The sequence below is a fragment of the Paenibacillus sp. EKM10P genome (genome assembly GCF_011800655.1).
In the GTDB taxonomy this organism is placed as follows: domain Bacteria; phylum Bacillota; class Bacilli; order Paenibacillales; family Paenibacillaceae; genus Paenibacillus; species Paenibacillus polymyxa.
In genome coordinates this window covers 1-57671 of sequence record NZ_JAALET010000003.1, presented here as the reverse complement: position 1 = coordinate 57671, position 57671 = coordinate 1, and the positions used below count along the sequence as shown (strand labels likewise).

Here is a 57671-nt window from a genome sequence, read left to right as displayed (position 1 = left end):
TTAAGGAATCATATTTTAAAATGGGGCTTAACCTATATATTACATAAGTTGGAACCTGTTAGACTTTTGTAGGATTCATAATAAATCTGAACTTTTGTTAAAGGAGATTTATATATGGTAAAACCGCTGATGTTCATGCGCTGGTGTGAGTATTATGGGTTAAGCGACCGTGAGACAGATTTTGTATCCTTTTTTATGATGAATTTTTCGGCTGCACGATCAGGCAATCAACCCAAACTTAAGGATCAATTTGTTGAGATTCAAAAAAAAGCCTTTCCAGAATACCCCTTTGATATTAGCCCGGAAGAACTGGATTATAACAAATTTGAAGAGCTGATGAAACGAGTGTTGAACATTCATTTTGACACAGCCGAACTGTTGTATTCCTTCTATCTCCAAAAGCTGTGTGCACCTTTGGCAGAATACATTTTATCTACTGGAGATGCCGATCCAGCACGGATCTACTATGAGCTTATTCAAAAGGACAAAGTACGGTAGAGATAAAAAAAGCCCCTTAGCTAAGGGGCTTTTTTATATTCAGGCTATAAAGTTATTTAATAAGTTAACTCTAGTCAATGTTCTGCTATATAGGCATTTGGAATAATCTAAGAATATGGACATTACGTCCCATAAATGGTTCGATATGAAGATTTGATCGGTGGAACATATAGCAAAGCTGTATTACAACATTTGAAGATCCGAGCAATTCTGAATTTCGGACGGAGAGGAGAGTGTAATCAACCAGATACTTGGAGCTTCGATGGGTGGAATTTAAGCACGAATCTATAAAAAATGAATCTATGGATTAGAGTAAGGCGATGTTGTTCCGGAGCGGTAAACCCGTTTGGATTTAGGAGCCTTAAACCCTGCCGGAGCGGTACTTGTATGGGGCTGCTCTTTTCAAATGTAAAGGAGGAAAGTGGTATGAGAGCGAAAAATAGTAGTAGTATTCTGTTCAAACGTTCCAAATGGCTGCCTGTCGTCATGGCCTGCACGATGATAGTAGGGGGGGCTTTACCTGCTCCAGCTGTGGTTCACGGTCAAACGGCAAAGACTATTACTATTAAAGTAGATACATCCAAGGATCGTAAGCCTATTAGCCCTTATATATACGGTACAAATCAGGATTTGGCAGGCGATGAAAATATGGCTGCCAGACGACTTGGTGGCAACCGAATGACCGGATACAACTGGGAAAACAATATGTCCAATGCAGGAAGTGACTGGCAGCAATCTAGCGATAACTATTTATGCAGTAATGGTGGCCTGACACAAGCCGAATGTGAAAAGCCAGGAGCGGTGACGACTTCGTTTCATGATCAATCGCTGAAGCTTGGCACTTATTCTTTAGTTACGTTGCCGATGGCCGGTTATGTGGCTAAGGATGGAAACGGAAGTGTGCAGGAAAGCGAAAAGGCCCCTTCCGCTCGTTGGAATCAGGTCGTAAACGCCAAAAATGCACCGTTCCAACTACAGCCTGATCTGAATGACAATCGGGTCTATGTGGATGAGTTCGTCCATTTTTTAGTGAACAAGTACGGCACTGCTTCAACAAAGGCGGGGGTGAAAGGATATGCCCTCGACAATGAACCCGCTCTCTGGTCGCATACGCACCCACGCATTCATGGTGAAAAAGTCGGAGCGAAAGAGTTGGTAGACCGGTCAGTCAGTTTATCCAAAGCTGTGAAAGCGATTGACGCGGGGGCAGAGGTTTTTGGCCCGGTTCTTTACGGATTTGGCGCCTATAAAGATCTTCAAACTGCACCTGATTGGGACTCTGTAAAAGGCAATTATAGCTGGTTCGTAGACTATTACCTGGATCAAATGCGCCTTAGCTCGCAAGCCGAAGGCAAGAGATTGCTGGATGTATTCGACGTACACTGGTATCCCGAAGCGATGGGCGGAGGCATACGAATTACGAATGAGGTAGGCAATGACGAAACGAAGAAAGCCAGAATGCAGGCACCTCGCACCTTGTGGGACCCGACCTATAAGGAAGATAGTTGGATCGCTCAATGGAGCAGCGAGTTTTTGCCCATACTACCTCGAATGAAGCAGTCGGTGGATAAATATTATCCGGGAACCAAGCTGGCAATGACCGAGTATAGCTATGGCGGCGAAAATGATATTTCCGGCGGGATTGCGATGACCGATGTGCTGGGTATCTTGGGCAAAAATGATGTTTATATGGCAAACTACTGGAAGCTAAAGGATGGTGTCAACAACTACGTTAGTGCCGCTTACAAGCTTTATCGCAATTATGACGGAAAAAACTCTACTTTCGGTGATACCAGTGTTAGTGCGCAAACATCGGATATTGTCAATAGCTCGGTCCACGCTTCCGTAACGAATGCATCCGACAAAGAACTGCACCTCGTTGTCATGAATAAAAGCATGGACAGCGCATTCGACGCCCAATTTGATCTTTCCGGCGCGAAGACTTACAGTTCCGGTAAAGTATGGGGGTTCGATAAAAACAGCTCGCAAATTAAAGAAGCAGCGCCAATCACGCAAATTTCAGGCAACCGTTTTACTTATACCGTACCGCCTTTGACGGCATATCACATTGTGCTGACTACTGGCAATGACACGTCTCCAGTGGAAGGTCCTGAAAGCTTTAAGCTGAAAGCTGAGGCTGGTGATGGGAAAGTCCATTTGTCCTGGGACGCTTCCAGCGGAGTTGTAGGATACAGCGTACAGCGGGCAACAGATGAAAACGGCCCTTTCACTGATGTAGCATCCAACTTGACCGAAACGTCTTATACGGATACTAACGTAACAAACGGTACTTCATACTATTACAAAGTAACCGCCAAAACCAATAAGGGATCGAGCGAATCCAATATTGTGAAAGCGGTTCCGAAGACGCCTGTAAACGGTCCCGCTCGCTATGAAGCCGAAGAAGGCACGCTGAAAGGAACCATTGTGGAATCCAGCGGGACCGGCTACTCCGGTACTGGTTATGTAACGAATTTCCACAATCCAGGGGATTCCCTGACGATGACGATCCAGGCTCCCACGGCAGGTCTGTACAATCTTACAATCGGCTATCGTTCTCCTCATGATGACAAACGCACGAATTTCTCATTAAACGGCAAAGCGTTTGGAGAACTGGTGCTCGGGAAAACGGCTGATTTCAAAGAAACTTCCGGAGGCAAGGTGCTGTTGAATGCAGGCGCGAATACGATCAGTTTTGAAAAAGGCTGGGGCTGGTACGATATCGACTACGTCAGACTGGAGCCTGCTGCTGACCGCCCACCTCATGCGGTAACTAAAACGCTTACCAATCCGAATGCGACGGTAGAAGCAAAAGCATTGATGAACTATCTGGTTGATCAATACGGGAAGAATATGCTCTCTGGTCAAGAGGAAATAAACGAAATTGATTGGCTTCAAGCCAATGTAGGTAAAAAGCCAGCCATTGCAGCGCTTGATCTGATCGACTATTCGCCAAGCAGAGCGGAACACGGTCTTAATTCCACAGAGGTAGAAAAGGCGATTGCATGGGATAAGCAAGGGGGGATCGTTACCTTTGCATGGCACTGGAACGCACCGAAAGGTCTGATCGATACGCAGGGAAAAGAATGGTGGAGAGGCTTCTATGCCGATTCGACCACATTCGATATAGAATATGCGATGAATCATCCAGAGTCCGAAGATTATAAATTACTTATTCGCGACATCGATGTGATTGCAGGGCAATTGAAGAAGTTGCAGGATGCGAAGGCTCCTGTCCTGTTCCGTCCTTTGCACGAGGCGGAGGGCAAATGGTTCTGGTGGGGCGCCAAAGGTCCTGAGCCTGTTAAAAAGCTGTATATTTTAATGCACGACCGTTTGACGAATGTGCACAAATTGAACAATCTGATTTGGGTATGGAATTCTGTTGCTCCGGATTGGTATCCGGGAGACGAGTATGTGGATATTTTGAGCTTTGACTCTTATCCGCAAGCAGGTGATTACAGCCCGCAAATTTCAAAATACGAAGACCTTGTTGCATTGGGCAAGGACAAAAAGCTAGTTGCCATGAGCGAAAATGGACCTATTCCAGACCCAGATTTGATGAAGGCGTATCAAGCTCATTGGAGTTGGTTCGCTACATGGTATGGAGATTTTGTGAGAGACGGCAAACAAAACAGCCTTGAGCATCTGAAAAAAGTGTATAATCATCCGAACGTCATTACGCTGGATGAGCTCCCAACGAACTTAAAAACGTATGGCATTACTGAGCAGCCGTCCGTACCGGGCAGCTTCACGCTGAACGCTGCGGGTGAAACGGCGAAAGTATCGCTAAGCTGGACAGCATCGGCGAATGCGAAAAGCTATGAAGTGAAGCGTTCGACGACTGAAAACGGCGCGTTCGCCACCGTAGCGAGCGATGTGTACGGAAGCAGCTACGCCGACACAGCCGTAACAGCAGACACGACGTATTACTACCAGGTCGTAGCGAAGAACGATACAGGACAGACGCTGTCGAACACGGCTAGCGCAATGCCGAAAGCGGATACTCAGCAGCCGACGACGGGACTGCTGCTCCAATATCGCACAGCAGATACTAAGGTGAACGATAATCACCTCAATCCGCAATTCCAAATTGTAAACAAAGGCACAACCTCCATACCGATCAACGAGTTGAAAATTCGCTACTACTACACAATCGACGGTGACCGTGAGCAGACTTTCAACTGCGACTATGCGACGCTGAGCTGCTCAAAGCTGAACGGTAAACTGGTTAAAATGGAGAAGGCTGCAACCGGTGCCGATTATTATTTGGAAGTCAGTTTCAATTCGGATGCAGGCGTGTTAGCACCTGGAGGAAGCACGGGCGATATCCAAACCCGTATTCATAAGACAGACTGGTCGAACTATAACGAAAGTGACGATTATTCGTATAAAGGCACGCAAACCTCATATGCCGATCATCCTAAAGTTACCTTGTTTCATAACGGCGTACTTGTTTGGGGAACCGAGCCGACAGCTAATTAAGATAAATGTTCGATCTATAACATTGCTGAAATGAGCAGGGGAATTGTATCCTCTGCTCATTTTTTGTACAAAAACCCACTAGTTCGTTTATCGAGTTAAATTGCCTGAAAAAATTGATGTGTATTCTGTGTGAGGATTTTTATACACATTAAATTCCATAATATATTAAAATCGTGTAGAAAAAGGAGTTGACCACCATCCAATTTATTCATATAATTTCTAGTATATTGTAATTGATTGTCGAGGAGGGTGATTTTTTAAAATCATCTGAATACGCCGGGGGTGTTTTTATTGGAAAATGCAACCACGATTCGTTCGGAAATTGAGAAAGAATTAAAACTTGGTGGCTATACTTTTAATAGTTTTGGACAAGCTACAGGGCTTAACCGAGGCATATTTAGTGCTATGCTTAATGGGAATCCGCCTAAGCCTATCTCCGTACGACAAATGGACTTGATCACTAAAGCGCTTAATTATCCAGAGGGCTGGTTGTATGACCTGTATGTGGATGAATGTTTTTATGATGGAAGACCACATTGGAAAAGGGTTAAACCGTTCCTGATTCGTTGTGTTGAGATAGGAAACCTGCGATGCGTGGAGAAAGTACTTTCGCGTTTAATGGAAGATCTCAATCACATCCCCACAATCTTTGCTTTGGCAGAGGAACTTTATGAAGAAGGAAAACTCAGAGAAGCTGTTCCTTTCTATGAGTGTGTCATCGAAAATGAAAAGTATCAACATTCTGAGAGGTTGGCAATTAGTCATTATAGAATTTTTTCAATCTCTGTTAGTGAAACTATGAAAATAGATGTAGAAGCTGCGCTAAGATTTGTGCCCTTTAGAAATCGGGTACCTTTAGATTATCATTTAGATGGTCTGCTTAAACTGTCAAATCTTTATTACAATTTGCATCAATGGAAAGAAGCAGAGCGTTATGCAGATGAATTAAGGGATCTTGCAACTATTGTTTGTAAAAGCAGAAAAACTAATAAAAAGAATTCCACGTTGAAAACTGAGAGACATTTAGTCGTATACTATGGTCAAGGTTACTTGACGAAGGGAAATGCTCTGGAAAAGCAAGGAAGATACGAAGAGGCCATGAAGTATATTCCTGGCTATGCCGATTTGAGTTGGTTTGCAGATTTAGGGGAAATTGGTCAGCAGGAGGTGCAAAGGTTTACTCTTTGGGCCAATGCTAATCAACTTAACTTGAATATTCTTATGGGTGATACAAGTAGTTTGCCAACGTATATTCAATTTCTTAAAAATAACCCACCCGAAATATTATTGGGGTTATTAACAATAGTAGAGTCGGCTAACAAGCATGGTTTTATGATAGAACATATTTTACAGCAGTTTTCTAACGAACTGACTTCCTTTAATAATGAATTATCTGTTGGTACCAGTTATTATAAGCAGTCATTTAGTTACAATACTTATGCTGATTTGTGTTACCAACTGGCTATATATATGTTTAATAACCATTTTCATGAGAAAGGTGTTTATTATGTTTTAAAAAGCTTAAGAAAATATCTTGAAATCAATAACAAAGAAAAGTGCATGGTCTGTACAGCCTTATTTGAAAGATTTAGAAATAAGGCCATAAAAGATCAAAAATTAGAATATGAAAGAATCATGGAGGAGGTTTTAGTCAATGCAATTTAAAAACCTTAAATACATGCTAATTATAGGGCTTTTTGGTTTCTTGGAACTGTCCCATACTATTACTGTTTTTGGGCATGGAACTGGAGCTTAATAGTTATCAAAAAACCAGTCTTGGTAAGGCTGGTTTTTTGATGTATTCCGTTAAAGGGATGAAATGGGTTTTATTATATTTTTAACCTGTGGGGAAGGTATCAGCCTGTAAACTAATGTAAATACCACACCGAACAGGAGGTTTATTGATGTGAAATGGAAACAATTGGAGGAGTGCATCGAAGAAAAGCGAAAAGAATTAAATGAATTGGCGAAAGAGGTGGGATTGAAGGATCGACGGGTGTTGACCAAGTCTATGGAGTTGGATCGGCTCCTTAATAAGTACAGTGATTGGAAATATAGCTATCGTAGACAACAGAGCGTACCCCAAAGTTCACAGATCCAAGAGAAGCAACACGAGCTCGTCCTATCTTATTAACATCAAGCATTATGACAAGATAAAACCTAACTTCACCTTGGCTTCTATACATAGTGAGATATAGCATAAACAAAATAATCTCTATTACATCTCGTACGCCGCCCTTATCCACGTTGTTCGTACAGTTTATTGTTCTGCGTCTACATCAGAGCGGAAGCCATGTAACATGAGGATACAGCTCAAAAAAACCTCCCCATTCACGTTATGGCGTGACTCGGGAGGTTTTTGGGTTTTACTGCTGGAGCTGACGCAGCACAGTGATTTCGACACGGCGGTTTTTTTGTCGCCCTGCTTCGGTGCTATTGTCACCAACCGGACGGGTATCTGCATAACCCGCATACTGGAATCCTGAGGGGGATAGCTGCTCTCGGTCGATAAAGAACCGGAGTACAGACAGTGCCCGAGCGCCGGAAAGCTCCCAGTTGTCCTTGTAGGTCGATGAGTTAGAGGAACGCGTGAATGGAATGTTGTCCGTATGCCCCTCAATACTAATCGGTGTTTTCAAATCTCGAAATAGACTAGCTAATTTGGATAACGTGTTTGCAGAACCCTGCTTGAGTGCCGCTCTGCCTTGGTCGAATAGAAAGCGGTCATTCAGCGTAATGACAATGCCACGTGGTTGATCGGATACGAAAATCTGATTTTGTAGCTTGTTGTCCGTAATATATTCCTGGATGACACCCATTAGGTTTTGCAGCTCTTTTTCCTGCTTGCGAAATGCTTGTTCACGCTCGGTGAGCTTGGTTGATCCCGCTTCTTTTTTATTAGAGGCCGGTTGCTTGGTCGCGGGTGGATTCTTGCTGGTGTAACGATCGGCAGTCCCCGTAATGCCCGAGCCTTGCTCCAAAATAGAATCTCCCTTGTGGAACGTATCCTGAAGGGATTGAACAACGACGTCGTATTTCTTAGCATCCAGACTGCTCATGGCATACATCACGACGAAGAAAATGAGCAGCAGGGTGATCAGATCGGCATAAGTAATCATCCACCGATCCCGTTGGTCTCCGCCGCCACCTTGACGCCCACGGCGCTTAGCGCGCGCTCTCATGGAAGTCCTCCTTTGGAGTAGCGCTCTCTGTACGTGAGCGACGAGGCGGTTTGCGATCTATATTTTGCTCTGAGCGGATAAAGAACTCCAACTTCTTGCGTACAAGCTTAGGGTTCTCTCCGTTTTGGATAGCCAGGATACCTTGCAGCAGCAAATCCATCGTAATAATTTCACTTTCACTGGCTGCTCTTATTTTGGACGCGATGGGCAGAAAGATCAGATTGGCGCTAGCAACGCCGTATAATGTTGCGATAAAAGCTACAGCAATCGACGGTCCGAGCGCAGTAGGCTCGGTTAGGCTGCCAAGTACATGGATCAGACCCATGACCGTACCGATAATCCCCATCGTAGGGGCATAGCCGCCTGCCGATTCAAATATTTTGGCGTACCCTTCATGTTTGTGCCCAATAGCATCTAACTCTAGTTCTAAAATTTGCTTGATCTGTTCCTGTTCAGTGCCGTCAATGACTAGTTGAAGACCTTCCCGCAAAAATGCATTCGGATGCTCTGATGATATACGTTCTAGCGCAAGCACACCGGATCGGCGGGAGGTGGCTGCCATGGAAACCAAATCTTCTAAATATTGCTCCGTTGGATTGTCCTCACGACTAAAAGCCATCCGCAGAGCGGTGGGTATAGTCTTCAGCTTGGAGGCAGGGTAGCTGATCACAACGGCGGCGAAAGTTCCGCCGAATACGATCAGAGCTGATGTACCTTGAAGCAGCCCTGTGAATTCTCCGCCTTCCCACAAGAAGCCACCGATTAATGCTATGATTCCGGCGATGATGCCCAATACGATGGTGATATCCAAAATTCAATTCACTCCTATTCAAGACTTATCGTTTGCATCCGCGGTAAGAAAGAGGTATAATACGGGAACAAACATTCTTATTCAACCATATTTCCCAAGTATCATTGCGCGGGAAATATCGACATAGAATTACAGGTAAAGACGTTAAAGCTCGATTGGTGTAAAAACATGATGTTTCCATTTTAGACGATAAGGGTGATGCAGGGCAATGAGTGATATCGTTGTTAGCGATAAGACTTTTGAAATTCAGTCGGAATTCCAACCTCAAGGCGATCAACCCCAGGCCATTTTTGAATTGGTAGAGGGAATTGCAGAAGGAAAGAAGCATCAAACTCTATTGGGTGCTACGGGAACAGGTAAGACGTATACCATCGCTCAGACTATTGCCAAGCTGAATCGGCCTACACTGGTTATTGCGCATAACAAGACTTTGGCTGCTCAACTGGCAAGTGAGTTTAAAGAATTCTTTCCAAACAACTCAGTCGATTATTTTGTCAGCTACTATGATTACTACCAACCGGAAGCGTACATCCCTTCTTCCGATACGTATATTGAGAAGGATTCCAGCATCAATGAGGAGATTGATAAACTTCGCCACTCAGCCACAAGCTCTCTGTTTGAGCGTCGTGACGTTATTATTGTAGCGAGTGTCTCTTGCATTTATGGTTTGGGTTCCCCGAAAGAATATTCAAGCTTGCTGCTCTCGCTTAGAGTCGGCATGGAGAAACCCCGCAATCAGATTTTGTCCCGCTTGGTCGATATTCAATATCAGCGGAACGATATCAACTTCGTGCGGGGTACTTTCCGTGTACGGGGGGATGTTGTTGAAATATTCCCGGCTTCCCATGGAGAAAACGCGATCCGGGTAGAACTGTTCGGAGATGAAATTGAACGGATTACCGAAATTAATGTGCTTACAGGTGAATTGATCGGTGAACGTGAGCATATCGCCATTTTCCCGGCATCTCACTTCGTTACTCATGAGGATACGATGAGGGTAGCACTGGTCAACATCGAACGTGAACTGGAAGAGCGCTTAGCAGAGCTGAAGGAGCAAGGGAAGCTGTTAGAGGCGCAACGTTTGGAGCAACGTACCCGCTATGATATCGAGATGATGAGAGAGGTTGGCTTTTGTTCCGGTGTCGAAAACTACTCGGGTCCACTGACATTCCGTGAGCGTGGAGCAACACCATATACACTGTTGGACTATTTTCCAGATGATATGCTGATCGTCATCGACGAATCTCATGTTACATTGCCGCAGATTCGTGCGATGTATAACGGGGACCAGGCGCGTAAAAATGTTCTCGTTGAACATGGTTTTCGTTTGCCATCTGCCTTGGATAACCGGCCGCTGAAGTTCGAAGAGTTCGAGGACAAAGTGAATCAAATTATCTATGTATCGGCTACTCCAGGCCCGTATGAGATGGAAAAATGCGATACGATGGTGCAGCAGATTATCCGTCCTACCGGTCTCCTTGATCCTATAATTGAGGTGCGTCCAAGCAAAGGTCAGATTGACGATCTCATTAATGAAATACGGCAGCGCATAGAACGTGAAGAACGGGTACTGGTCACCACACTCACGAAGAAAATGGCTGAAGATTTGACAGACTACTTAAAAGAAGTGGGCATCAAGGTTCGGTATATGCACTCCGAGATTAAGACTTTGGAACGGATGGCCATTTTGCGGGATCTTCGTCTGGGAACCTTCGATGTGCTGATCGGGATCAACTTGTTGCGGGAAGGTCTCGATTTGCCGGAAGTATCGCTGGTTGCGATTTTGGATGCGGACAAAGAAGGCTTCCTGCGTTCTGAGCGCTCTCTGATTCAGACGATCGGACGGGCAGCGCGGAATAGTGACGGACGTGTTATTATGTATGGCGATAAGATTACCGATTCTATGGATAAAGCGATTAAGGAAACGGAACGTCGCCGTGCGATTCAAATTCAATACAATGAAGAGCATGGGATTACCCCGCAAACCATCCGTAAAAAGATACGTGATGTCATTGAAGCAACCAAGACGGCAGAGTCCAAGAATGATTACCTTCCTAATGAGACGGGTAAACTTTCCAAGAAGGAGCGTCAATCCCTCATTCAGCGCCTAGAAGCAGAAATGAAGGATGCGGCCAAGAATCTACAGTTCGAACGGGCCGCCGAGTTGCGTGATGCTTTGCTGGAATTGCGGGCTGATTAAACATTGGGAATAAGCTAGAAGCACAACATATTGATAATAAAATGTTTGATTGCTTTTAAGAAATAGCGAGGACGGCCGATGTGGTCGTTCTCTTTGCGATATATCACTTCCATCGGATCATCCGATGCGATATAGGATAACGTGAATTACGGCTAAGGAGATGAAACATTTGGCGAATGAAAGCATCATCATCAAAGGCGCACGCGCGCATAATCTCAAAAATATTGACGTGACGATTCCGCGGGACAAGTTCGTTGTCCTGACAGGGCTTAGCGGCTCAGGTAAATCATCACTGGCTTTCGATACGATCTATGCGGAAGGACAGCGGCGGTATGTGGAATCATTATCTGCGTATGCCCGTCAATTCCTCGGGCAAATGGAGAAACCGGACGTCGATTCGATTGACGGCCTGTCACCTGCCATTTCCATTGACCAAAAAACGACAAGTCGGAATCCTCGTTCTACGGTCGGAACAGTTACAGAAATCTATGATTACCTGCGGTTGTTATTTGCCCGAGTGGGTCATCCTCATTGTCCTGAACATGGCATTGAAATCACTTCACAGACCGTCGAACAGATGGTAGACCGCATTTTGCAGTATCCTGAAAAGACACGGCTACAAATCCTGGCTCCATTGGTATCCGGCCGCAAAGGTGAGCATAAGACACTGTTCACTGATATAGCCAAGCAGGGCTTTGTACGGGTACGTGTGAATGGCGAACTGCGTGAATTGTCCGAGAAGATTGAATTGGAGAAGAACAAGAAGCACTCGATTGAAGTGGTCGTAGACCGGATCGTAGTCAAGGAAGATGTACGTGCGCGTCTGTCCGACTCTATCGAGACGGCACTGAATCTTTCAGGCGGACAGTTGCTTGTAGATATTATAGGGCAAGAGGAGTTGCGATTTAGCTCCAACTTTGCGTGCCCGATTTGCGGTTTTAGCATAGATGAGCTGTCTCCCCGAATGTTCTCCTTTAATAGTCCGTTTGGTGCTTGTCCAGATTGTGATGGGCTAGGAGTTAAAATGGTGGTTGACCCTGATCTGCTCATACCCGATCCAGAAAAAAGTGTAGAAGATGGGGCATTCCAGGCATGGAGTGGAGGAACTTCCACTTATTATCCTCAATTTTTACAGTCCGTATGCGAACACTACGGTATTCCGCAGGACGTTCCTGTAAGCCAATTGACGTCAGAACAAATGAATCTTATTTTGCACGGAACAGGTGACCAGAAGATCCGTTTCCGCTATGAAAATGATTTTGGTCAACGTAAGGAAGCCTATGTGACCTTTGAGGGCATTATCCCGAACCTGGAGCGTCGCTACCGTGATACGGCTTCTGAGGGAATACGTGAATTTATTGAAGGCTTTATGAGTGCAAAGCCATGTAACACCTGTAAGGGGCACCGACTGAAAAAAGAAAGCCTGTCGGTAACCATTCAAGAGCGTAATATCGCTTATGTGACAGCTTTGTCTGTCGGGGAGGCTTCTCAATTTTTCCATACACTGGAGCTGAGTGAGAAAGAGCAGTCGATTGCCAACCTCATTTTAAAGGAAATTAACAGCCGACTGGGATTCCTCGTTAACGTTGGTTTGGAATACCTGACTTTAAGCCGTGCGGCAGGTACATTGTCCGGCGGGGAGGCACAGCGTATCCGATTGGCGACACAGATCGGGTCCAGTCTGATGGGTGTGCTTTATATTTTGGACGAGCCAAGTATCGGGTTGCATCAGCGAGATAATGACCGCCTGATTAGTGCTTTGGAACATATGCGGAACCTAGGCAATACGTTGATCGTGGTGGAGCATGACGAAGATACGATGATGGCGGCAGACTATATCATTGACATTGGGCCAGGAGCCGGAATCCATGGCGGGATGATCATGTCACAGGGGACCCCACAGGAAGTTATGGAAGATCCGAATTCCCTGACCGGTCAATATTTGAGCGGGCGTAAGTTTATTCCGGTCAATAGCGAGCGGCGCAAGCCTGCAGATAAGTGGCTGGAGATTCGCGGAGCCAAGGAGAACAATCTCAAAAATGTGAATGTCAAAATTCCATTGGGTGTTTTCACGGCTGTCACTGGTGTATCCGGGTCTGGGAAATCGACGCTAGTCAACGAAATTTTGTACAAAACGCTGGCGCGTGATCTGAACCGTGCGAGAGTACGTCCAGGTCAACATAAAGAAATTCGCGGGCTAGAGCATATCGAAAAGGTGGTTGAGATCGATCAATCGCCAATCGGCCGTACACCGCGTTCCAATCCTGCGACTTATACCGGTGTGTTCGATGATATCCGTGATTTATTCTCGCAGACGAACGAGGCTAAGGTTCGAGGCTACAAGAAAGGCCGGTTTAGCTTTAACGTTAAGGGAGGCCGATGTGAATCTTGCAGAGGCGACGGCATCATCAAGATTGAGATGCACTTTCTGCCCGATGTGTACGTACCCTGCGAAGTGTGCAAAGGCAAACGCTATAATCGGGAGACCCTCGAGGTTAAGTATAAAGGGAAGAGTATTGCTGATGTGCTGGAGATGACGGTAGAGGATGCAACAGCATTTTTTGAAAATATCCCGAAGATTCACCGCAAGATTCAGACGCTGATGGATGTAGGTTTGGGGTATATCAAGTTGGGTCAACCAGCGACTACCTTGTCCGGTGGTGAAGCACAGCGTGTGAAGCTGGCTTCCGAACTGTATCGTCGCAGCACAGGTAAAACCATTTATATTTTGGATGAGCCGACAACGGGTCTACATGTTCACGATATTGACCGTTTATTGACGGTGCTGCATCGTTTGGTTGATTCGGGAGAAACGGTACTGGTTATTGAACATAATCTAGATGTAATTAAAACAGCCGATTTCCTGATTGATCTGGGGCCTGAAGGCGGAAGCGGCGGTGGAACGATCTTGGCTACCGGGACACCAGAACAACTCGTAAAAGTTGAAGAATCCTATACAGGCCGATACTTAAAGCCGATCCTTGAACGGGATACACAGCGCAGCCAAGCGCTTCAGACCGTCGATCTATAGATACTGTTTAGTGTATGTTTTAGAAACCCTGCACATGCAGGAAGGCAGAATACGAATTAGCGTATTTATGCTTTCCCGTTGGCAGGGTTTATTTTTTTTGTAAAAAAAGAAAACTTTTATCAAATTCCTGCGTTAAAGCATGTGACACATAGTTTACCAAGCGCTGGAATAATAAATCTATATGTATATTCATCGACAGAAAGTCTCTGAGTAATCTCTAAATTTTTGGAGTTTTGGATGTTTAGGCTCGGGCTTGAAGAGGTTAATATATAACTTATGATTATCTAGCATCATACGAAGTTCCGTGCCCCGTGACAACCATTACTAGTTGAAGCGAAACCGTCTATAGTTATATCACATCTAAGATTTATACCACATCTCTGAGGAAGTCATGAAGGGAGCTGGAACGTTTGAAGATTAAGCAAAGTAGAGATCTACGTACACGTGTATACTCATGGGCAGCAGGAGTCACTATAGCGGCATGGTTATTGGGTTATAGTGCTGCACCGTCCTATGCCTCCGAGGTGTCCGAGGCGTATGCGCCCATACAAGCCGAGATCGAAACCAGTGCAGTGATTGGAACTATTAAAGATTCAGAAAACGCTCACAATTATATTCAGCCCGCAGCAAAGGGTGGGTTTGTAATGCTGAACGTCGAGGACATTACAGAAGCAAGTGTGGTACACGTCACGTACGGCAAGCTGGACAGTTCTCTAGAGACTGTATGGAAACACCAGCAGGACCTGAACGTACAACCGGGAACAAGTAGCAGGGGAGTCCAGCGGGAGACGTCAGATGGTGGGTTGTTGTTTCTGATTGATTATACCCAAGCGAACGGAATGCGGGATTTGCAGGCTTCACGATTGGACGCGGATGGAAACCCCTTGTGGTCCAAAACATTACCGACTGATGGCTTGATATCTCAAGGGCAGGGTTCTCAGGTAGGACTGGAGCCACTTGAGGATGGCAGTTTTCTAGTCTCCTCACTGAACCTTGCGGAGCAGTCCTTCACTGTACTCAAATACACAGAAGATGGCGATATACAATGGCATCGAACGACGGCCGGGGTGACCTCAGGTTGGCTGGTTGGCAGTCACAATGGATATTATGCGCTTTTGAACAGCTCAGATGGTCCCGTGGGGGTACAAGCCGATGTGTATGGTCGTAATATCCGTGATGTCCATCTAGACTTAGGATCAGGTAAGGAAATTGCCGCGGTACGTGAGTTGTCCAGCGGTCATATTGCTGTAACAGGGCTTAAAGGAAACAGCAAGCGTACCCAGGTGTTAAGTAATGGTCTGCAATTGTTTAGTAATACAGAGGACTATGCCGCTGACCGGGTGTATCTGCCTGAGGAGCAGTTGTACGTCCAGTTCAGTGATCAATATGATCCACTGGGTAAAACCACGAAGATGCATGGCATTACTATCACAGGCTTAAAAGGAAATGGCACGAAGGTGTGGGAAACGAAGACTCATTATAAGGAAGATAACTCCTTCGGCATCCGATATGATACGGGATTGATATATAAGATTCCTTCAGGCTACGCGGTGGTGACATCTACAACAGGCGCTCAGAAGCCAATAGTACTCGATTTTGCGAAAATATTGATACCGGAGTAATCCGGTGTCTTTTTTTATGAAATCGAAGAAATAGCAAGTAGGTATGGCACTGTGGTGTGGCATAAGAAACAGCCTGCTTGTATATAAAATACAAGCAGGCTGTTAATGGGCTTTATGTCTAGGATGCAACGTGGTTGGACTGTAAAATGGCAGACAACTTCTCTTGGAAAGACGGAATGCCTACACGCTGTACATACGCATAAAAGCTTTCGCCAGCAATCCTATTTTCTTTGTAAAACAGAATAAGCTCTGCCAATACAGGACCAACCTGATCGCCACGCACGCGGCCTTTGAGTGCCTTGTTGAACTGGGCATCTGCTCCAAGTGCCCCGCCGACAGCGATGTCGAACGCGTCAACCATGCCTTCAGGTGTCTTAAGGAGCGAGCCTTGCAGTCCAATGTCGGCAATATGCTTTTGACCGCAGGAATTCGGGCAACCAATAAAATGGATGCGCACCTTTTCATCCAATTGTACGTGCTGATCCAAATACTCGGCAACGTCAATCGCTCGCTTTTTCGTTTCCACAATCGCCAGATTGCAAAACTCATTTCCTGTGCAAGATACTGTACGGCTCATAAAATGCTTGGGCTGTGGTGTCAGGCGTTGCAGCACGGGAGCTTTTAGTAGCTCATCTACTTGATCATCCGGCACACCGCTCAGCAAAATATTTTGCGACATCGTGGTACGAATCTGCCCATCACCGTAGCGGTCAGCCAGGTCGGCCAGTTCATGCAACTCGTCAGCACTGAGGCGACCAACAGGTACGTTCAGACCGACATAGTTCAGACCTTCTTGGGCTTGGGGATGTATACCGTCAAAATAGGCGGCTTGCCAGCCAATGGTTTTATCTTCACCTCGTCCCGGCATTTCGCCAGTGTACTCAGTCAGCTTGGCCAGGAATTTGTCTGGGCCCCAATCGGCAACAAGGAATTTCAGACGGGCATGGTGCCGTTTTTCCCGATAGCCGTAATCACGGAAGATGGTGGTGACAGCAATAGCAACCTTCAGTACTTCCTCAGGACGGACAAACAAATCCAGCGGATGTGCCAAATGCGGCTTGGCGGATAGTCCTCCGCCAACCATCACATGGAAGCCAACCACTTCTTTTCCGTTAAGGATCTTGGTTGCCGGTGTGAAGGACAGGTCGTTAATTTCAGCCTGTGCATTATTGTACGTATTACTGGAGATGGACATTTTGTATTTGCGCGGAAGATTGGAAAAGTCGCGATTCAATAAGAAAAAGCGGTTTACTTCATCTACAATCTCCTGAGTATCCACCAGCTCATTAGGATCAATGCCAGCCAGAGGATTGCCGACAATGGTACGAGGGCAGTCCCCACAGGCTTCAAAGGAATACAAACCAACCTTTTCCAGCCGTTCGAAAATATCCGGCAAGCTTTCAACGGTCAGCCAGTGAAATTGAATCGCCTGACGGGTGGTGACATCCACAAGATCGCGCCCGTACAGTGCGGAGATGTCCGCTAAGGCACGTGCCTGGGCTGAAGTCATGATCCCTGTATTGATGCGGACGCGCATCATGAAATGACCATCCTTGGGTTTTTGCTGGTAAACCCCAGCCCATTTGAATCGGTCCATATCGTCCGCAGAGATCGAGTCATACCCTTTGTGTGCATAGCTTTCGATGATGGTACGTATAACGTCGAGACCATCCTTTTCCAGCTTGACTAACTCAAACTTGTTAAGCTTATCGGGATGAGCAATCCAGATGGGTTCATAGGCCATCTTTTTAACCTCCTTCATGTGTCTTATTTATACTTGAGATTTTAGATATAGAACTCACGATTTTTTATTTCCGACAATATAACTAAGATATAATGTGATGGTATCATAGTTGGTTATGCCCGTAAACGAAGGAATGGTCCAAAGGGTATAACGATTTTTTATTGTTTTTGCTTATTTTTTTGATATAAGGATTTGGAAAATTTATAATATAAATAGTATGAGAGGATAGGGATGTGGCAAACGGCGCTTTTTTAGAAAAAGATAGGGCTTAAAGCGATTGTATGCGTGTCCCCTCTATGGTAGATTTGGACTAACTGATAGAACAGGGTCATGTTAGAGAGGAAATGGTGAGTATATGCGTAAGATGGGGAAAAGGGTAGCTGTGCTGGCTTTGGGCAGCGCTCTATGTGTTTCTGGAACGGCAGGTGCAGCCAGCAGTGGAGCTGCGTTGAAGGCCAAGGTCATTAATGGCGGGGTCTATGTTAACGTAAGAGATATGAATAAAGCATTAGGAACCAGCGGCGCGTATAACAGCGCAAATGGTACATATACGTTATCGGCCGATCGTGTGCCGCAGGTCGTTAAAAATGTATCTCCTTCGGTAGTCGGCATCATTGGCCGTTCTGCGACAGGAGAGACCGTAGCAGGGGGAGACCGATACAACCTGGCTCACGGCACGGGTGTCATCATTCGGGCAGATGGATGGATTGTTACGAACGCGCATGTAATCGAAGGATTAGGTGATGCCGTAGTTGTAACCTCGGACGGAAAATCTTACGGAATCATCGACAGCTACAGCGATCCGATCAGTGACTTGGCGTTGATTAAAATTAAGGCAAGCGGTCTTAAACCTGCTACCTTTGCAGCTTCTACGAATAGTTTACAGGTAGGCGAGCAGGTAGTAGCTATCGGTACGCCGATCTCCTTTTCACTTCGTAACTCGGCAACCTCAGGGGTTGTTAGCGGACTGAACCGTGGTGTCAACGCTGCGTATCGTCTCATTCAAAGTGATACCGCGATCAACCCTGGTAACAGCGGTGGTCCGCTGGTCAATCTCAAGGGCGAGGTTATCGGGATCAATACAATGAAGTTCTCAGCGGTCGGAATTGAAAATATGGGCTTTTCGATTCCGGCGGATACAGTGAAATATGTCATCAATCAATTTTTCAAATATGGTGAGGTTCGACGTGCTAGTCTTGGTCTAGGGCTTGAAGAGAGCTGGTCGGCTATCGTGGGGTTGCCTACCGAGGACCCTTTGAAAGTCACTAAAGTCACCTCAGCCAGTGCCGTACAGGTTAAAATCAAGGAAGGCGATGAGTTGTATAGTATTAACGGCAAGCGTGTAGCTTCCGCCATTGATGTCAATGAGCTGCTTAAAAACTATCAACCGGGCCAAACGGTGAGTGTACTTATGCAGTCGGACGGTGATATTGTGAAGCGCAAGCTGGTACTGACACAGGATACTGGTGAAATTTATGATTCCATTCAGTCTGGAGAAGATCTTGAAGACTCGAATGAATCAGGAGCTGCTGTAGATGACGGTATAGCGCCTCCGAAGGAAGCGTCAGATTCAGCTACGGGAAAGTGAACGATAACGGCTCATCAATCTATAAAATAAAGCTAAAGGGAGATTTACTGTGAAGCATATGCAAAGAAAAATGATGCGTAAGCTGGGGGTCGGCGCTGTCGCATTGTCCCTTCTGCTTACCGCTTTACCAGCAGTTGCAGCAGATCAAGATAAAAACATATTGGAATTGCGTCTGCAAAGTGGCAGCAATACAGCCATCGTGAACGGCCAAAATGCGAATATTACGAAACCCTATTCCAAAAGTGGAGCACTGATGGTTCCGGCTGGTGTGTTTAAAAAGGCATTTAACAGCAAAATTCGCCTAGCTGAAGATAATGTGGTTAAGATCACCAGCGGCACTCACGTTGTATCGCTGACAATTGGTAGTCGTACAGCCTGGGTGAGAGGACACAAGGTGACACTTCCGGCTCCACCGGAAATGTCGTCAGGAATCCTCATGGTGCCTTTGCGTCAAGTAGCAGAAGGACTGGGCGGTAAGATGGAGAAGAATGGCGCAGGAATCATCATTCGGATGGAAGCCCAAGAAGAGGCGGGCACGGTAGCAGAAGAATCACCGAACATTGATAATGATGAGGGCAAGACGCAGATCGGGAATAGTTACTACGATTGGTCCATGAACTATCCAACAGGACTCGTTATCGGTCAGGGGGGTGGAGATGAGAGTATTTCCACATTTATGGACGAGAACAGTGCATACTACATGGAAGTACACACAGCATTACAGCCGGTTCCACTGAATGCAGACGATTTGTTGCAACAATTGGTGCAGGCAGCCAAGGAAACGGGAGAAACTGTAGTGGACCGAAAATCCTTCCCGAAAGCGAAAGTGCCTTATGCTCGTGTTATTACGAAGGATGGGGACGGCGTACTGTGGGAAAATCGTCAGTACTATGACAACGGACGACTGTATGTAATTTATTTTTCCGATGCTAAAGCAACGAACTATAAAGATCTGGCCCAGTATGCTGGACTGTTGAACTCCTTTAAAACCTCTTTTAATGCACAGGATAAAAGTATTAAAGACTTGTCCACTGTTGTAGGAGGCACACGAGAGGCTGGGAATCAAGACTACGGTATGTCACTCAAAATACCTGCAGGCTGGAAAATGGACGACCAGCGGATGCAATATGAAAGCAATGACGGATCAAGCTTCCACATGAAAGTCACCTCTGCTCCAGCAGATGGAAAATTGGAAAACTGGGGTCAGCAACTGCAAAAATGGCTGAGCGATTCATTTGTGTCCACAGCATACGAGGCACAAAAGACATACCCGCTAGAGGTTGCAGGTGTTCAGGGATTAGTGCAGGAGTACCGCTATAATTTTGGGGATGAATGGGTCAAGGAGTACAATGTGCTAATTCAGCAAAATGGATATCGCTACCTGGCTGAATACGCAGTGCCTGAAAAGGTAAGCAAGGGAAATGACCAGTTCAACGCGCTCATTTCTTCGCTTCAAATCGATTTTCAAACAGTAGCGAATAACTTTGGACAATTGGAAGAGGATGACTACCTGGCGGACAAAACGAAAACGATCAAAAAGACTTCTAAAGCATATGAATATACAGTAAATATCCCACGGTATTGGACTGCGGTTAGTGATCAATTTGAATTGGGCGATATAGAGTATCAATTTACCGGAGGACGTTTTTCCATTAAAATCGACAACGACCAATCCTTTGAATTAACGGTGTCCCAGCTTAAGGACTTCTATGATAAGCAAGCCAAGAACTATAAAAACCTCAAAGTAGAGGAAGTTAAGGATGTAACGTTTGCCGGTGTGCCGGCAGTGTCCTTTACATTCCACCGTGTGGACGAAGGTATCGGCTATACAGGTCGCCAAATCGTTCTGGAGCATAACGGTAAAACATATACCGTAACAACGACATTAAACGATGCAAACAACACGGGTGTACAGTCCAACGCACTGGATTCGACGCTGAATTCGTTTAGTTTTGTGAAGTAAGAAGGTGTGGGTAAAAGATCAGTGAGTTGTAGTGGGAAGAGGCTACACGTGCCATTTGATCCTACGATCGCTGTTGATCCGGGATTCTTGGATTGTGTAAGGATTGAATAGTAAGAATCCCAGGTCAAAGGCGAACGCTCGCGCTTCTTCGGATTCAAATGGCCCGCTTCGCTGGCCACCGCCAAATATTCCTAATCTTTTAGAGAGTGAAGTAAGCAGGGAAGTGCGAAGGCTGCATACTTTTACGAGGCCTTATTTCGCCTTTTTGCTATAATACGACCACCAAGCTTCATCATTGAGCTTTTTCTTACGGCAAGGTCAGTAAGCTTTGGTAATATAAAAAATGGAAGGCGATATATAGGAGGAATCCGAAAATAATTACGCTAAAGGCAGTCGACAAAAGTAATTGGGAAGAATGTGCTGAACTTCAACCGAGCCCTGAGCAACAAAGGTTTATGGTATCTAACCTTTACTCAATTGCTGAATGTCAGTTTTTGGATGGGTTTTTATCTAGAGCGATTTATAATAATGACGTATTGATTGGTTTTACGATGTTTGGTTTAGACCCGGATGACGGGAATTACTGGATTTACCGATTTATGATTGACGAAAGATTTCAAGGCCAAGGCCATGGTTACCATGCAATGTTGCTGGTTATTGACGAAATAAGGAAAGCCAGTAATCGGACTGATATGATCATGATTGGATATAAACCAGACAATGAACTTGCTAGAAAGCTATACAGAAAATCTGGTTTCAGGGAGGAAGGAATATCACCCTGGGGAGAAATGCTTGCGAAGTATAGCTTTGCCTAGTTAATGGTATGATGACGCACCTCCAATGCACCGCTGACCGGGATTGGAGGTGTTTTTGTATTTCAGTATTATATTTTTAAAGGAATCGCTTGGAAAGTATAGAAGCTTGGGGCGCAGTCTGGTACACTAGATTAGTTACAAGATAAGAATAATTTCTGCCGCAGATGTTTGTGATGCGGATTTTTTGAGTTGGATGCGATTCATGCGGAGGACCGATGGTTCAGCGTGTGAATGATCGGACAAGATGATAGAGACAGATAGGACTTAATAATATGATTCTTAGTAAGTTTCCATTCCCCTGACTGAACATAACCAGCTTTGGAATGAGTGGATGGAACGTTCTTGAGATGACCAAGTAAGCAGCATAGCTGCCCTGAAAACAACGAGATTCAATGAGGGGTCATTCGTTTTCAGCATATAGGGAGGGCAATAATGAAATCAGCAGTACGAAGAGAAGATGTCGAGCTTCTGGCACCAGCAGGTGACTGGGATTGTATGCGTGCGGCGGTAGCAAACGGAGCCGATGCGATCTTTTTTGGGGTGGAAAAATTCAACGCACGAGCACGGGCGAATAATTTTCGCATGGATGAACTGCCCGAGATTATGGCCTTTTTGCATAGCTACGGGGTTAAGGGCTTTTTGACATTCAATATACTGGTATTTGAAAACGAGCTGGAGGACGCTAAAGAGCTGGTTGATGCCTGTATTGATGCCGGAGTCGATGCCCTAATTGTTCAGGATATGGGTTTGGTGAAAATGATCCGCGACATTTCACCGGATTTCCCGATCCATGGTTCTACCCAAATGACGATCACCTCGCCGGAGGCTGTAGAATTTACAAAGCCGTACAACATGGAACGGGTTGTGCTGGGTCGTGAAAATAATCTAAAACAAATTCAAAAAATTGGCGATCAAGCGAGACTTCCGATGGAAGTATTCGTGCATGGAGCTTTGTGCGTATCTTATTCAGGCCAATGCCTGACTTCAGAAATGTGGGGCGGACGCTCTGCAAACCGTGGTGAATGTGCACAGGCATGCCGTTTGCCTTACGATCTGATGGTGGATGGAGAGCAAAAGCCGATGGCCGATGTGACATACCTGCTATCCCCTAAGGATTTGGCAGCCATTGATTTGATGCCAGAACTGATCGATGCAGGTGTGGTTTCCTTTAAAATCGAAGGGCGACTGAAAACGCCTGAATATGTAGCGAATGTGGTTAGCAAATATCGTAAAGCCATTGACAAGTATTTTGATGGCGATACGTCCAAGACGAGCAAAGAAGATATCCGCGAGCTGCAGCAGAGCTTTTCACGCGGCTTTACGCACGGTTTTCTGGAAGGAACGAATAACAAAAAGCTGGTGGACGGTACGTTCCCGAAAAGCCGGGGTGTGTATTTGGGTCGAGTGGAGCAAATCCTTCGTGATGGCGTAGTGTGCCGTATCGATGCACCGCTCAAGCGTGGCGATGGTATTGTATTTGATGCAGGAGATCCTACGCAAAAAGAAGAAGGCGGACGTGTATACGATATCCGCCGCAAGGGCGTGAAGATTGAAGGCGAAGCTGGAGAAGGATGGATCGTTGACATCGTAGCGGGACGCAACGATGTGGATCTGCGCCGTGTGCACGTGGGCGACCGTATTTGGAAGACCAACGACCCGGCGCTGGACAAGCGTCTGCGCCAGTCGTACGAAACCGAAAAGCCGTACCGTGTCTTCCCGGTACATGTGCGGGTCAGCGGCTCCCCAGGACAGCCGCTGTCGACATGGTGGACCGACGTGCAGAAAGGCACAACGGTCCGTGTGGACTCTGAGCTGGAGCTTGAAATCGCCCAGAAGCGTCCGATGACGCACGAACTGCTCGAAGAGCAGTTCGGCCGACTGGGCGGAACAGTGTTCCAGCTGGAGGAGTTGGACGTCCATCTGCATGGGGACGTCATCGTACCTATGCGCGAGCTGAACAGTATCCGCCGTCAGGCGGTGGAACTGCTCGCGGGCGAGCGCCCCAAACCGCCCGTATACACGAAGCGGGCGGTAGAGGTGTATGGCGATGCATCGGCTCCAGCATCGTCTGTGGCGCACGGTCAGGCAGAGCTGACCGCGCTGTGCCGCAGCCTCCCTCAGGTAGAGGCTGCGCTTGAGGCCGGCGTGGAGTTCATCTACGCCGACTTCGAGTTCATCAAGCAATTTCCGGCAGCTGTAGAGGCTGTGCACGGCGCTGGGCGCCGAATTGCGCTGGTGACTCCGCGTATTCACATGCCAGGCGAAAACGGATATCACAACAATATCCTGCGCCTGCAACCGGATGCTGTGCTGGTACGCAATCCGGGAGCATTGTATTTTTACATGCGTCACCGCTTGGAGAACCCGGATGCACATCATCCGCAATTGATTGGCGACTTCTCGCTGAATATCGCCAACCATAAAGCGGCTGACCTGTTCCTGGATTCCGGCTGCGACCTGGTGACACCGTCATATGATTTGAACATCCAACAGATGGTCGATATGCTGGGACGTACACGTACCGACAAGCTGGAGATCGTCATCCAGCAGCATTTGCCGATGTTCCATACCGAACACTGCGTGTATTGTACTTTTATGAGTGAAGGCACAGACTACACCAACTGTGGTCGTCCATGTGAGGATCATCGCGCATCCCTGCGTGATCGTATTGGGATGTCTCACCCGGTTCGTGTGGACGAAGGATGCCGTAATACGGTGTACAACGCGATTGAGCAATCAGGCGCGGAATACCTGTCTAACTTCCTAGAACTAGGCGTGTCCCGTTACCGCGTGGAATTTTTGGAGGAGACACCAGAGCAAGTTCATGAGGTTATTGATCTCTATAACCGTGCTTTGCGCGGTGAAATCAGCGGAACACAAGTATGGAAGACGCTGAAAGCGACGAATCAGCTAGGGGTTACACGTGGGCAACTGGTGAAGTAAATATGAATAACTGTATATTTGTTCAGGAGCCAAATATATTTTAGAAACATAATATAATCATATAGTAAGTAGAGATTGAAGACATGTTCTCTTTAAGGGAAGATGTCTTCTTCTTTAACCTATTAAATTTATCTATCTACCTGTTATAATCATAGACAGTATACCTAACCGTTATATTGAAGACAAAGGAGTCTTAACCTATGAAAATCCGTAAAGCAATTATTCCTGCTGCGGGACTAGGAACCCGGTTCCTTCCTGCGACGAAAGCCATGCCTAAAGAGATGCTTCCCATTGTAGACAAACCAACCATTCAATATATCATTGAAGAAGCTGTTGCATCTGGTATAGAAGATATCATTATCGTTACTGGTAAAGGCAAAAGGGCGATAGAGGATCATTTTGACTACTCCTTTGAGCTGGAGCATAATTTGACTTCGAAGGAAAAATGGAACCTGCTCAATGAAGTACGCAAACCATCAGAGATGGCAGATATCCACTATATTCGTCAAAAGGAACCTAAAGGCTTGGGGCATGCCATCTGGTGTGCACGTAAGTTTATTGGTGATGAACCATTCGCCGTACTTTTAGGAGATGACATCGTTGAATCTGAGAATCCTTGTCTCAAACAGATGATTGACGTGTTCGATGAGTATCAGCGTTCTGTAGTAGGTGTAAAGCAAGTCGATTGGAACGAGGTGCATCGTTACGGAATTGTGGAAGGCCATGCACTTACTTCCAAAATCTCTGAGGCGGAACGATTAGTGGAAAAGCCAAAGAAGGAAGAAGCCAAATCCAACTTGGCGATCATGGGACGTTATATCTTGACGCCTGACATTTTCGATATCCTGGGTCAGCAATCCGCAGGAGTAGGCGGGGAAATTCAACTGACGGACGCATTGTCCAAGCTGGGAGAAAAGAACCCTATTCTGGCTTATGAATTTGATGGCAATCGCCACGATGTTGGCGAGAAGCTGGGATTCATTGAAACGACCATTCATTATGCTCTACAGCATAACGAAATCAAGGATGAAGTACTGGCTTATATGAGACAGGTTATTGAAGAGATTGACCAACAAAAATAAACATCTCGCTAAACACAATATGCTTCCTTAATATAAAAAAGAGACTATCAGGTGTTGTTACATCATCTGATAGTCTCTTTTTTCTTAACTATTTCTCCGCTTTCAACTGTTCGATCTGCTCCTTCTCCTTCGGATCAGCCTTAATCAGCTTGTCGTACAATGCTTCATCGTTTTGGCCTTGCTGTTGTAGGGCAGCAATGTAATAGCGAGCGACCTCACGATTTGTAGCATCACTCAGGTCGTCCTTCAAGCCGCTTTTGAGGATGCTTGCAGCCTCAGCAGGCTTACCTGACATGAACTCAATTTTGCCCGTACTGAGCGCAATGCCTGGAGTTACTTCAAAAGTACGTGTCAACTCGATTTCAGGTGGAACCGTCTTAAGATGAGCTACCCCATCCAGAACCTTCTGATAAGCAGTAAGACCTGCTTGGAAATACTTCTGTTCCTTGGCGGTGTCCTTCTGCTCGCGTGCCTTATTACCAATAGTGTAGGCTTGAGTAATCAACATGTTGTACCAGTCATTGTCCCAGTTGAAGTTGGAAATGTTATTTTCCAAAATGCTGAAGGCCTGCTCATTTTCACCTTTTGCTTTTAAAAGGTTGACTTTGGAGCTATACATGATTTTATTATACGGTTCTGCCTTCAGGCCCGTATTAAGTACCTCTATTGCAGCGTTATAAAATTCCTCTTTTTTCGTTTGATCATACACACTCTTGTACAGTGCAGCCAATCTTATAACCGAATCCGGGTGCGTAGGACGAAGTTCAAGATCCTTATTAATGGCACTTTGCATTTCCTCAAATGATGAGCTTACCGCCATAATTTGTTTGGCAGTTGTGGCAGCATTGGCTGATTGCACGAAGCGAAGACCTGAAAAAAGCACTACGATGCTTAGAACGCCAATGATGGCACTATACATGATTCGGAATCCCGAAGCATTCATAGACAGACGTTTAAGCGACTTGCTGTCCATAGCAGCGGCCATACCACCGAGACTCACAAATACCAATATGCCCATGAACACGTAACTAAGATTAAAGTCCAGCAAGCTATGAAGTAAGATCGAAAGTGCCAAAATGAGATATAGGAAGTGAGAATCCCGTTCTTCATCATTTTGTCTAATATAGTTGCGGATATATTTATAGAAAATATATAAGATGAATGACATGAAAATTACGAAACCGATAATACCTACTTCAACTAAATACTGCATGAAAAAGTTATGGGCCTGACGGCTTGTATAAGGATAATCTTGATATTTCTCGTATAAAGTTGCCCAACCGCCACCGCCGCTTCCGATAATCGGGTGGTCTTTAATCGATTTGGCAGCATCCTGATAGAATACCAGTCGTTCCAGCACACTATGCTGGCGGAAATTGATGTTTTCTAACCGGACCTGTACGTTCTCCGGCAGTACGCTACGCAGGCCAGTTCCCATCAACAGAAAACCCAGCAAGCCAATCACCACAACTGACCCGACAGGCAACCACAAATTGGATAACTTGCGTGAAGTCCATCCTTTGAGAGCATTCTCCAGCTTTGGAGCCAAATAACGTTCAACAAGCCACAGTACGACAGCTACAGCCAGGGAGACACCAATAAGTAATCCCCAAGCCTCGGCAGCCTCTCCGCCGTTGTAAGTCTTATTGAGTTGTAATCCCATATTTGTAATCGGCGCCAAGATAGATATTGACGCTACACCAGCAATGGCGCAATGCAAAATCCATATAATTTGGCGTGCTGGTTTAAAGAAAAGCAAAAGAATCACGAACACGACAGGTAGCATAACCAGACCGCCCCGTGACAAAGTCAGGAATAGCGAGACTAGAATAGGCACCAACATGAAGCCGTGGATAGCCTTGCCATACCATAGTTTTGATTTCATCAGACAGAAAACGGCAGCGAATAGGAAAGCCATTAGAAAGGCCGCATATGTATTCGCATATTGAAACACTGATGTCAGCCGGAGACCATTTGTATCTGTCATAACTGCATTGGTATAGCGATATTGATACACATATTGGGTAAACCAGCCTACCATTTTGCCGGCAAGCACCCACTGTCCGAACCAGTTAATGAAGCCAAAGCCTACGATGATATAAGCAATAGTCATAATCAGGTTGTGAATAATCTTATTGCCTAAGCGATCCTGTAGTAGATAGATTGAGATAATAAACAGAGCGGCATAGATGCACTGTACCACAACCATATTCATGGCCAGGTAATGTGAAGCTGCTGAAGTCAGTGAAAGCACATAAGTTAGGGGAAGCAATAATACTAATACAGTCAGCCAATCCCTTTGCTCTTCTAACTTGAATTTTTTAAAATAGGTTACGATTCCTAAAATTAATAGAATCGTGCTGATGATCAAAGCCCAATAGAGTGGCTTTTCAAAATCGAGCATTTGCCCATTGAAAAGTGCAGCCTGGAAGGGAGACCAAGTTAAAAACAGAATCATGCCAACAATTAACACCCAAAACATAGCCGGCCTTTTATCGTCACGGGTCGACGTTTTGGCCTGTTTCCCGTATACTGGATTCGACAAGGTTTACAATCTCCTTTTTTTGAAGTTAATGCTAGTATTTTAACATAACAATTATTACAACTGTACAGTTAATAGTTTTTATCAGTGCAAGGCGAATTTTAATTGAATTATGTGTACACACATTCACATAAAGAAATCCAACATGAGCTACACTTATCTTACCATAGTCTAACACAGCGAGCTAGAAAGCCTACACCAGTAGGGGAACATGCCAGAGCCTTCGTCAAGTAGCGTGGCAGACATTCTGCCATGACTAAGCCGAGAGCTTTGTCGGAATGCAGAGCAGGTAAATCTATCAAGCGAAACGATTTCAGGAAAGTTATGCCCAGCGCTGTTGCTCCTTGACTGCAGAAAAAAATACCTGAAGAGGCTTAGGCTCATCGAAGAGGAGCTTTAGACCTCATGGCTTCCGAACAGATTGTGTGAAAGGCTCTGTCAACCAGGACAGCATGCGTGTAACGTTGGGGAATTTGACGAAGAAATAATAGGGATCTACATTGTGAATCAATTTTGTTAGGAAAAGAGCGGGTTTTCAAAGTGAAGATGAGTTTTAGGAAAAATAACTTTGTTGAAGGAAATGCTTTGTGATCGTATTTGTATCTAATGAGTTATCTTTGTTTTATTACTAGCAAAAATTGTACAGCCAATTTTTATATAGATACAAAAGGAATAGAATCGATATTCAGTTGAATATGGAATTGATGGGGAGTAATATTCATGAAATTATTAAATTGGTTTTATAAAATTTCGAAAAAGGAAAGAATATACTATTTTGATTACAAAAAAATTAAAAATTACAAGCTCTTAGCAATGTTGCGGATAAGAAATGAATCCCTAATTCTCCAAGATACATTAGATCATTTGAGTGAATTTGCTGATGGGATTATATGTTATGATGACGCCAGTACGGATAATACTTTTGAAATTTTAAAAAACCATAAGAAAGTTATAGCAATAATTAGAAACTTTCATTGGGAGACAACATCTGAGGAACGGTTAAAAAGTGAAACAGAACATCGTGATAATCTTCTTCGGTTATCTTCGCGTTATTCTCCTGAATGGATATTTTGTGCCGACGCTGATGAGCGGTATATAGGAGAAATTAGAGAATTTATAAACTCAGATGATTCTCAAAACGTTGATATAGTTAAAATTCAACTGTTTGATGCCTATATAACCAAGGAAGATCAGCAGTCTTATGCACCTACGAGCAAACTCCTCAACTTCAGGAAATATTTCGGGCCTGAAAGACGAGATATTGTTATGTTATGGAGACCAAATGCGAGTATTAAATATATTGGATTGGATTCGAGAGAGCCTTCATATACTGAGGACAGTAGTATAGTTACCATGTTTTATTGTCAACATTATGGGAAATCTCTGTCAATTCAGCATTGGGAAGAAACTTGCGATTATTATGCTAATTATTTTCCATATGAGCCATATGGAAAAAAGTGGACTGAAAGAAAAGGAAAGGCGGTTCATGAAAAGTCAGACTTTGATCGTGCTTTGTATAAATGGGGATATGAGCTTTTCAGTAATGCAGTTAATATTAAGCCATAATTTAATTGTACAGGACGAGTTCTAAATCGTCTTTTAAACGGTTTCTGTTTTCCATAAGGGATCGGGAAATACTTTGCTACAGAGGAAAGAGAATAAAACAATAGGAGACTTTTTACGCAACGGCGGGAAACTTGACTGAGGAATGATACGGAATTGCATTATGAGTCGAATCGGCAAAGAGCTACATTTTCAAGACAAGGGCGATTTTTGGTTAAAGTTGAAGTACTATTAGAGCGAATGCTCTTTCAGAAGAGCTTCAGTCATACGAAACGATTTTTAGCATCGACATTAATGTAGTTGTATAATCCTATCTGCCTTGGGCAGATGTCGTTTAATTAAATATTTCGGTTAATCGGCAGACCTGAAATACAGATGTTAATGACCTAGAAGGAGCATGCCATTATGTTTGTCGTCTAAGGTGAGACACTTTTATCTAAAGGGTGAAATAAATATTATGTCAAAAAAGTACGTTTGGGTCTCAGGTATAACTGGGATCTTGTTACTCGCTTATTTTTATGCATTAAATGTGATGGAACCGTTGTTTGCGGATGATTTTGCGTATAGCTTTATTTTCGCAACAGATACCAAAGTAACGAGTTTATTGGATATCTTCCAATCCTTGCATGTACATTATTTTACCTGGGGTGGTCGGTTAGTTGCACATTTTTTCGGCCAGCTTTTTTTGCTACTGGGAAAACCCATCTTTAATATCATGAATGCCATCATGATGGTGTTGCTGATTGGAACAATTTTGTGTTTTGTGCGTTTAAGAATGATGAACCGTGTACAAGATGTTGGATCTTTGCTTGCGGTAGTAATTTTGTGCTGGTTCGGTCTGCCAAACTTCGGGGAAACTTCAATCTGGTTAATTGGCTCTGTCAACTACTTATGGACTACTGTATTTATTATGCTTTTTTTATTCCCTTACCGCTATCTGGCCGTAGAAAAGCCAATGCTGAAAGATAATTATCTGATTGGTGTGTGTATGGCCTTGCTTGGTTTTTTGGCCGGTATGACTAATGAAAATACTGGTTCAATTGCATGTATGCTGGTGGCAATTTTATATGTGTATTTAAAATGGATCAAGTCAAAAAAATTACCCAATTGGTTCTATACAGGCGGTATAGGCGTTTTTCTCGGATTTGCAACTATGATTGTTGCTCCGGGCAATAATAAACGATCTGAAGCGATCAATTATCATGCACCATTACTGCAGAGATTGAAAGATTATGCGCATAATCTTGAAGGGGCATTGATCGAGCAAAAGTATTTGCTGCTTGTTCTGGCTATTCTGCTTGTTATTAACATTTTTGCACTGATCTATTTCAAAGCTTGGAAATTGAAAAAGGAAAATGTCTATTTTGCGATCCTTTTTATGTTTGCTGGCTTTATGAGCTTTTTTATTATGATTGCTTCCCCTATTTTCCCTATCAGAGCCTCTTATGGGGGAGCGGCCTTTTTAATCGTGGCTTGCTTGTTTTTAATCGAAAACCTGAATATTGAATTGAAATTCTCAAGAGTACAAGCGGCGATAGTTGTTGTTTTTACGGTAGTGATGCTAATATCCATGTTTTCGGCTTTCAAAGGCTATGTGCAATTAAATCGGGAGAATACAGCTCGAATTGCGACCGTGAACGAAAACAAAAACAAAAACAATTACGACATTATTCTACCGCTGTTTACAGATGGCAATAGATACGTATTTGTCAGAGATATTGAGGATCAGCAATTTGCGTACTATTTCAATAAGTATTACGGTTTAAGCAGCGTAATTGCCGAGGATCAGGCCGTGTTGGATGCTTTGGAAAACAAGGATACTCTTTATGGCTTACCGTCCATTCTTGACCACAAAAACTTTTATTTTTACAAAAGCATAACCATTAATGACATCAAGCTGATTAAAGGGGATAATAAAGAATACTTATTGTTCATTTTTAGAAACGATACTAATGTTAATGATATGAGCAACTTAAGATTTTTTATTAATGCTTTTCCTTTAAATAATGATATTTCGCTGCTGCAGGAGGATCGCCAAAAGTTTGGATATGATAATTGGGATATGGCACCTGTAGCAAAAAAAATTAATGGAACCACATTTTTCGTTCGTGAGATTAATGGGAATCTTGGGAATTATCAAAATGTAGAAATGGGATTTTATTCAGTCGCTGACGGGCGCAAAGGAAACGTGCTTGGTTTAAACAAAGAAGAGCTTGCAGGAAAAATTGAGCCGAGCCATGATATCAAAACAAGCGGCAAGGCTTTAATGAAAGAACCATTTAAGTTGAGTGACAATATTACGATGGATGAGTTCAAACTTAATCAATTCAGTCCTGAGGAACTTCAGGTAATAACACGCCTTGCGATTTCAGACTATCAAATGCTGCATGGAATGTATCTGTTTATACACGCATATCCTGCAGATTCAGAGATCAATAATTTGCCTGCAGAGCGTGTTAAGTTCGGTTACGCCAATTGGGACTTTGAATTGGGCGCTGCAACACAAGATGGATTTTGGACTCACACAGCTAAATCCCGAATAAGGTCCTTCAAAAAAATAGATATTGGTCTTTATAATGAAAAAGGCAATATTGGCAAGGTTCTTACATTATATAATGTCCAACTATAAGATAATTGGATGATATCATGCGAAAGAAGTGATAAAGATTCTAACTCTTTTTAAAGAATTTTATAATTCCAAAGGCCTTATTTTAAAACTGGCTAAAAATGATTTTTGGGCTAAATATGCCAGTTCTCAACTTGGGATTTTGTGGGCTTTTGTCCAGCCTTTGATGACTATTATTGTATATTGGTTCATTTTCGAAATAGGATTCCGTGTAGTTCCGCTTAACAATATCCCATATATTTTATGGCTGATGTGTGGTCTTATTCCATGGTTCTTTTTTTCTGAAGCCCTTGGCAACTCGACCAACAGCTTAATTGAATACAGTTATCTGGTAAAAAAAGTTGTGTTTAAAGTCAGCATTTTGCCAAGCATCAAAATTATTTCGGCACTGTTTGTACACGTATTTTTTATGGCTTTTTTATTGTATGTGTATTTCTTGCATGGTTATGAGCCCACAATTTATATGTTGCAACTTTTTTATTATCTTTTTGCGCTGTGCTTTTTATTGCTGGGTTTGTCTTACATTACGGCTTCATGCGTCATTTTTTTTCGGGATTTGAATCAAATCGTGGCTATCATCTTGCAATTTGGAATATGGCTGTCACCTATTTTGTGGCAACCCTCTTTGTTTCCGGCCAAATATTTAACTTTATTGAAACTGAACCCTATGTATTACATTGTTGAAGGATACAGGGACTCGCTGGTGAGTGAGGTCTGGTTCTGGCAAAAGCCCGAGATGACGCTGTACTTCTGGTGTGTTTCCTTTATTGTTTTTCTGGTTGGAGCATTGTTCTACAAAAAATTAAAACCTCATTTTGCTGACGTTTTATAAGGATGGAGTGTTAAGATGAGTGCTGAAGTTGTAATTGATGTAAAAAATGTCAGCAAAATATACAAGTTATATGCCAAGCCAGCTGACCGGCTTAAAGAAGCATTGCATCCGATGAAAAAAAAATATCATAACGATTACGCTGCTCTTGACAATGTCTCATTTCAAGTTAGAAAAAAGGAAATTGTAGGAATACTCGGTACAAATGGTTCCGGTAAATCCACCATTCTGAAAATTATTACCGGTCTATTGAATCCAACGAGTGGTACAGTGAGCGTTCATGGTAAAATATCCGCGCTTTTGGAACTGGGTGCAGGGTTTAACCAGGAGCTTACTGGCATTGAAAATATTTATTTAAATGGAACTATGATGAATCTGAGCAAGGATGAAATTGATGAGAAGTTGCAGCAAATTCTCGATTTTGCTGATATTGGGGATTTTGTTTACCAGCCCGTAAAAACTTATTCAAGCGGTATGTTTGCCAGATTAGCTTTTGCAGTAGCCATCAATGTTGAGCCGGATATATTGATTGTGGACGAGGCGCTGGCTGTTGGGGATATGTTTTTTCAGGAGAAGTGTTATGAGAAAATGAAGGAAATGGTGCAAAGCGGAGCTACCATTCTGTTTGTGAGTCATAGCCTAAGCGCAATCCGTAACTTTTGCAGTCATGCAGTCTGGATTGAAAAGGGCATACTGAGAGAAGAGGGACCGGCAGATGAAATTTGCGAAAAATATAAATATTTTATCGAACAAAAAGAAGCAAAAGAAATTGTAATGGCCACTGATGCAGAAGAACTTACCGATGAGCTTGCCGGTAAAGCTAAAAATAAGATTTTTGTAAAAAAAATTCAAATTAATAAAAACGTAGTGGTTACCGGAGAGGATATTGTATTCACAATTGAACTCGGTTTCAGAGAATCCGGCTTGAAATACGGTGTGGGATTGATCGTTTATAATGAGAAAGGCGACATTGTCACTCTGTTTAATACTGTTCGTGATGATGTGAAATTAGACCAGCCTTATTCCGTATTTAAAATCAAAGTGGAGAATAATGACTTTTTAGATGGACGATATTTCATTTCCGTTCATATCTCTGATGAAATGGCTATGTATCCTTATGATCGTAATGACTATGTGTCCGAATTTAGAGTATTGCCCAAGAAAAATCTGCGCGGATTGCCTGTTGGGGAAGGATATTTTAGATGTAAGCATGAATGGGAGATACTAGAGTGATATACATTGTTGGAATAATTTGGTGAGTTTGGGTGGTGTATGATGATTAGAAAGATGTTGCGCTTTATTATTGTAATAATCGTCACGTTTGCTTTTGTATCTTCAGTATCTGCTATCAAAAATAGCAATCTTTTTGCCCCGGAGGTGTATAAACTCAAGACGATCAATCTGGGCACAAATCTGAATGCAAACTTTGGAGAGATTACAAATGCTAAAGTAATTGAACAGTCCTTTTCTGCCAAACAGGATGGTCTTGCTAAAGTCGAACTGTTTTTTTCTACATTTAACAGGCAAAATGACAGTGAAACGCTGTTATCTCTATATGAAGCAGATACAAACCAATTAATAAGACAGGCAAAATTCAATAACATTCAGGCCAAAGATAATGCCTATAGCGAGTTGTCCTTCGATCCTGTTGAGAATTCAAAAGGCAAGATGTATATTTTGAGGATAAGCTCTAATACAAGTGATCCTTCCCAGGCAGTAACCCTCTGGAAGGACAACACCAGCCTGGCGGACGGAAATCTGTCATTTGCGGGGCAGCACCAGGAAGGCAGTCTGGTAGGCAAACTTATTTACCAGAACCAATTTACTATTAAGGATATTATAATTAACGGTCTTTTCTTTAGTTTTTTGAATATTATTCTGTTTGAATTATTGCGATTTATAAAAAATAAGTAGGGGACAATTATGATTAATAAGTTCCGAGTAATCATGCGTGCAATTCACCTGGTTCGCGATAAAGGCATAAAAAGCTTTATCAACAAGGCTCATGAAAAATGGTTTCAACTTTCTTTTTCAGAGCCTCCTTTTGTGCCGTTGGCTGAACAGCAGCTTGAAGAGCAGAAAAACAGAATATTCGACATCCAACCCAAAATCAGTATTGTCGTCCCTGTTTACAATACAAACCCCCTGTTTTTAAAGCAGATGGTTGACTCTGTACTGAACCAGACCTATTCCAATTTTGAATTGTGCTTATTTAATGGCGGGAGTACAGAGGGCGATGTCGAGAAAGTAATAAACCATTTTATATCCAAAAGTGATAAAATAGTCTATGCATGCTCGGAAACTAATTATGGAATCTCTGAAAATACAAATCGCGCACTGGCACTGGCAACGGGAGAATATATTGGGTTGCTTGATCATGACGATTTGTTGACGCATGACGCATTATATGAATGCGTAGACGCTATTAACAGACACGGTGCAGACGTCATTTATTCCGATGAAGATAAAATTATCGGTAATACAGGGAAACATATCAGTGTCCACAAAAAACCAGACTGGTCTCCAGATACATTGCTGAGCTACAACTATATCTGTCATTTTTTGGTTTTTAAAGCTTCCTTGCTTCAAAGCACGGGACTATTTAATAGTCAATTCGATGGAAGCCAGGACTACGATTTTATTTTAAGATTGACTGAACGAGCAATCTGTGTCCATCATATCCCAAAGGTTTTGTATCATTGGCGAATTAGCGAGAATTCCACAGCTGCCAGCTATTCAGCCAAGTCTTACGCCCTGCAGGCTGGAAAAAATGCCCTGCAGAACTATGTGTCAAACCGAAACGAATCATTGACAGTGAATGAAGGCGCATTTCATGGCGCTTTTAATATAACTCCAGTTTTAAATGAGATACAGACAGCAGCTTTGTTTTGCCTGGGCAATTGGGGAAGTACACAGTCTATAAAAGAGTACTATGCCAGTCTTAATATCTCTTCCGAATACCGACCGTTTGATGTAGTGATGATGAATTTTACTCCATTTCATAAAGATGCATACAGCATTGCCGAGCAGTCTTCATACTATAAAGTGTATGACTGCAGTGATAAAAATGTTGCTGAAGCATTAAATGGTTTGTTAAAAAAAAGTAATGCTGATCATGCCATCGTTATAAATGCGGATATTCACTCTTTGGCTGATAATTGGTACAAGATTTTAATAGCGGAAGCTGTCTCAACCGAGTCAGCTGTTATAGCTCCCAAAGTTTTGAACAAAAAAAATAAAATCAGCAGTTATGGACTTGCGGTTAGCCAAAAAGGAATTATAAATCTATATCATAATATCAATTCTAGCTTTTTTGGTTATTTCGGTCGACTTAAAATCGCACAAAATATTACGGCAATCAGCCCTGAATTGTTCCTGTTGAAAAAAGATGCCTACAAATATTATGGGGATTTTGATGAAACCTATACTACCGATTTGACCATTGTGGATTATTGCCTGCGTGTCAATTTTCTTTCTGGTCACGTTAAGCTAGTGAATCATGAGCTTTTATATACTCGACAATCCCATTCCTATTCATGGCCTAAAAATGAACGGGAAGTTATGCTAGAGAAATATAAAGATTATTTGCAAGATAGGGATCATTATTATCCACTTGATTTTTTATATAAACCTGAAGGACTTTGAATATAATCTTTTATTTTGATAGGAGCGCCTGGTCAAATGAGAATTTTATTTACTCTTCATGATTTACAATACAGTGGGGGGACGGAAACCTTTACTTATAGTCTCGTCAAAGAATTTTTGCGACAAAACCATGAAATCTTTCTTTATTCCACTCGAATTGGTCAGTTAGCAGACAAATATACCGAGATCGGTGTACTTGTCACAGACGAAATCGCTTCTTTGCCTGATGATGTTGACATTATACATGCCCAGCATCGTGCAGAAGCAATCTCCGTTTATTATAAATATCCTTCTGTACCTATGGTATTCACATCGCATGGCATTATTCCATGGCAAGAGAAGCCAGTCTTTATTCCCTCAATTGTCAAGTATGTAGCTGTTAGTGAAGAGGTACAACAACATTTGATTCAAAACTGGAGCATTCATGAAGATCAAATATCCATTATCCGTAATGGAATCGATCAAACCCGGTTTCATCCTAGGACCCCGGCTCATGAAAAACCCGAGACCATTTTGTTATTGTCTAACCGTTATACTTCATATGTTAAAGAGGTTTTGGAAGAAGTAGCCAACAAAGCAAGCATGAAGCTTAACATTGTTGGGCAATCGCACAACAATGTGTGGGAAGTAGAAGAGGAAATTTTGAATGCCGATGTGGTTGTTTCATTGGGACGAGGCATACTGGAAGCCATGAGTTGTGGAAGACTTCCGCTTGTATTTGATTATAATGGCGGCGATGGTATTGTAACACCCGATACTTATTATGAATTCCGTCAGAAGAATTTTTCTGGAAGGAAAAACAGTGAAAAGTACAATGCCGATCAAATTATTGAATTAATTCAAAAATTCTATACGCGTGAGATTATTGAAGCCAATTTGGAACTTGCTGTTCAATTCCATGACATTAGAACGATTGCGGAACAGTATTTTGAGCTATACAAGCTTGGCGAGCAAAAAAGAGATAGTATCGTTACGATCGATCCGCAAATTATGGAGTATCTCATAGAAGGATATTCTTTTGCTGGAAAAGAGATTGTACAAAAAGAGAAGAACTTAAAATATTTGCTGGAAGTTAAAAAAGTCAATGAGGCCAATGAAGTCAGATTGAGTGAAAGCCTGACAGAGATGCAAGCTGAGCAAGCAAAACTTATGCAAGATCGAGATGAAGCAGTGAAGCAGCAGGCACAATTAAAATCTGAACTGGAAAAGACGGAAGCAACTTTGAATCGCGAAATTGTTACTTTGACGCAGATGGCAACCAGTAAAGACATTCAAATTCAAGATCTGGAATTTGAAAAAGAAGGGGTTCTTAATCAGCTGGAATTTGAAAGAGAAAGATTTCTTAACCAACTGGATCAAAAAGAAAACAATACAAGATACTTGCTCGAACTCACAAGGGAAAAAGATAAGGAACTGGAAAGTATTTATAGTTCTCGCTCCTGGAAATTGATTGCCAAAGTCAAAAAATATAGAAGATGGGTCAAAAAAGGCATAGCTAATCCAAAATTGGCGATCAAGAAACTGGCTAATCGGAATCATTCCCTTCCCGCCCCTATTCCTGTGAAAAAATATGCGGAACAACAAGTGAATGGAGATATTCCTCGCATCAGTGTAGTCATTCCTGTATATGACCGAACAGATGTGTTGCGACAAAGTATAGATTCGATTTTGAATCAAACGTATCAAAACTTTGAACTGATCATCGTTTGCGATGGTTCTCCGGATGAAACGCTAAAAATCGTAGATGAGTATAAAGATCATGAGAAAGTTCGCATTTTTAAATATTATAACAACAGTGGTAACGCGGTACGTGGACGAAACAAAGCCATTCGTGAGGCGCGCGGAGAATTTCTGGCTTTTCAAGATAGTGATGATATTGCAGAACCAAATCGCCTGGAAATTTCGTTGAATTATATTAATGAATTTAAAGCGGATGTTGTTTATGGAGGCTGGCGAGCTCTTGTGGACGGATCACGCATGATTGATATTAAGAATGGGCAGGAAGTATTAAGTCCAGATTGCGGATATGATGAATTGCTCAAAATGTGTGTCCCTTGCCAAAGTACCGTAATGTTGCGGTTGGATGCTGTCAGAGCCGTAGGTGGACTAAAAACAAATATGCGCTATCGCGAGGACCACGAATTATGGCTCAGAATGGCGTATAAAGGATATAAGTTCAAATCAATACCTTTGATGTTAACTAATCTTAGATTACATGGCAACAACCTGGAACTTTCGTTTAAAGACGACGATAATCACTGGTTTGATCTGATGCTGGAGGAGCACAAAAACATTGTAGTAATGAAGCCTAAGATTGCCTATCTTATTCCAGGATGCGGCATATCAGGTGGTATCGCAGTAGTGTGTCAGCACGCAAACCGTTTGTTAAATCGTGGATATGATGTGCTGCTTATTACTGAGGATATTCATCGAGAGATCAACTGGTTTCCGAACCAAAAAGTTGAGATAATCGGTATTGATGAAGCACCGACTAATTTGGATATTCTTGTTGCAACAGGTTGGAGCACTGCTTATACCATTGCTGATATTCCTGCAAAGAGAAAAGTATATTTTGTTCAATCCGATGAGAGCCGCTTTTATCCTGCAGGGTCTTTTGAAAGTCAAAAGGCATGGGATTCATATAAATTCGATTATGAATATATGACGGAAGCAAAATGGATTCAAAAATGGTTGAAAGAAAAGTTTGGTCACGACTCTACCTATGTTCCTAATGGATTGGATGAGAATATTATTTTCCAAACAGATCCAATTACCAAAAAAGGCGATAAAGTAAGGGTACTGCTTGAAGGACCGATCGATATTCCATTTAAAGGGATGGAAGATGCCTTTAATGCTATTAATGATCTGGATTGTGAAGTGTGGTGTGTAAGTTCAGCGGGGAAACCGAAAAAAGAATGGAAATGCGATGTATTCTTTGAAAAGGTGCCAATGGGCCAGATGAATCAAATCTATTCCAGCTGTGATATCCTCGTTAAACTGAGTAGGGTCGAAGGATTTTTTGGTCCGCCTCTAGAAATGATGGCTTGTGGAGGAACTTGCGTAGTTGCAGATGTAACTGGTTATGATGAGTATATTGTCGATAATTATAACGCACTGGTCGTGGAGATCGGGGATGTTGAAGGCGCAAAGCAAGCTGTTAAAAAGCTTATCGAAGATACTGAGCTTAGACAGCGTCTGACTGCGAATGGTAGAAAGACAGCAGAAGAATGGAGATGGGAGCCGAGCATTGACACATTGGAAGAACTGTATTACAAAAATCTTAGTACTGGAAAGGTAGAGGTATGAGAATATTAGTAACCGGAGGAGCTGGATTTATCGCTTCTCATATTGTTGACAGATTGATTGCTGAACAACATGAAGTATGCATTGTTGATAATTTGTCCACTGGAAAGCAAGAAAATATTAATCCTTCGGCTATTTTTTATAATGTGGATATTCGCAGTGAAGAGTTATTGGAAGTGTTTGAGAACTTCAAGCCGCAGATTCTAATACATCATGCTGCCCAGATTAGTGTGTCGCATTCGGTTGCTGATCCTTCACAGGACGCATCGATCAATATTAGCGGGACGATTAATATCTTGGATTGTTGCTATAAAACCGGAGTACAAAAAATTATCTATGCTTCTTCAGCAGCAGTGTATGGCTATCCAGAAGAACTTCCTGTAAAGGAGAGTGCCAAGCTTTCTCCGCTGTCACCCTATGGACTGTCCAAGTTAACACCTGAATTTTATATTCAGTTGTACTCCAATCTTCATGGTCTTAAATATACGATTTTGCGTTACAGCAATGCTTACGGCGAACGGCAGGATCCTAAAGGAGAAGGCGGTGTGATCTCAATTTTCCTGGATAACCTTCTTGCTGGCAAGGAGATTCAAATTCACGGTGATGGTGCTCAAACTCGTGATTTCATTTATGTCAAAGATATCGTTAACGCCAATATTGCGGCTCTTACCAAAGGGGAAAATTGCATTACTAATATCAGCACACAAACAGAAATTTCGGTGAAAGAATTGTTTGAAATGATGCGTAATATACTGGGAATCGATGTTTCCGCTTATTATATGCAGGAGCGTATAGGCGATATTAAATACAGCTCATTAAGCAATCAACAGGCGCAGCTCATCCTTGGCTGGACAAGTCAATTCACTTTATATCAAGGCTTGAAAGAGACAATCAACTACTATCAGAATATTTCTGTTAAATAAACGATATAACTAATAGAAATCGGAGGATTTTTGATGAAAGGTATAATTCTTGCAGGAGGTACAGGCTCTCGCCTCTATCCCTTAACCAAAGTAACGAATAAGCATCTGTTACCTGTGGGGAAATATCCAATGATTTTCCATTCCGTATCCAAGCTCAAGCAAGCTGACATACACGATATACTTATCGTTACAGGTAAAGAGCATATGGGAGATGTCGTTAACCTTCTTGGTAGTGGCCGTGAAATGGGCGTAACATTCACTTATAAAGTTCAAGATGAGGCAGGTGGGATCGCACAAGCCCTTGATTTGGCTGAACAATTTGTAGGTGATGATCAGATGGTTGTTATTTTGGGTGATAATGTATTTGAAGATGACATTGCACCATTTGTGGACAATTTCCGCAATCAAATCACGGGTGCGAAGATTCTTCTTCAGCAGGTACAAGATCCACACCGTTTTGGAGTAGCTGAGCTTGAAGGGGAACGGATTGTATCTATTGAAGAAAAACCTAAAGACCCAAAAAGTAACTACGCTGTAACAGGTATTTATATGTTCGATCATAGCGTGTTTGAAATTGTAAAAACGCTTGAACCTTCAGCTCGTGGAGAACTTGAGATCACTGACGTCAACAATGCATATATTGCTAAGGGAACATTGACATATGATGTTCTCCAAGGATGGTGGACAGATGCGGGAACTCATTCATCTCTTGCGCGTGCTAATGAATTAGCCAAAGATATAGTGTTTGGTGAAGAGTTTGGAAAGCTAAAGATTTAGAATAAAGGGAGGATATGAACGAAATGAAAGTAATCCCTTTGAAACTAGAAGGTGCAAAAATTATTGAACCCGTGGTCCATGGTGATCACCGTGGTTTTTTTATGGAAAGCTACAATGAACAAATCATGAAGCAGCATGGAATCAACTATGCTTTTATTCAGGATAATCAGTCCTTATCTGCAGAAGCTGGCGTGATCCGAGGGCTGCATTACCAGCTTCATCCTAAAGCCCAGACCAAACTTATCCGAGTGCTTTCTGGAGCCATCTATGATGTTATTGTGGATATTCGTAAAAGTTCCCCAACATTCGGTCAATGGGTCGGGGTGATCTTAAGCGAGCATAATAGACGTCAGTTACTGGTGCCTAAAGGATTTGCTCATGGGTTCTGTACGCTCGTTCCAAATACTCAAGTGTTGTATAAGGTAGACGAGTATTACTCACCCGAAAATGATCGGGGAATTCTGTGGAATGACCCTGCGCTGGGGATTGATTGGCCAACTTCTCATGCTATTCTTTCAGAGAAGGATCAGAAGCATCCGACATTAAGGGATGCAGACATTAACTTTGATTAGAGTGATAATAGGCGGCTGTTTTGTCGTTCTGTTTCAAAATAACATGTTAAATGTATTGAAGCACGTTTGAGGAGGTATTTATGAAACTTCTTGTCACCGGCGGTGCCGGATTTATTGGCAGTAACTTTGTATTGTATATGTTAAAGCAGCATCCAGACTATGAAATTGTGAATGTGGATGCCCTCACTTATGCAGGCAACTTGGAGAATTTGAAATCGATCGAAGATCATCCCAAGCATACCTTTGTGAAAGCGGATATTACTGATGCACAAGCGATGGATCAGCTGATGCAGCAGGGAATAGATGTGGTGGTGAATTTTGCGGCAGAGTCGCATGTGGATCGGAGTATTTTGGAGCCGGAAGTGTTTGTGAAAACAAACGTACTGGGCACACAGGTGTTACTGGATGTCGCCAAGAAATATAATGTGACCAAATTTGTGCAGGTATCGACAGATGAGGTGTATGGCTCTCTGGGTGAAACCGGATTGTTCACAGAGGAAACTCCGTTGCAGCCTAATAGTCCCTATTCTGCTTCCAAGGCAGGCGGTGACCTGTTAGTTCGTGCATATCATGAAACCTTCGGTTTGCCAGTGAATATCACACGTTGTTCTAATAATTACGGTCCATATCAATTCCCAGAAAAACTGATTCCGTTAATGATCTCACGTGCATTGAGCGACCAACAGCTTCCTGTGTATGGGGATGGCTTGAACATTCGCGATTGGTTGTATGTAGAGGATCACTGCAGCGCTATTGACCTGGTCATTCATCAGGGTAAGCTGGGTGAAGTGTACAATATCGGGGGAAATAACGAGCGGACGAATGTGCATATCGTCAAAACGGTATTGGAGGAGCTAGGTAAGCCAGAATCTCTAATCTCTTATGTGCAGGATCGTCCGGGTCATGACCGCCGTTACGGTATTGATCCGACCAAAACCATGAACGAACTGGGCTGGAAGCCCAAGCACTCTTTTGAGACCGGCATTAAAGAAACGATTCGCTGGTACTTGGACAACGAGGAGTGGTGGACTCGCATTCAATCTGGCGAATATCAGCAATATTATACCAAGCAGTATGGTTCCCGCTTAGGGGATGTGTAAAATGAGAATATTGGTTACTGGAGCATCTGGTCAACTCGGCAAGGATGTGGTAAAGGTCTTCCAAGAGCAAGGACATGATGTTGTTGGCTACGATCGGGACCAGCTGGATATTACGGATTTGGACCAGGCGATGAAAATAGTAGGGCAATATCAGCCAGAAGCGGTAATCCACTGTGCAGCGTATACAGCGGTGGATGCGGCGGAGACTGATCTTGATACAGCTTATCAAGTAAATGCGGCAGGAACACGTAATATGGTACTGGCTGCAGAAAAAGCAGGAGCTAAACTGGTTTATATCAGTACAGATTATGTTTTTGATGGGACAGCCGAGCAGCCTTATCACGAATATGACAATACGAATCCGCAGAGTATCTATGGAAAGTCCAAACGGGCGGGAGAGGTGTTAACCCAGACGCTTTCCTCAAGGTACTTTATTGTTCGGACGTCATGGGTGTATGGGCTGTATGGGAACAATTTTGTAAAAACAATGCTAAAGCTTGGGCAGGAAAAGCCGCATCTTCAGGTTGTGAACGACCAGAAAGGCTCGCCTACTTATACGGTGGATTTGGTTCGTTTTTTGGCAGAGTTGGTTCAAACCGAGAAGTACGGCGTATATCATGCCTCCAATAGTGGTTCTTGCACCTGGTATGAGTTTACGCAAGCTATTTTTAAAGAAGCGGTAGACATATTGGATGCTACGATAACTGCCACACTTGAGCCATGCTCGACTGATCAGTTTCCAAGACCAGCAGCACGTCCAAAAAATTCGGTCATGGAGCATATCGCAATTCGTACCAACGGTCTGAACAATCTTCGTCATTGGCGGGAAGGTTTACATTGTTTTATAAAAGAACTAGCTGATTTTCGAAATATTAATTAGAATGTTAGAAAGATCCCCCTGTAAGCTAGAGTTTGGGGGATTTTTTCTTGTGCTTAGTAAGAAGGACAGTCTATAGTGTATATAGTGCCATGAAGTATCTTCATTTAGTAAGAGCACGAGAGTGTTTTACAAGGGGGGGATCATCTGCACACTTTCAGAGTTCAGATCCTATTATCTACTTATAACGGAGAACAGTATATTGAGGAGCAAATTTTAAGTTTGATTAGACAAGAAGGCGTGTCGGTTCAAATATTGATTCGTGATGATGGTTCAACCGATAATACCTTGGAAAAACTAGAGCATCTTAAAAAACTATATTCACAACAAATTGTTATATTTAAGGGTGAGAATAGAGGGGTTGTGCAAAGTTTTTTTGATCTCATACTAATGTCCTCCAATGAGTTTGATGTTTATGCATTCTGTGATCAAGATGATGTTTGGAATAAGGATAAGTTAATAACTGCGGTATCCTCTCTGAATAAATTTGCTAATAACGTTCCTTTAATGTACTGTTCTGCAACCCAAATGGTGGATCAGTGGCTAACTCCTATGAAAAAATGGCCTGTAGCTCTGCGAAGACCCTTATCTCATTACAATGCATTAATTGAGAACGTATGTGTCGGTTGTACGATGGTATTCAATAAAACCACAATGGAATTGGTGAAAAATAATATTCCGTTAAATGTTAAAAACGTTATCATGCACGATTGGTGGATATATCTGTGTGTTTCATCTTTTGGAAGGGTCGTGTTCGATCCACAGCCGAGTATCCTCTATCGTCAACACCACAATAATGTTCTGGGAGGAGCAGCGGATGGCTGGAAAAGCAAGTGGAGCAAGAGGTGGAATAGATTTATAAACGGAAAAAACCATTATATTTTAAGTAAACAGGCTATAGAGTTTGCGCAAACGTTTCAGCAGAAGCTTGATGATCAGAAACAACAGGAAATTTCTAGGTTTATTAGTTTTCAAAGCAAAAATATAATTAAGCGTGCCATATATATTTTTAGTGCACCATTTTATAGGCAGTCTGTAATTGACAATTTGATTTACAAGTTTGTTTTTATAATAGGTAGATTATAAAATAATTGATGCTTATTTTTTTAGTGGGGTATTAAACAGTTAATCTGGTTGGTAATACAAAGATCACTATTTTTGAGCGTATTATAGAGTTGAAATTTCAAAAACTTACTCTGGATTGCCTAATGTTGAAGTTAGGTTAATACCGGATAAAATAGCAATTCATCCTGGAGAAACAAACGATTCTAAAGTGTCTCCTATATAGAAGTAGATTCACAAAAATCTCTTAAAAGACTCGCCTGTACTGCTTCTATGGAATCCCAAGTATTCGATATAGATATTTCTCGATATGAAAAAGTGGTAATTTAGGTTGATAAAGAGGATTATTCGAATAATGGAGATATTACATTACTCAGATTAATAATCAGTTGGCTTTTTTTGCGTCGAAAGGTTTTTATAAATTATAAAGGTTTCAATTTGAATAAATATGCTATAAAGAAGGGGCTTCTATGTTTAAAACTATAACAATTCTTATACCTGCATATAATGAAGAAGAAGTTATTTACCAACTTTATTCTCGCTTAACTAAAGTAATTGATTCTATTACTGGTTATAATTTTGAATTATTATTCGTAAATGATGGAAGTAAGGATAACACGGCTGAAATTCTTAAAAATTTAGGTAAGAAAGATAGAAGAATTTCATTAGTGGACCTTTCACGTAACTTCGGAAAGGAGGTTGCGATGATTGCTGGATTGGATTTTTCCGTGGGGGATGCTGTTGTGATTATCGATGCAGATCTTCAGGACCCTCCTGAATTGATTGTTGAGATGATTAAATACTGGGAGCAGGGCTATGACGATGTATATGCGAAGCGGGCAACCAGAGCGGGGGAAACCTGGTTTAAAAAATGGACAGCATCCAGCTTTTATAAATTGCTTCAAAAAATGAGCAGAATTCCTATCCAAGAAAACACAGGGGATTTCCGATTGCTCGACAGGCGTTGTATCGAGGCATTAAAACAGTTGAGAGAAACACAAAGGTATACAAAAGGTATGTTTAGTTGGATTGGATTTAACAAGAAAGAGATTTTATTTAATCGTGATTCTCGTGCGGCAGGAGAAACAAAATGGAATTATTATAAGCTTTTAGATCTGGCTATTGAAGGAATTACTTCTTTCACAACGGCACCCTTAAGATTCTCTGCAATGCTGGGGGTATTTATTTCGATAGGAGCATTTTTCTACATGATTTTTATCATAACTAGGACTCTTATTTTTGGAGGTTCTGTTGCTGGTTATGCTTCACTTATGACAGTAATTTTATTTCTTGGAGGAATACAATTGTTGTCTCTCGGTATTATTGGTGAATATCTAGGCAGAGTATTTAATGAAACCAAAAGTAGACCACTGTATTTTGTCAAAGAGTATAACAATGGTAAGGGTGCTATCTCGGAACAAAAATATATGGAAAATAGATTCTCTCGGGGTCGGATATGAAATTAGGTAAGGAACTTGTCAATTACGTTGTTTTTGGAGTTCTTACAACTATTATAAATTTGATTATTTATGCCCTCTTTACAAAAGTATTGGGTGCAGATTATAAGCTTTCTATCACTGTAGCTTGGTTGATATCTATGATATTTGCTTTTGTAACGAACAAGCTATATGTATTTAAAAAAAATGACTCTCGATTAACTTCGTTGCCTAAAGAGTTCTCTTTATTCTTCCTGATCAGATTGTCATCTCTTTGCCTGGACTTCATTTTAATGATTGTGCTTATCCAAAATGTAAGGATGGATGATTTTCTAGCAAAAATTATTGTTAACTTTATAGTTATAGCAGTGAATTACTTGGCAAGCAAATATTTGGTATTTATGAAAAGAACAAGTGACTAAATTATTGGGAATTGTCACGCTTTCCGATTAATTACAGGATTTTCTGAATACAATTAAGATGAACTAATTTCCATATAAATATGGCAAGCGCTCTGTCTGCACATGGCTTTCTAATTAACTACGTTAAATTAGAATGCTGATAGCTCATGATGGTTTATTGCGTAATGGTGTATATTATCATTTTACGTGAAATCAGCATGGGCTTTTCTTTTCTATTAACATACTCCATATGTCATACTACTACAATCTACATTGGAAACATAAGTAAATATTTTCTGCATAATGATAAACAAGTTCTGAAGTTCAATACTTATGGCAAATCGTAATTCATCGATGGTTTTTTGTTAATTCAGTGGGGATTAAATGAAAATATAAAGCTTCATTTTGATAATTGTTCAAGCTTATACTTTTTTATTAGACATAACTATTTTATTGAAATACCATCGAATGCGTGTTCCTTTTTGGAAATATATAGTATAATTGAAACGTGCAACCGATAGAGCTGACAAGGGCGGTCGGCTAACTCTCCCGAGGAGGGGGGTGAAGCCTGTGACAGTGTTTGAGGCGCTCAGTTTAATGCTGACGTTCGGGGCGTTAATCGTCACACTGTTAGAGTTTAACAAACGAAAATAGACCGCCCCCGCAAGGAAGGGTCTATTTTCGGCCTGATTGTTCCAAAACCGTCCGCTCTTGGAGCGTTGGTTGCGCGGGGCTGGCTGGCACCAGCCCTTTTTCCATGTATATCTTACCACGATGAAATTTAGACCTCAACCGAGGATTTTACAAAAATCTAATAATCGACTTCCAATGAACAATATATAGTTCCAAATGGTTTCGTTTGTCTATATTTGCACTTTGGAGCAGTTGGAATCGAATTTTGCGAAATTTTACTAACTATGCAAGGTTACAAGTTATGTGCTTTTTTGCGCCCAGTGGTCTGCACGGTATGCTATAATAGGCGATAGTAGAATAGATTACTGAATTTGTCAGGAGCGTTTTAAATATGGATGTAAGCATACTGGTCGTCAACTATAATACATGTCAATTGACGCTGGATTGTTTGCAGTCGGTGTATGCGTCAAAGACGCAGTATCGATATGAAGTGATTGTTATCGATAATCACTCCAGTGACGGGTCTGTTGAGGCTATTCGTGCTGCATACCCGGAAATTATGTTGATAGCCAATCAGGATAATACAGGGTTTGCCAAGGCGAACAACCAGGGCATGGAAGTAGCTAGCGGGCGTTATGTATTGCTGTTGAACTCCGATACGTTGGTGCAGCCGGATACGCTGGATACAATGATTCAATTTATGGATACACATCCGGAGATGGGGGCATCGGGTTGTAAGGTCATCCTGCCGGATGGCTCGCTAGATAAGGCTTGTAAGCGAGGGTTTCCAACGCCGTCGGCGTCTTTTTACTATGCTTTCGGCTGGTCGAAGCGTTACCCGGATAACCCAAAGTACAACCAATATCAGCTTGGGCATCTAAGCCCAGATGATGAGTATCCTGTGGATGTACTGGTTGGGGCTTTTATGCTGGTGCGTCGGGAGACGATTGACCAGGTCGGCGGATTGGATGAAACCTTTTTTATGTATGGTGAAGACATAGACTGGTGTTACCGGATTAAACAAGCTGGTTGGGGCATTTACTACTACCCACGCACATATATTATTCATATCAAAGGAGGCAGTGCTCGCCGTCGCCCTTTGAAAATTATTTATGAGTTTCATAGAGCGATGTGGGTATTTCATCGTAAGCATTATAAGCAGCAATACAGCTGGATCACCAACATGGCTGTATATGCGGGAATTACGGTGAAGTTTGGAATGGCTTTTCTAAAAAATAAGTTGTCTGCACCGGTTAAGCCGGACGGCGGAGAACAATCTCATACTGAGGTGAAAGCATGATACGCAGAAATCAGCGTTTTTTAACCCAATTATATATTGTGGCGGATTTCGCGGTCATTCAGTTATCCTTTCTGATCGCTTGGTTTTTTAAATTTGAAAGTGAATGGATCACTTATAAAGAGCCACTTCCTATTCAAGTATATGGAGGGTGGAGCTTAATATACGGTCTAATTGCCGTAGTGCTGGGGATGTTATTCTCACTCTATTCACCAAAACGAAAAAAACGGTTTGCAGATGACGTGTTTCGTGTCACACAGATTCATATTGTTGGCCTGTTTGTGCTGTTGAGTGTGATGTTCTTCGTGAAGCAAATCGACATTTCGCGGTCTTATCTGGCGATCTATATGATTGGTAATGTACTGATTATTTTGTTTTATCGATATTTTTTGAAGCAAGTTCTTAAAGTCCTCCGTCAAAAAGGATACAATAAGCAATTCATGCTCATACTTGGAGCGGGTTCTTTGGGCCAACGATTTTATCATAATCTTGGACAGTATCCTGATTTAGGCTATGAAGTAGTGGGATTTCTAGATGATAAACGGCATTGGAGTGAAGAGGAAGAGGCACATTTTCGCCCGATTCTTGGAGGATTAGATCAGTTGGAGGCAACGCTGTCGCGCCTGATGATTGATGAGGTCATTCTGGCGCTGCCGCTGGATGCTCATGATAAGTATCCCAAGATTATCAACATGTGTGAAAAGGCTGGAGTGCGCACGCTTATTATTCCCGATTTCTTTGATTATTTGCCGGCACGACCTTACTTTGACAACTTTGCAGGTATGCCGATGATTAATGTACGGGATATTCCACTGGATGTAGCAGGGAATCGATTGTTTAAGCGTCTGTTCGATATTTTATTTTCTTTATTTGCGATTATTCTGACCTCTCCGATTATGCTGGCTGTGGCGATTGGTGTGAAGGTCACGTCGAGAGGCCCCATTATTTTTAAGCAGGAGCGAGTAGGCTTGAACCGTCGCACCTTCCGGATGTACAAATTTCGCTCCATGAAGGTACTGCCGCCTGGAACTGAAGATACGGGCTGGACGACTGCTAATGACCCAAGACGCACACGTTTTGGTACGTTTATTCGTAAAACAAGCCTCGACGAGCTGCCACAGTTTTTCAACGTACTGTTGGGTGATATGAGCGTCGTTGGCCCACGTCCGGAACGGCCCTATTATGTGGATCAGTTCCGTGAGGAAATTCCAAAATACATGGTGAAGCATCATGTTCGTCCTGGAATTACAGGCTGGGCACAGAGTAACGGCTTGCGCGGAGATACATCTATTGAGGAACGGATTAAGCATGACATCTTCTATATTGAGAACTGGTCGCTCTTATTCGATATTAAAATTATTTTTCGCACGATTCGCAATGGTTTCAAAAACGCATATTAATCCAGAGTCACCCTTCGGCTTAGTCGGAGGGTGTTTTTGTGTCTATATAGCTGATTTTTTAGTTCAGCTGATATAGGGCTGTTTTGAGTAGGTGTATGTAGGGTATTGACCTGTACGAAAAGGATGTGACACCCTATGAAACGAGTGATTGCTGCAGTTATTCTTTTAATGATAATCGGTACATTTTTACTGGCTTACAAAGGACAATCTACAGAAGAACATACTGGCTTTACCACACACCGTGTGATTTCCCATGCCATGGGAGCCGTTGATGGTTTGGCCTATACCAATGCGCGTGAAGCGTTTGTGGAAAATTATAAAAAAGGCAGCCGTGTATTCGAGGTCGACCTGATGTTTACTTCGGATGGACATTTGGTGGCGCGCCATGAATGGACAGAATCCTTTACCAAACAAATGCAACAGGAATACGCAGTTGCTACAGAGCAGGGCGGAAAGCCTTGGAGCTATCATCAGTTTAAAAACACCCCCATACACGGTTCTTATACTCCACTTGATTGGAAGGATGTATTGGATTTATTGGAAAACTACCCGGATGCCTATATTGTGACCGATACGAAAGAGCAGGACCCTGCCCAAATCAAACAGTTATTTGCACAACTGACCCATCAGGCCCAGGAGAAAAATCCCGAACTTTTGTCTCGTATTGTCCCTCAAATTTATAATGAAGAAATGTTGCAAACGTTGCGGAGTATCTATCCTTATACATCCATCATTTATACGCTATATGCTACAGAAGACACGGATGACCAGATCATTCAATTTGTCCAACAGCATGATATAACAGCAGTAACTTTACCAGAAAATCGCGTGAGTGGTGCCTTAGTGGAAAGTTTGCGTCAGGCAGGGGCAGTGTGCTACGTAAATACGATTAACGAGTTGAAGGACGCCACTGAGTACGAACAGATGGGTGTAAGAGGTTTTTATACTGACGTTTTAACGGAAAAAGAACTTCGTAGACGCAGTTGGTTGTATGCGCTGAGACCATGAGCTGTCTGAACTCGGTGTTCCCATTTGATACGAACATTGACACCTTTTAAGCACTGTCATAGACTTAGCATAGAACGCTTTTGGATATTGGAATTCGGCTCGTCTGGATGATGACAAAAGCAATGGATGCTGGAGGAATGTGTGTTGGCAGATTCAATTCAATCATGGAGGCATGTATTTAAGCTTGATCCTGACAAGGAACTGAATGATGAGGCGCTTGATGCCGTGTGTATGTCTGGTACAGACGCTATTATGGTGGGAGGTTCATCAGGCGTAACCTATGAAAATACGGTGGATTTGCTGTCGCGGGTTCGGCGTTATGAGGTGCCGTGTGTGCTTGAGGTATCCGATCTGGAAGCTGTGGTGCCGGGGTTTGATCTATATATGATTCCCATGGTGCTGAATACCGCTGACAGTAATTGGATTATGGGGCAGCACCAACGTGCGATTGAGCAATTTGGTTATATGATCCCTTGGGATTTGCTTGTGACGGAAGGATATATTGTTTTGAACGGTGATTCCACCGTCGCTAAGCTTACTGGTGCGGAAACTTCGCTGAGTGCTTCTGCTGCCGCTTCATATGCACAGATTGCTGACAAGCTTATGCATCTACCGATTGTATATGTGGAATATAGCGGTGTCTTTGGAGATATGGAACTGGTACAACAAATACATCGCGGTACGGAGCGATCTCGTGTTTTATACGGAGGAGGGATCGTGGATAAAACTACCGCGTTACAAGCAGCAGCTGTTTGTGACACCATTGTAGTAGGAAACATTATTTATCTTGATTTGGCGAAAGCGTTGGAGACGATAGCTGTGAAATTGGAAGTATAGAGCGTGAATATATGAAAGCTTAGGGAAAGGAGCATGCACGCATGCAATCAATAGATATACACGAGGCGGTAGCTCGCCTTAATCAGCCTCAGCGTCAGGCCGTGGAGGCGGTAGATGGTCCTCTGCTAATTATGGCTGGCGCAGGCAGTGGTAAGACACGGGTGCTCACGCACCGAATAGCTTACCTCATTGCGACCCGCAAGACGGCTCCATGGGGGATTTTGGCGATTACCTTTACGAACAAGGCCGCGCGTGAAATGCAGGATCGCGTATCCAAGCTGATTGGTCCGCAGGGGAAAGATGTGTGGGTATCCACCTTTCACTCCATGTGTGTGCGTATTTTACGCCGGGATATCGAGCGGATCGGATTTACCTCCAATTTCAGCATCTTGGATTCTACGGATCAATTGTCTGTCATCCGAAGCTGTATGAAGGACCTGAATATAGATACCAAAAAGTTTGAACCCAAAGCGGTTCAGTCTATGATGAGTACGGCTAAAAATGAACTGGTCACTCCCGAAATGTATGAGCGCAAGATTGGCGATTATTTTGAAGGAATTGTGGCGAAGGTATATACCAAGTACCAACAACGGCTCAGAAACAACAACTCTCTTGATTTTGATGATTTGATTATGGCAACGATTCAGCTCTTTAAAGAAGTGCCCGAGGTACTTGATTTCTACCAGAAGAAATTTCAATACATTCATGTTGATGAATATCAGGATACGAACCGTGCGCAGTATATGCTGTGCAAAATGCTGGCTGACAAGCATCATCGGCTATGTGTTGTAGGTGACAGCGACCAATCCATCTATCGGTGGCGGGGTGCGGATATTAGCAACATTTTGAACTTTGAAGAGGATTACCCGGAAGCACGCACGATTTTGCTGGAGCAGAATTATCGTTCAACTTCAAATATCCTTAATGCAGCTAACGAAGTCATTGGCCAAAACACAGGCCGCAAGCCAAAAAAACTATGGACCGACAAAGAAGGCGGCGCCAAGATTAAGGTTTATCGTGCTGACTCCGAGCATGACGAAGGCTATTTTATCGCCTCAGAAATTCATAAGAATATTAAGGCGGGCAAAACCTATAGCCATCATGCCATTTTGTACCGTACGAATGCCCAGTCTCGGGTGGTCGAGGAAATTTTGATCAAATCGGATATCCCTTACCAAATCGTGGGCGGAATCAAGTTCTATGATCGTAAAGAGATTAAGGATTTGCTGGCGTATCTTCGCCTACTGTCCAATCCTGACGACGATATCAGCCTGATCCGAATCATTAATGTACCCAAACGAAGCATCGGCGACACAACGGTTGGCAAATTACAGGCAGCCGCGGCGGAACGTGGGGTTTCGATTTTCCGTGTGCTTCAAGTGGTTGATGATTTGGGCTTTGCTGGACGCACGCGCAATGCGCTTGTTGAGTTTTACGATATGATTGAAGGTTTAAGTCGGATGGTGGATTACCTGTCAGTTACTGAGTTGACCGAAAAAATGCTGGAAACCACCCAATATCGATTGGAACTACAAAATGAGAATACTCTCGAGTCACGCTCGCGTTTGGAGAATATTGATGAGTTTCTGTCGGTAACTATGGAATTTGAAAAAGGGACGGAAGACAAGTCGCTTGTCTCCTTCCTGACCGATCTTGCTCTCATTGCCGATATTGATTCCATGAATGACGATGAAGAGGAGCAGAGTGATGCGGTTGTATTAATGACCATGCATAGCGCCAAAGGACTGGAGTTTCCTATCGTATTTATCGTTGGTATGGAGGAAGGGGTATTCCCTCACAGCAGGGCCTTTTTGGATAATGAAGAGCTGGAGGAAGAGCGTAGATTGGCGTATGTCGGGATTACCCGTGCTGAGGAGCAGTTGTTCCTCACATGCGCTCAGATGCGCACTTTATTTGGACGCACCACAGCTAACCCGCCTTCCCGCTTTCTCGAAGAGATTCCGGATGAGTTAAAAGAGGATACGGTCATCAAGCGTGATCGTTACCGTCGTTCAGGCAATGTAGGCGGTTCTTATGGTGGTCGCGGACTGGGCAAAAGCAGTGGCAGCAACTTTGGTGGAGAGCGCTCGTTTGATACGATGAGCCGTAGTGGCTCGTCTGCTTCCGCGTCGCCCCGCGTAACAGTGACCACTTCCTCACCTGCAAAACCAACTCCGTCTGTTGCGACAGGGGGGGCATCCATTTTTGCTGCCGGAGACAAGGTACAGCATGGCAAGTGGGGAATTGGAACCATTGTAGCTGTAAAAGGAACGGGCAATGATATGGAGCTTCAGATTGCTTTCCCGGCTCCAGTAGGGGTTAAACGACTGTTAGCTGGCTTTGCACCGATTACAAAAGTAGAATAATCTTAAATATTATTAAATCTCGAACCTCATAGGGCAGCTTGGCTAAAGCCTCTGCCCTAATGAAGTTCCCGGAGGGATACGCCTGCATGAACCCAATGCACAGGATGGAGCAGCTTGTTGCTGAACTGAACACATATAACTATCACTACTATACATTGGATGATCCCCAGATCAGCGACAAAGAATATGATGTGCTTTATGACGAACTGGTAGCGCTTGAACAGACAAGCGGTCTTGTACTGCCGGATTCGCCAACACAGCGTGTGGGCGGGGAGATCCTCAAGGGCTTCACACCGCATCGCCATCTCGCTCCATTATGGAGCCTTGATAAAGCTCAGAATATGGAGCAGCTGCGTGCATGGAATGCGCGTGTCGTGAAGCTAGTCAATGATTACAATACCAAGAACCCAGAGCAACCTTTGCCATCCCCCGGCTATGCGATAGAACTAAAATTTGATGGACTGACGCTGAACCTGACATACACGGATGGACAACTGGTGCAGGCTTCCACACGTGGTAATGGTGTGGTAGGTGAGGGGATACTGGCACAGGTCAAGACGATTAAATCCGTGCCACTTACAATTCCTTTTCGAAATGGAACAATTGAAGTGCAGGGAGAAGGAATCATGAATCTTTCTGTACTGTCCAAATATAATGAGACTGCCGCGGACCCTCTTAAAAATGCACGCAACGCCGCAGCTGGTGCTTTGCGCAACTTGAATCCCAAAGTGACAGCAGAACGCCGACTGAATGCATTTTTCTACAACGTGGGATATGCAGACGGTATCCAGTTTAACAGCCACCAGGAGATGATGACCTTCCTGCGTGAAAATCATTTCAAGGTAAACCCATACCTGACTTACTTTGATAATTTTGATGATGTAATGGAGCAACTGATTGAGATTGAGGAATCCCGTGCGGGATTGGACTATCTTATTGATGGGGCAGTATTGAAAATTACAGATATGCGCACACGTGAGGTTCTCGGATATACTGATAAATTCCCACGCTGGGCGGTGGCCTATAAGTTCGAAGCAGAGGAAACGACTACGGTGCTTAACTCGGTCGAGTGGAATGTAGGAAGAACCGGGAAGATCACTCCACTGGCTAGGGTAGAACCGGTAGAGCTGGCGGGAGTCACTGTACAAAATTGTACGCTGAACAATGCTGGTGACATCGAGCGTAAAAACTTGAAGTTTGCTTTGGGGGCACGTGTGTTTATTCGTCGCTCAAACGATGTTATTCCTGAGATTTTGGGAAAAGTAACATCTGAGAACGATGGAGAGGAAATTGTGGTTCCAGATCATTGTCCAGCTTGTGGGTTTCCGCTGCAGCAGCGAGGCGCTCATTTATTTTGTGACAATAAGCTAGGTTGTAAACCCCAAATTGTGGCCCGCATTTCCCATTTTGCATCACGTGATGCCATGGACATTGAGACGTTCAGTGATAAAACAGCTATCCAACTGCATGATGAACTGGGAGTTCGTGAACCTGCGGATCTGTATACACTGCAATATGATGATCTTGTGAAGCTGGAGCGGTTTGGTGAGAAAAAGGCCAATAACCTCTTGGCGGCACTCGAAAAGAGTAAGGAGAGAGACCTGGCTTCTTTCCTTTATGCTCTGGGCATACCGAATACCGGTAAAGCGACGACACGCATGTTGGCTGAACACTATCGTGATTTGCACAAGACGATGTCCGCTACGGTGGATGAACTGATAGAACTCCCAGATGTAGGTGGGATTGTAGCTGAAAGCATTGTTGCATTCTTTGCCGATCCATTTACTCAAGCAGGGATTGAAAAGATGCTGTCTCTAGGGGTAAAAGCTCAGGCTCCCGAAGCTCCACAGGTGAAAAAGATAGACAGCTTTTTCAGTGGGAAAACGGTTGTGCTTACAGGTACCTTGCATCAGCTTACGCGTGATGAAGCTGCGTCAAGGCTGGAGGCGCTGGGAGCCAAAGTTGCCGGATCTGTATCGAAAAAGACGGATCTAGTCATAGCTGGTGAAAAGGCTGGGAGCAAGCTGGCTAAGGCACAACAGCTCGGAATCGACACCATAGAAGATGAGGATGAATTTATCAGACTGTTAGAACAAGAATAATAGTTTTTGTAATGAGGGCAGTCATTCCGTTCCAGAGCGGAGTGGCTGCCTTATTATCTGTTATATAGTAAAGAACAAGAGTATAAAAAAGTGCTTGCTAAATAACTTCAGGCATGATATATTATTAGACGTTGCTTTGAGAATAACATTTCTTGAAGCAAAGTTGCTGAAAAGATAATCAAAAAAAAGATTTGACAAGAAAGCAACTGACATGATATGATCTAATTCCTGACTTGTTAAACAAACGAGGTCAGACAAGTTCTTTGAAAACTGAACAAATGGATGATGAAATAAAGATTACTTCTTTTATGAAGAAGAATCGCTAGCATTAAAAATGAGCTAATCGCTCTTTCTATAACCAACTTCGGTTGGTCTTTAATGGAGAGTTTGATCCTGGCTCAGGACGAA

38 protein-coding genes are annotated in these 57671 nt (G+C 43.0%); 34 read left to right on the top strand and 4 right to left on the bottom strand.

Translation table 11 applies throughout. The features are described 5' to 3' along the window. The first annotated feature begins 114 nt into the window (after positions 1-114). From HFE01_RS09700 to HFE01_RS09685, 4 genes are all read left to right on the top strand, one after another. Complete coding sequence (locus HFE01_RS09700) at positions 115-498, top strand: hypothetical protein (protein WP_167437848.1); 384 nt, start codon at positions 115-117, stop codon at positions 496-498. Positions 499-924: 426 nt separating this feature from the next. Next, the gene (locus HFE01_RS09695) at positions 925-4983 is read left to right on the top strand and encodes a glycosyl hydrolase (RefSeq protein WP_167437847.1); all 4059 of its coding nucleotides are present in this window, start codon (positions 925-927) and stop codon (positions 4981-4983) included. Between the two features lie 291 nt (positions 4984-5274). Beyond that, positions 5275-6648, top strand: a complete 1374-nt coding sequence (locus HFE01_RS09690) for a DNA-binding protein (protein WP_039277340.1) — start codon at positions 5275-5277, stop codon at positions 6646-6648. A 241-nt stretch (positions 6649-6889) separates the two neighbouring features. Continuing rightward, the gene (locus HFE01_RS09685; protein WP_019688757.1) at positions 6890-7117 is read left to right on the top strand and encodes an aspartyl-phosphate phosphatase Spo0E family protein; all 228 of its coding nucleotides are present in this window, start codon (positions 6890-6892) and stop codon (positions 7115-7117) included. A 232-nt stretch (positions 7118-7349) separates the two neighbouring features. Here the strand turns inward: HFE01_RS09685 and HFE01_RS09680 are convergent, their stop codons facing one another. Both HFE01_RS09680 and HFE01_RS09675 read right to left on the bottom strand, forming a co-directional pair. Beyond that, complete coding sequence (locus HFE01_RS09680; RefSeq protein ID WP_013373324.1) at positions 7350-8165, bottom strand: flagellar motor protein MotB; 816 nt, start codon at positions 8163-8165, stop codon at positions 7350-7352. Next, complete coding sequence (locus HFE01_RS09675) at positions 8149-8976, bottom strand: flagellar motor protein (protein ID WP_019688756.1); 828 nt, start codon at positions 8974-8976, stop codon at positions 8149-8151. Before HFE01_RS09675 ends, HFE01_RS09680 begins: the two co-directional genes overlap by 17 nt. 208 nt (positions 8977-9184) lie before the next feature. Between HFE01_RS09675 and uvrB the strand changes: the two genes are divergently transcribed. The 3 genes from uvrB (at position 9185) to HFE01_RS09660 (ending at position 15829) form a co-directional block, all read left to right on the top strand. Beyond that, on the top strand, positions 9185-11176 hold the full coding sequence (gene uvrB / locus HFE01_RS09670; RefSeq protein WP_013373322.1) for an excinuclease ABC subunit UvrB: 1992 nt from the start codon (positions 9185-9187) through the stop codon (positions 11174-11176). Between the two features lie 169 nt (positions 11177-11345). Next, complete coding sequence (gene uvrA, locus HFE01_RS09665; protein ID WP_019688755.1) at positions 11346-14207, top strand: excinuclease ABC subunit UvrA; 2862 nt, start codon at positions 11346-11348, stop codon at positions 14205-14207. Between the two features lie 410 nt (positions 14208-14617). Beyond that, positions 14618-15829 carry a hypothetical protein gene (locus HFE01_RS09660; protein ID WP_019688754.1) on the top strand — a complete coding sequence of 404 codons (1212 nt, stop codon included), beginning with the start codon at positions 14618-14620 and terminating at the stop codon, positions 15827-15829. 118 nt (positions 15830-15947) lie between these two features. On the opposite strand, the gene HFE01_RS09655 is transcribed toward HFE01_RS09660, so the two are convergent. Continuing rightward, positions 15948-17573: a nitrite/sulfite reductase gene (locus tag HFE01_RS09655; protein ID WP_167437846.1), complete on the bottom strand. Its 1626-nt coding sequence runs from the start codon at positions 17571-17573 to the stop codon at positions 15948-15950. Between the two features lie 355 nt (positions 17574-17928). On the opposite strand from HFE01_RS09655, the gene HFE01_RS09650 reads away from it, so the two are divergent. From HFE01_RS09650 to galU, 5 genes are all read left to right on the top strand, one after another. Then, complete coding sequence (locus tag HFE01_RS09650) at positions 17929-19161, top strand: S1C family serine protease (RefSeq protein WP_167437845.1); 1233 nt, start codon at positions 17929-17931, stop codon at positions 19159-19161. Positions 19162-19210: 49 nt separating this feature from the next. Next, a complete protein-coding gene (locus HFE01_RS09645; RefSeq protein ID WP_167437844.1) occupies positions 19211-21124 on the top strand; it encodes a stalk domain-containing protein in 1914 nt (637 codons plus the stop codon). 374 nt (positions 21125-21498) lie between these two features. After that, the gene (locus HFE01_RS09640) at positions 21499-21939 is read left to right on the top strand and encodes a GNAT family N-acetyltransferase (RefSeq protein ID WP_045244617.1); all 441 of its coding nucleotides are present in this window, start codon (positions 21499-21501) and stop codon (positions 21937-21939) included. 432 nt (positions 21940-22371) lie between these two features. Further along, positions 22372-24882, top strand: coding sequence for a U32 family peptidase (locus HFE01_RS09635; RefSeq protein ID WP_181323664.1), 2511 nt, complete (start codon positions 22372-22374; stop codon positions 24880-24882). A gap of 200 nt (positions 24883-25082) precedes the next feature. Beyond that, positions 25083-25964: a UTP--glucose-1-phosphate uridylyltransferase GalU gene (gene galU, locus HFE01_RS09630; protein WP_117290394.1), complete on the top strand. Its 882-nt coding sequence runs from the start codon at positions 25083-25085 to the stop codon at positions 25962-25964. 88 nt (positions 25965-26052) lie between these two features. Here the strand turns inward: galU and HFE01_RS09625 are convergent, their stop codons facing one another. After that, on the bottom strand, positions 26053-28509 hold the full coding sequence (locus tag HFE01_RS09625; RefSeq protein WP_167437843.1) for an O-antigen ligase family protein: 2457 nt from the start codon (positions 28507-28509) through the stop codon (positions 26053-26055). A 717-nt stretch (positions 28510-29226) separates the two neighbouring features. Between HFE01_RS09625 and HFE01_RS09620 the strand changes: the two genes are divergently transcribed. From HFE01_RS09620 to ligA, 22 genes are all read left to right on the top strand, one after another. After that, positions 29227-30072: a glycosyltransferase family 2 protein gene (locus HFE01_RS09620; RefSeq protein WP_167437842.1), complete on the top strand. Its 846-nt coding sequence runs from the start codon at positions 29227-29229 to the stop codon at positions 30070-30072. Between the two features lie 454 nt (positions 30073-30526). Beyond that, complete coding sequence (locus HFE01_RS09615) at positions 30527-32698, top strand: DUF3329 domain-containing protein (protein WP_167437841.1); 2172 nt, start codon at positions 30527-30529, stop codon at positions 32696-32698. 28 nt (positions 32699-32726) lie between these two features. Beyond that, complete coding sequence (locus HFE01_RS09610) at positions 32727-33527, top strand: ABC transporter permease (RefSeq protein WP_167437840.1); 801 nt, start codon at positions 32727-32729, stop codon at positions 33525-33527. Positions 33528-33542: 15 nt separating this feature from the next. Beyond that, entirely contained in the window at positions 33543-34757 is a 1215-nt protein-coding gene (locus HFE01_RS09605; RefSeq protein WP_107733870.1) for an ABC transporter ATP-binding protein, read from the top strand. Positions 34758-34799: 42 nt separating this feature from the next. Then, positions 34800-35438, top strand: a complete 639-nt coding sequence (locus HFE01_RS09600) for a hypothetical protein (RefSeq protein WP_107733871.1) — start codon at positions 34800-34802, stop codon at positions 35436-35438. 9 nt (positions 35439-35447) lie between these two features. After that, positions 35448-37169, top strand: a complete 1722-nt coding sequence (locus HFE01_RS09595) for a glycosyltransferase family 2 protein (protein WP_167437839.1) — start codon at positions 35448-35450, stop codon at positions 37167-37169. Positions 37170-37205: 36 nt separating this feature from the next. Further along, positions 37206-40475: a glycosyltransferase gene (locus HFE01_RS09590; RefSeq protein WP_107733873.1), complete on the top strand. Its 3270-nt coding sequence runs from the start codon at positions 37206-37208 to the stop codon at positions 40473-40475. Continuing rightward, positions 40472-41395: an NAD-dependent epimerase/dehydratase family protein gene (locus HFE01_RS09585; protein ID WP_107733874.1), complete on the top strand. Its 924-nt coding sequence runs from the start codon at positions 40472-40474 to the stop codon at positions 41393-41395. The genes HFE01_RS09590 and HFE01_RS09585 overlap by 4 nt, the downstream gene beginning before the upstream one ends. A gap of 33 nt (positions 41396-41428) precedes the next feature. Continuing rightward, on the top strand, positions 41429-42172 hold the full coding sequence (locus tag HFE01_RS09580; RefSeq protein WP_107733875.1) for a sugar phosphate nucleotidyltransferase: 744 nt from the start codon (positions 41429-41431) through the stop codon (positions 42170-42172). Positions 42173-42195: 23 nt separating this feature from the next. Continuing rightward, positions 42196-42744: a dTDP-4-dehydrorhamnose 3,5-epimerase gene (rfbC, locus tag HFE01_RS09575; RefSeq protein WP_107733876.1), complete on the top strand. Its 549-nt coding sequence runs from the start codon at positions 42196-42198 to the stop codon at positions 42742-42744. 80 nt (positions 42745-42824) lie between these two features. Continuing rightward, positions 42825-43844, top strand: a complete 1020-nt coding sequence (gene rfbB / locus HFE01_RS09570) for a dTDP-glucose 4,6-dehydratase (RefSeq protein WP_167437838.1) — start codon at positions 42825-42827, stop codon at positions 43842-43844. Position 43845: 1 nt separating this feature from the next. After that, positions 43846-44724 (top strand): dTDP-4-dehydrorhamnose reductase, encoded by an 879-nt coding sequence (rfbD, locus tag HFE01_RS09565; protein ID WP_167437837.1) that lies wholly within the window; start codon positions 43846-43848, stop codon positions 44722-44724. Positions 44725-44868: 144 nt separating this feature from the next. Further along, a complete protein-coding gene (locus HFE01_RS09560) occupies positions 44869-45807 on the top strand; it encodes a glycosyltransferase family 2 protein (RefSeq protein WP_167437941.1) in 939 nt (312 codons plus the stop codon). Between the two features lie 446 nt (positions 45808-46253). Continuing rightward, positions 46254-47243 (top strand): glycosyltransferase family 2 protein, encoded by a 990-nt coding sequence (locus tag HFE01_RS09555; protein ID WP_167437836.1) that lies wholly within the window; start codon positions 46254-46256, stop codon positions 47241-47243. Then, positions 47240-47641, top strand: a complete 402-nt coding sequence (locus HFE01_RS09550) for a GtrA family protein (RefSeq protein ID WP_090738069.1) — start codon at positions 47240-47242, stop codon at positions 47639-47641. The genes HFE01_RS09555 and HFE01_RS09550 overlap by 4 nt, the downstream gene beginning before the upstream one ends. A 540-nt stretch (positions 47642-48181) precedes the next feature. Further along, positions 48182-48274, top strand: a complete 93-nt coding sequence (locus HFE01_RS27760; protein ID WP_219727884.1) for a putative holin-like toxin — start codon at positions 48182-48184, stop codon at positions 48272-48274. Positions 48275-48644: 370 nt separating this feature from the next. Continuing rightward, entirely contained in the window at positions 48645-49553 is a 909-nt protein-coding gene (locus tag HFE01_RS09545) for a glycosyltransferase family 2 protein (RefSeq protein ID WP_017427447.1), read from the top strand. Next, on the top strand, positions 49550-50950 hold the full coding sequence (locus HFE01_RS09540; protein ID WP_016822991.1) for an undecaprenyl-phosphate glucose phosphotransferase: 1401 nt from the start codon (positions 49550-49552) through the stop codon (positions 50948-50950). Before HFE01_RS09545 ends, HFE01_RS09540 begins: the two co-directional genes overlap by 4 nt. 135 nt (positions 50951-51085) lie before the next feature. Further along, positions 51086-51958, top strand: a complete 873-nt coding sequence (locus HFE01_RS09535; protein WP_031462313.1) for a phosphatidylinositol-specific phospholipase C/glycerophosphodiester phosphodiesterase family protein — start codon at positions 51086-51088, stop codon at positions 51956-51958. A gap of 144 nt (positions 51959-52102) precedes the next feature. Beyond that, complete coding sequence (gene pcrB, locus HFE01_RS09530; protein ID WP_481856240.1) at positions 52103-52795, top strand: heptaprenylglyceryl phosphate synthase; 693 nt, start codon at positions 52103-52105, stop codon at positions 52793-52795. Positions 52796-52836: 41 nt separating this feature from the next. Beyond that, positions 52837-55161: a DNA helicase PcrA gene (pcrA, locus tag HFE01_RS09525; protein WP_117290420.1), complete on the top strand. Its 2325-nt coding sequence runs from the start codon at positions 52837-52839 to the stop codon at positions 55159-55161. Between the two features lie 86 nt (positions 55162-55247). Then, positions 55248-57263: an NAD-dependent DNA ligase LigA gene (ligA, locus tag HFE01_RS09520; protein WP_167437834.1), complete on the top strand. Its 2016-nt coding sequence runs from the start codon at positions 55248-55250 to the stop codon at positions 57261-57263. Positions 57264-57671 lie beyond the last annotated feature (408 nt).

Bases quoted from the DNA above. Each gene is read 5' to 3' on its own strand.
- HFE01_RS09540 (WP_016822991.1), top strand. From the start codon at position 49,550: ATGATACGCAGAAATCAGCGTTTTTTAACCCAATTATATATTGTGGCG.
- ligA (WP_167437834.1), top strand. From the start codon at position 55,248: ATGAACCCAATGCACAGGATGGAGCAGCTTGTTGCTGAACTGAACACA.
- HFE01_RS09580 (WP_107733875.1), top strand. From the start codon at position 41,429: ATGAAAGGTATAATTCTTGCAGGAGGTACAGGCTCTCGCCTCTATCCC.
- HFE01_RS09615 (WP_167437841.1), top strand. From the start codon at position 30,527: ATGTCAAAAAAGTACGTTTGGGTCTCAGGTATAACTGGGATCTTGTTA.
- HFE01_RS09535 (WP_031462313.1), top strand. From the start codon at position 51,086: ATGAAACGAGTGATTGCTGCAGTTATTCTTTTAATGATAATCGGTACA.
- HFE01_RS09555 (WP_167437836.1), top strand. From the start codon at position 46,254: ATGTTTAAAACTATAACAATTCTTATACCTGCATATAATGAAGAAGAA.
- HFE01_RS09620 (WP_167437842.1), top strand. From the start codon at position 29,227: ATGAAATTATTAAATTGGTTTTATAAAATTTCGAAAAAGGAAAGAATA.
- HFE01_RS09605 (WP_107733870.1), top strand. From the start codon at position 33,543: ATGAGTGCTGAAGTTGTAATTGATGTAAAAAATGTCAGCAAAATATAC.
- rfbD (WP_167437837.1), top strand. From the start codon at position 43,846: ATGAGAATATTGGTTACTGGAGCATCTGGTCAACTCGGCAAGGATGTG.
- HFE01_RS09545 (WP_017427447.1), top strand. From the start codon at position 48,645: ATGGATGTAAGCATACTGGTCGTCAACTATAATACATGTCAATTGACG.
- HFE01_RS09550 (WP_090738069.1), top strand. From the start codon at position 47,240: ATGAAATTAGGTAAGGAACTTGTCAATTACGTTGTTTTTGGAGTTCTT.
- pcrA (WP_117290420.1), top strand. From the start codon at position 52,837: ATGCAATCAATAGATATACACGAGGCGGTAGCTCGCCTTAATCAGCCT.
- HFE01_RS09695 (WP_167437847.1), top strand. From the start codon at position 925: ATGAGAGCGAAAAATAGTAGTAGTATTCTGTTCAAACGTTCCAAATGG.
- uvrB (WP_013373322.1), top strand. From the start codon at position 9,185: ATGAGTGATATCGTTGTTAGCGATAAGACTTTTGAAATTCAGTCGGAA.
- HFE01_RS09590 (WP_107733873.1), top strand. From the start codon at position 37,206: ATGAGAATTTTATTTACTCTTCATGATTTACAATACAGTGGGGGGACG.
- rfbB (WP_167437838.1), top strand. From the start codon at position 42,825: ATGAAACTTCTTGTCACCGGCGGTGCCGGATTTATTGGCAGTAACTTT.
- HFE01_RS09635 (WP_181323664.1), top strand. From the start codon at position 22,372: ATGAAATCAGCAGTACGAAGAGAAGATGTCGAGCTTCTGGCACCAGCA.
- HFE01_RS09655 (WP_167437846.1), bottom strand. From the start codon at position 17,573: ATGGCCTATGAACCCATCTGGATTGCTCATCCCGATAAGCTTAACAAG.
- galU (WP_117290394.1), top strand. From the start codon at position 25,083: ATGAAAATCCGTAAAGCAATTATTCCTGCTGCGGGACTAGGAACCCGG.
- HFE01_RS09680 (WP_013373324.1), bottom strand. From the start codon at position 8,165: ATGAGAGCGCGCGCTAAGCGCCGTGGGCGTCAAGGTGGCGGCGGAGAC.
- HFE01_RS09585 (WP_107733874.1), top strand. From the start codon at position 40,472: ATGAGAATATTAGTAACCGGAGGAGCTGGATTTATCGCTTCTCATATT.
- HFE01_RS09650 (WP_167437845.1), top strand. From the start codon at position 17,929: ATGCGTAAGATGGGGAAAAGGGTAGCTGTGCTGGCTTTGGGCAGCGCT.
- rfbC (WP_107733876.1), top strand. From the start codon at position 42,196: ATGAAAGTAATCCCTTTGAAACTAGAAGGTGCAAAAATTATTGAACCC.
- HFE01_RS09595 (WP_167437839.1), top strand. From the start codon at position 35,448: ATGATTAATAAGTTCCGAGTAATCATGCGTGCAATTCACCTGGTTCGC.
- HFE01_RS09600 (WP_107733871.1), top strand. From the start codon at position 34,800: ATGATTAGAAAGATGTTGCGCTTTATTATTGTAATAATCGTCACGTTT.
- HFE01_RS09700 (WP_167437848.1), top strand. From the start codon at position 115: ATGGTAAAACCGCTGATGTTCATGCGCTGGTGTGAGTATTATGGGTTA.